45 protein-coding genes and 2 pseudogenes (2 of these 47 running past the window's edge) are annotated in these 57,671 nt (G+C 71.0%); 24 read left to right on the forward strand and 23 right to left on the reverse strand.

Annotated features, from left to right (window positions below; translation table 11 throughout):
- Positions 1 to 868 carry the 5' portion of an acetyl-CoA C-acetyltransferase gene (locus tag AB0M08_RS07280; protein ID WP_364489904.1) on the reverse strand. It extends 344 nt beyond the left edge of the window, so only the first 868 of its 1,212 coding nucleotides appear in the window; it begins with the start codon at positions 866 to 868; its stop codon lies off the left edge, out of view.
- Between the two features lie 80 nt (positions 869 to 948).
- Between AB0M08_RS07280 and AB0M08_RS07285 the strand changes: the two genes are divergently transcribed.
- A complete protein-coding gene (locus AB0M08_RS07285; RefSeq protein WP_364489907.1) occupies positions 949 to 2,793 on the forward strand; it encodes an AMP-dependent synthetase/ligase in 1,845 nt (614 codons plus the stop codon).
- 117 nt (positions 2,794 to 2,910) lie between these two features.
- Entirely contained in the window at positions 2,911 to 3,330 is a 420-nt protein-coding gene (locus AB0M08_RS07290) for a RidA family protein (protein ID WP_364489910.1), read from the forward strand.
- A gap of 35 nt (positions 3,331 to 3,365) precedes the next feature.
- On the opposite strand, the gene AB0M08_RS07295 is transcribed toward AB0M08_RS07290, so the two are convergent.
- Together AB0M08_RS07295 and AB0M08_RS07300 are read right to left on the reverse strand one after the other, a co-directional pair.
- On the reverse strand, positions 3,366 to 3,833 hold the full coding sequence (locus AB0M08_RS07295) for an NUDIX hydrolase (RefSeq protein ID WP_364489913.1): 468 nt from the start codon (positions 3,831 to 3,833) through the stop codon (positions 3,366 to 3,368).
- 26 nt (positions 3,834 to 3,859) lie between these two features.
- Entirely contained in the window at positions 3,860 to 4,960 is a 1,101-nt protein-coding gene (locus AB0M08_RS07300; RefSeq protein WP_364489916.1) for an acyl-CoA dehydrogenase family protein, read from the reverse strand.
- A gap of 112 nt (positions 4,961 to 5,072) precedes the next feature.
- On the opposite strand from AB0M08_RS07300, the gene AB0M08_RS07305 reads away from it, so the two are divergent.
- Positions 5,073 to 6,545: an aldehyde dehydrogenase family protein gene (locus AB0M08_RS07305; RefSeq protein ID WP_364489918.1), complete on the forward strand. Its 1,473-nt coding sequence runs from the start codon at positions 5,073 to 5,075 to the stop codon at positions 6,543 to 6,545.
- Here the strand turns inward: AB0M08_RS07305 and AB0M08_RS07310 are convergent.
- Entirely contained in the window at positions 6,487 to 7,158 is a 672-nt protein-coding gene (locus tag AB0M08_RS07310; protein ID WP_364489921.1) for a GntR family transcriptional regulator, read from the reverse strand. The two genes, AB0M08_RS07305 and AB0M08_RS07310, sit on opposite strands and share 59 nt — an antisense overlap.
- Positions 7,159 to 7,194: 36 nt before the next feature.
- Between AB0M08_RS07310 and AB0M08_RS07315 the strand changes: the two genes are divergently transcribed.
- Positions 7,195 to 8,034 (forward strand): oxygenase MpaB family protein, encoded by an 840-nt coding sequence (locus tag AB0M08_RS07315; protein WP_364490322.1) that lies wholly within the window; start codon positions 7,195 to 7,197, stop codon positions 8,032 to 8,034.
- Positions 8,035 to 8,124: 90 nt separating this feature from the next.
- Here the strand turns inward: AB0M08_RS07315 and AB0M08_RS07320 are convergent, their stop codons facing one another.
- Positions 8,125 to 8,889, reverse strand: coding sequence for a S16 family serine protease (locus AB0M08_RS07320; RefSeq protein ID WP_364489924.1), 765 nt, complete (start codon positions 8,887 to 8,889; stop codon positions 8,125 to 8,127).
- Positions 8,890 to 9,212: 323 nt separating this feature from the next.
- Here AB0M08_RS07320 and AB0M08_RS07325 point away from each other — a divergent pair, with 323 nt between their 5' ends.
- Positions 9,213 to 10,679, forward strand: coding sequence for a serine/threonine-protein kinase (locus AB0M08_RS07325; RefSeq protein WP_364489927.1), 1,467 nt, complete (start codon positions 9,213 to 9,215; stop codon positions 10,677 to 10,679).
- Positions 10,680 to 10,761: 82 nt separating this feature from the next.
- Here the strand turns inward: AB0M08_RS07325 and AB0M08_RS07330 are convergent, their stop codons facing one another.
- Positions 10,762 to 11,751, reverse strand: a complete 990-nt coding sequence (locus tag AB0M08_RS07330) for a right-handed parallel beta-helix repeat-containing protein (RefSeq protein WP_364489929.1) — start codon at positions 11,749 to 11,751, stop codon at positions 10,762 to 10,764.
- Positions 11,752 to 12,191: 440 nt separating this feature from the next.
- Here AB0M08_RS07330 and AB0M08_RS07335 point away from each other — a divergent pair, with 440 nt between their 5' ends.
- Genes AB0M08_RS07335 through AB0M08_RS07345 form a run of 3 tightly spaced genes read left to right on the forward strand, consistent with a single transcriptional unit; the run spans position 12,192 to position 14,295 of the window.
- Positions 12,192 to 12,446: a hypothetical protein gene (locus AB0M08_RS07335; RefSeq protein WP_364489932.1), complete on the forward strand. Its 255-nt coding sequence runs from the start codon at positions 12,192 to 12,194 to the stop codon at positions 12,444 to 12,446.
- Positions 12,443 to 12,964: a sigma-70 family RNA polymerase sigma factor gene (locus AB0M08_RS07340; protein WP_364489935.1), complete on the forward strand. Its 522-nt coding sequence runs from the start codon at positions 12,443 to 12,445 to the stop codon at positions 12,962 to 12,964. Before AB0M08_RS07335 ends, AB0M08_RS07340 begins: the two co-directional genes overlap by 4 nt.
- The gene (locus AB0M08_RS07345; RefSeq protein WP_364489938.1) at positions 12,964 to 14,295 is read left to right on the forward strand and encodes a hypothetical protein; all 1,332 of its coding nucleotides are present in this window, start codon (positions 12,964 to 12,966) and stop codon (positions 14,293 to 14,295) included. Before AB0M08_RS07340 ends, AB0M08_RS07345 begins: the two co-directional genes overlap by 1 nt.
- 486 nt (positions 14,296 to 14,781) lie before the next feature.
- Here the strand turns inward: AB0M08_RS07345 and AB0M08_RS07350 are convergent.
- Positions 14,782 to 14,826 (reverse strand): annotated as a pseudogene (locus AB0M08_RS07350) (hypothetical protein); the annotation flags it as partial.
- 85 nt (positions 14,827 to 14,911) lie between these two features.
- Positions 14,912 to 15,217, reverse strand: a pseudogene (locus AB0M08_RS07355) (hypothetical protein); the annotation flags it as partial.
- A gap of 1,291 nt (positions 15,218 to 16,508) precedes the next feature.
- Between AB0M08_RS07355 and AB0M08_RS07360 the strand changes: the two are divergent.
- A complete protein-coding gene (locus AB0M08_RS07360) occupies positions 16,509 to 18,005 on the forward strand; it encodes a sugar transferase (RefSeq protein ID WP_364489941.1) in 1,497 nt (498 codons plus the stop codon).
- A gap of 103 nt (positions 18,006 to 18,108) precedes the next feature.
- On the opposite strand, the gene AB0M08_RS07365 is transcribed toward AB0M08_RS07360, so the two are convergent.
- Together AB0M08_RS07365 and AB0M08_RS07370 are read right to left on the reverse strand one after the other, a co-directional pair.
- Positions 18,109 to 19,101 (reverse strand): glycosyltransferase family 2 protein, encoded by a 993-nt coding sequence (locus tag AB0M08_RS07365; protein WP_364489944.1) that lies wholly within the window; start codon positions 19,099 to 19,101, stop codon positions 18,109 to 18,111.
- On the reverse strand, positions 19,098 to 19,901 hold the full coding sequence (locus tag AB0M08_RS07370) for a WecB/TagA/CpsF family glycosyltransferase (RefSeq protein ID WP_364489947.1): 804 nt from the start codon (positions 19,899 to 19,901) through the stop codon (positions 19,098 to 19,100). The genes AB0M08_RS07365 and AB0M08_RS07370 overlap by 4 nt, the downstream gene beginning before the upstream one ends.
- A gap of 129 nt (positions 19,902 to 20,030) precedes the next feature.
- Between AB0M08_RS07370 and AB0M08_RS07375 the strand changes: the two genes are divergently transcribed.
- The 8 genes from AB0M08_RS07375 (at position 20,031) to AB0M08_RS07410 (ending at position 31,846) form a co-directional block, all read left to right on the forward strand.
- Positions 20,031 to 20,963, forward strand: coding sequence for a glycosyltransferase (locus AB0M08_RS07375; protein ID WP_364489950.1), 933 nt, complete (start codon positions 20,031 to 20,033; stop codon positions 20,961 to 20,963).
- 219 nt (positions 20,964 to 21,182) lie between these two features.
- Positions 21,183 to 23,144, forward strand: coding sequence for a DUF4082 domain-containing protein (locus AB0M08_RS07380; RefSeq protein ID WP_364489953.1), 1,962 nt, complete (start codon positions 21,183 to 21,185; stop codon positions 23,142 to 23,144).
- A 250-nt stretch (positions 23,145 to 23,394) separates the two neighbouring features.
- The gene (locus AB0M08_RS07385) at positions 23,395 to 24,309 is read left to right on the forward strand and encodes a hypothetical protein (RefSeq protein ID WP_364489956.1); all 915 of its coding nucleotides are present in this window, start codon (positions 23,395 to 23,397) and stop codon (positions 24,307 to 24,309) included.
- 5 nt (positions 24,310 to 24,314) lie between these two features.
- Positions 24,315 to 25,727, forward strand: coding sequence for an O-antigen ligase family protein (locus AB0M08_RS07390; protein ID WP_364490325.1), 1,413 nt, complete (start codon positions 24,315 to 24,317; stop codon positions 25,725 to 25,727).
- A gap of 185 nt (positions 25,728 to 25,912) precedes the next feature.
- A complete protein-coding gene (locus AB0M08_RS07395; RefSeq protein ID WP_364489959.1) occupies positions 25,913 to 28,117 on the forward strand; it encodes a glycosyltransferase in 2,205 nt (734 codons plus the stop codon).
- Positions 28,114 to 29,592: an oligosaccharide flippase family protein gene (locus tag AB0M08_RS07400; RefSeq protein WP_364489962.1), complete on the forward strand. Its 1,479-nt coding sequence runs from the start codon at positions 28,114 to 28,116 to the stop codon at positions 29,590 to 29,592. The genes AB0M08_RS07395 and AB0M08_RS07400 overlap by 4 nt, the downstream gene beginning before the upstream one ends.
- A 32-nt stretch (positions 29,593 to 29,624) precedes the next feature.
- Complete coding sequence (locus tag AB0M08_RS07405; protein ID WP_364489965.1) at positions 29,625 to 30,731, forward strand: glycosyltransferase family 2 protein; 1,107 nt, start codon at positions 29,625 to 29,627, stop codon at positions 30,729 to 30,731.
- A complete protein-coding gene (locus tag AB0M08_RS07410; RefSeq protein ID WP_364489968.1) occupies positions 30,728 to 31,846 on the forward strand; it encodes a glycosyltransferase in 1,119 nt (372 codons plus the stop codon). The genes AB0M08_RS07405 and AB0M08_RS07410 overlap by 4 nt, the downstream gene beginning before the upstream one ends.
- Before the next feature lie 18 nt (positions 31,847 to 31,864).
- Here AB0M08_RS07410 and AB0M08_RS07415 read toward each other — a convergent pair whose 3' ends face one another.
- The 9 genes from AB0M08_RS07415 to AB0M08_RS07455 form a co-directional block, all read right to left on the reverse strand.
- The gene (locus tag AB0M08_RS07415) at positions 31,865 to 32,731 is read right to left on the reverse strand and encodes a DUF6492 family protein (RefSeq protein ID WP_364489971.1); all 867 of its coding nucleotides are present in this window, start codon (positions 32,729 to 32,731) and stop codon (positions 31,865 to 31,867) included.
- Positions 32,732 to 32,756: 25 nt separating this feature from the next.
- Positions 32,757 to 33,776, reverse strand: a complete 1,020-nt coding sequence (locus tag AB0M08_RS07420; RefSeq protein ID WP_364489974.1) for a hypothetical protein — start codon at positions 33,774 to 33,776, stop codon at positions 32,757 to 32,759.
- Positions 33,773 to 35,020, reverse strand: coding sequence for an MFS transporter (locus AB0M08_RS07425; RefSeq protein WP_364489977.1), 1,248 nt, complete (start codon positions 35,018 to 35,020; stop codon positions 33,773 to 33,775). The genes AB0M08_RS07420 and AB0M08_RS07425 overlap by 4 nt, the downstream gene beginning before the upstream one ends.
- Before the next feature lie 42 nt (positions 35,021 to 35,062).
- Positions 35,063 to 38,665, reverse strand: coding sequence for a DUF4082 domain-containing protein (locus AB0M08_RS07430; RefSeq protein WP_364489980.1), 3,603 nt, complete (start codon positions 38,663 to 38,665; stop codon positions 35,063 to 35,065).
- A 139-nt stretch (positions 38,666 to 38,804) separates the two neighbouring features.
- Complete coding sequence (locus tag AB0M08_RS07435; protein ID WP_364489982.1) at positions 38,805 to 39,899, reverse strand: DegT/DnrJ/EryC1/StrS family aminotransferase; 1,095 nt, start codon at positions 39,897 to 39,899, stop codon at positions 38,805 to 38,807.
- Complete coding sequence (locus tag AB0M08_RS07440) at positions 39,896 to 40,540, reverse strand: acetyltransferase (RefSeq protein ID WP_364489985.1); 645 nt, start codon at positions 40,538 to 40,540, stop codon at positions 39,896 to 39,898. The genes AB0M08_RS07435 and AB0M08_RS07440 overlap by 4 nt, the downstream gene beginning before the upstream one ends.
- Positions 40,537 to 41,673, reverse strand: coding sequence for a DegT/DnrJ/EryC1/StrS family aminotransferase (locus AB0M08_RS07445; RefSeq protein WP_364489988.1), 1,137 nt, complete (start codon positions 41,671 to 41,673; stop codon positions 40,537 to 40,539). Before AB0M08_RS07445 ends, AB0M08_RS07440 begins: the two co-directional genes overlap by 4 nt.
- The gene (locus AB0M08_RS07450; RefSeq protein WP_364489991.1) at positions 41,670 to 42,635 is read right to left on the reverse strand and encodes an NAD-dependent epimerase/dehydratase family protein; all 966 of its coding nucleotides are present in this window, start codon (positions 42,633 to 42,635) and stop codon (positions 41,670 to 41,672) included. Before AB0M08_RS07450 ends, AB0M08_RS07445 begins: the two co-directional genes overlap by 4 nt.
- Entirely contained in the window at positions 42,632 to 43,705 is a 1,074-nt protein-coding gene (locus AB0M08_RS07455) for a Gfo/Idh/MocA family oxidoreductase (RefSeq protein WP_364489994.1), read from the reverse strand. The genes AB0M08_RS07450 and AB0M08_RS07455 overlap by 4 nt, the downstream gene beginning before the upstream one ends.
- A gap of 296 nt (positions 43,706 to 44,001) precedes the next feature.
- Here AB0M08_RS07455 and AB0M08_RS07460 point away from each other — a divergent pair, with 296 nt between their 5' ends.
- The 6 genes from AB0M08_RS07460 to AB0M08_RS07485 all read left to right on the forward strand — a co-directional run bounded on the left by AB0M08_RS07460 (position 44,002) and on the right by AB0M08_RS07485 (position 51,031).
- Positions 44,002 to 44,613 carry an acyltransferase gene (locus AB0M08_RS07460; RefSeq protein WP_364489997.1) on the forward strand — a complete coding sequence of 204 codons (612 nt, stop codon included), beginning with the start codon at positions 44,002 to 44,004 and terminating at the stop codon, positions 44,611 to 44,613.
- Positions 44,614 to 44,953: 340 nt separating this feature from the next.
- Entirely contained in the window at positions 44,954 to 46,495 is a 1,542-nt protein-coding gene (mmsA, locus tag AB0M08_RS07465) for a multiple monosaccharide ABC transporter ATP-binding protein (RefSeq protein WP_364489999.1), read from the forward strand.
- Complete coding sequence (mmsB, locus tag AB0M08_RS07470; protein WP_364490002.1) at positions 46,492 to 47,751, forward strand: multiple monosaccharide ABC transporter permease; 1,260 nt, start codon at positions 46,492 to 46,494, stop codon at positions 47,749 to 47,751. Before mmsA ends, mmsB begins: the two co-directional genes overlap by 4 nt.
- 12 nt (positions 47,752 to 47,763) lie before the next feature.
- Positions 47,764 to 48,858, forward strand: coding sequence for a sugar-binding protein (locus AB0M08_RS07475; RefSeq protein WP_364490005.1), 1,095 nt, complete (start codon positions 47,764 to 47,766; stop codon positions 48,856 to 48,858).
- 66 nt (positions 48,859 to 48,924) lie between these two features.
- A complete protein-coding gene (locus AB0M08_RS07480; RefSeq protein WP_364490008.1) occupies positions 48,925 to 49,896 on the forward strand; it encodes a LacI family DNA-binding transcriptional regulator in 972 nt (323 codons plus the stop codon).
- Positions 49,897 to 49,918: 22 nt separating this feature from the next.
- Positions 49,919 to 51,031 carry a hypothetical protein gene (locus AB0M08_RS07485; protein WP_364490011.1) on the forward strand — a complete coding sequence of 371 codons (1,113 nt, stop codon included), beginning with the start codon at positions 49,919 to 49,921 and terminating at the stop codon, positions 51,029 to 51,031.
- Between the two features lie 1,574 nt (positions 51,032 to 52,605).
- Here AB0M08_RS07485 and AB0M08_RS07490 read toward each other — a convergent pair.
- Positions 52,606 to 53,703: a LacI family DNA-binding transcriptional regulator gene (locus AB0M08_RS07490; protein ID WP_364490014.1), complete on the reverse strand. Its 1,098-nt coding sequence runs from the start codon at positions 53,701 to 53,703 to the stop codon at positions 52,606 to 52,608.
- 19 nt (positions 53,704 to 53,722) lie between these two features.
- Here AB0M08_RS07490 and AB0M08_RS07495 point away from each other — a divergent pair, with 19 nt between their 5' ends.
- Positions 53,723 to 54,778, forward strand: coding sequence for a LacI family DNA-binding transcriptional regulator (locus AB0M08_RS07495; RefSeq protein WP_364490017.1), 1,056 nt, complete (start codon positions 53,723 to 53,725; stop codon positions 54,776 to 54,778).
- On the opposite strand, the gene AB0M08_RS07500 is transcribed toward AB0M08_RS07495, so the two are convergent.
- The 3 genes in view from AB0M08_RS07500 to AB0M08_RS07510 are tightly spaced (at most 13 nt apart) and all read right to left on the reverse strand, a layout consistent with a single transcriptional unit that may run on beyond the window.
- Positions 54,775 to 55,872 carry a sugar kinase gene (locus tag AB0M08_RS07500; protein WP_364490020.1) on the reverse strand — a complete coding sequence of 366 codons (1,098 nt, stop codon included), beginning with the start codon at positions 55,870 to 55,872 and terminating at the stop codon, positions 54,775 to 54,777. The genes AB0M08_RS07495 and AB0M08_RS07500 overlap by 4 nt on opposite strands.
- 2 nt (positions 55,873 to 55,874) lie before the next feature.
- A complete protein-coding gene (gene eda / locus AB0M08_RS07505; RefSeq protein WP_364490023.1) occupies positions 55,875 to 56,516 on the reverse strand; it encodes a bifunctional 4-hydroxy-2-oxoglutarate aldolase/2-dehydro-3-deoxy-phosphogluconate aldolase in 642 nt (213 codons plus the stop codon).
- A gap of 13 nt (positions 56,517 to 56,529) precedes the next feature.
- Positions 56,530 to 57,671: the 3' portion of a hypothetical protein gene (locus AB0M08_RS07510; RefSeq protein WP_364490026.1), read on the reverse strand. 136 nt of this gene lie beyond the right edge of the window; 1,142 of the gene's 1,278 nt are visible here — the last part of the coding sequence; its start codon lies beyond the right edge, outside the window; its stop codon occupies positions 56,530 to 56,532.

Consider the following 57,671-nt stretch of genomic DNA (forward strand, 5'->3'; position numbering starts at 1 on the left):
CGGCGGCGACGATCCGGGCGCGCGGGGTCATCCCGGCGCGGTGCCCGGCGGCCGCCGAGCCGACCAGCACGAGGGCCGCGCCGTCGACGATGCCGGAGGAGTTGCCGGCCGTGTGCACGTGGTCGATCCGCTCCACCCAGTGGTACTTCTGCAGCGCCACCGCGTCGAAGCCGCCCCGGTCGCCGACGGCCGCGAAACAGGCGGGCAGCGCGCCGAGACCCTCCAGGGTGGAGCCGGGGCGCGGGTGCTCGTCGTGGTCGAGGACCGGCAGGCCGTTGCGGTCGTGCACCGGGACCACCGAGCGGGCGAAGTGCCCGGCCGCGATCGCCGCGGCGGCCCGCTCCTGGGAGCAGAGCGCGTACCGGTCCACGGTCTCCCGGGTGTACCCGTTCAGCGTGGCGATCAGGTCGGCGCTGATCCCCTGCGGGACGAAACCGGTGGCCAGGTTGGTCTCCGGGTCGAGCGCCCAGGCGCCCCCGTCGGAGCCCATCGCCACCCGGGACATCGATTCGACGCCACCGGCGAGCACGAGATCCTCCCAGCCGGAGCGGATCTTCTGCGCGGCGACGTTGACCGCCTCCAGGCCGGAGCCGCAGAAGCGGTTGAGCTGTACGCCGGCCACCGTGTCGGGCAGCCGGGCGGCGAGCGCCGCGGTCTTGGCGATGTCCGCGCCCTGCTCGCCGATCGGGGAGACCACGCCGAGCACCACGTCCTCGATGTCGGCCGGGTCGAGACCGGGGAACCGCCGCCGGATCTCGTCGATCAGCCCGACCACCAGGGAGACCGGTTTGATGCCGTGCAGGGCGCCGGACGGCTTCCCCCGGCCGCGCGGTGTGCGGATGGCGTCGTACACATAGGCGTCAGTCATCGCCACAGACCCCTTTCGTATGCGATTCTGGATTAACTTATTGCTGTGTTCCGGCTTCCTGTCAAGGGTGTGGAGGACTCATGGACCCGTTCCTCGCGCAGAAGTGCGCCGACACCGCCCGCGGACTGACCATTCCGGCGCTGCTGCACCGCAACGCCACCGCATACGCCGATCTCCCCGCGCTCAGCACCCTCGGCACGCCCGGCACGCTCACCTGGCGGCAGGTCCGCGACGAGATCGCCACGCTGGCCCGGGGCCTCGCCGAGATCGGCCTGCGCCACGGCGACCGGATGCTGATCATGATGGCCAGTCGCCCGGAACACTGGCTGCTCGACCTGGCCGCGGTGCATCTCGGCGCGGTCCCGTCCACCGTGTACGCCACGCTCTCCGACGACCAGCTCGCCTATCTCGCCCGGCACAGCGGGGCGGAGGTGCTGGTCCTCGAGGGGGAGGCCGAACTCGCCCGCTGGACGCCGATCCTCGCCGACCTGCCCCGGCTGCGGCGGGTGGTGGTGGTCGCCGGCCCCGGTCTCCTCGACGAGCGGATCATCCCGCTGCACCACGTCGTGGCCCTCGGCGAGGCCGCCGACCCGGCCCCGTTCGAGAAGGCGTGGCGGGAGGTACGGCCGGAACAGCCGGTCACGCTCCTCTACACCTCCGGGACCACCGGCGACCCCAAGGGCGTGGTGCTCACCCACCACAACGTGATCTACCAGGCGGTCACCCTGGAGGCGACCGTCGAGACGCCGGACCACGCGCCGTCACTGGCGTACCTACCGCTCGCGCACATCGCCGAACGGATGCTCGGGATCTACAACGCGATCTACCGGGCCGGGCACGTCACCATCTGCCCGGATCCGGCCCAGCTGGTCGCCGGCCTGGTCACGGTCCGCCCGGTGTCGTTCTTCGGGGTGCCGCGGATCTGGGAGAAGTTCGTCGCGGGTATCCAGGCGCAGCTCGCCGGGGCCACGCCGGAGGTGCGGGCGGCCGTGGACGCGGCCCGGGCGGTCGCGTTCGAGGCCTACCGGCTGCGCGGTGCCGAGAAACCGGTGCCGGAGGAGCTGGCCGCCCGGGTCGCCGCCGCCGACGCCGCGGTGCTGCGGCCGCTGCGCGCCAAGCTCGGGCTGGACGAGCTGGTGTGGCCGGGGAGCGGTGCCGCGCCGATCCCGGTCGCGGTGCTCGAATACCTGGCCGGACTCGGGATCGACGTCCTCGAGGTGTGGGGGATGACCGAGACGACCGGAACCGCCACCATCAACACCCCGGACCATTTCCGTACGGGCACGGTGGGGCGGGTCAACCCGGGGATGGAGCTGCGCCTGGGCGAGGACGGGGAGATCTTCGTGCGCGGGCCGCTGGTCTGCGCGGGCTATCTGCGCGCCGACGGCGGTGTGGAGCCCGCCACCGGTGCGGACGGCTGGCTGGCCACCGGGGACGTCGGCACGCTCGACGAGGACGGGTACCTGACGATCACCGACCGCAAGAAGGAACTGATCATCAACTCCAGCGGGAAGAACATCTCGCCGGCCCAGATCGAGAACCTGCTGCGGGCCCATCCGCTGATCGCCCAGGCGGTGGCGATCGGCGACCGGCGGCCGTACGTGACCGCCCTGATCGTCCTCGACGAGGAGACGACCCCGGCGTGGGCCCGCGCGGCCGGCGTGCCCGGCGGCACCCTGTCCGCGATCGCCGAGGACGCCCGGCTCCGGTCCGAGATCGCGGCCGCGGTGGCGGCGGCGAACCGGCGCCTCGCCCGCCCCGAGCAGGTCAAGCGCTTCCACATCGTGCCGCGCGGCTGGACACCGGAGAGCGGCGAGCTGACCCCGACGCTGAAGCTCCGCCGCCGGGTGATCCAGGACCGCTACGCGACGACGATCGACGACCTCTACGCCTCGTCCCCATCACCGGCGGGCCCTCCTGAGTGAGACATCGGATGCCTCGGACGAGGGGCGCGCGGGCTGGGGCCGCGGGGTGCACGATCAGCCGGGAGACGGCCGGAAACTCGGTGGTCGCCCACCCTCGGGGATGCCGACAATGAGCCGATGATCGAGAAGTTCAATCCGCCCACGGTTCACGAGACGGCCGGGTACCACCATGTGACGATCTCCGCCGCCGGGCGCCTCGCCCACCTGGCCGGCCAGTGCCCGCTGGACCTGGCGGGCAGCGTCGTCGGCGAGCCCGGGGACCGGTCCCCGGCCACGTTCGAGGCGCAGACCGCCCAGGTGATCACCAACTGCCTCGCGGTCCTCGCCGCCGCCGGGGCGACCCCGGCCGACGTGGTCCGCTCGGTGATCTACGTGGTCTCGCCGGACAGCGGCGTTCTCGCCGCCGTCTGGCGGCAGCTCGGTGAGTCGGCGCTCGCCCCGGCCTTCACCACGGCGAGCACCCTCCTCGGCGTCGCCGCGCTCGGTTACCGCCACCAGCTCATCGAGATCGACCTGACCGCGGCCCTCCCCGGTTAGCCACCCGTGTCTCGGAACACCGGCCGGGGCCGCGGCTAGGCCGGCTGCCCGTCCTCGAGGTAGGCGGTGGTGCCCTCCGCCCGGGCGCGGAGGGCGGCGGCGACCCGGCGGGCGAGCAGCGGGGAGAGACGCGTACCCGCCTCGGCCTCGGTGCACCAGGACCAGCCGCGCAGCTCGTCGGCGGGGAGGGCGATCCGGGCGGCCTGCTCCGGCGCGAGCACCCCGCCGTCGAAGACCATCATCAGCCCCTCGGTCCGGCCGTCCCGCGGCGGCACCCAGTCGACGACGAGCACCCGCCCGGCCCGTACCCTGAGGCCCAGCTCCTCCTCGACCTCCCGGTGGGCGGCGGCGAGCGGCGACTCGTCCGCCTCCACCGACCCGCCCGGGATCTCCCAGTCGGGCTTGTACCCCGGCTCGACCAGCAGCACCCGCCCCGCCCCGTCGGTGAACAGCACTCCCGCGCCCATCCGCTTCCTGGGCAGACTCCCCGTGTAGTCGGTCATGCCCGCGAGGATACGAAACAGACCCGTCAGAGGCCGTACGTCTTGCCGATGATGTCGCGCTGGATCTCGCTGGTGCCGCCGTAGACGGTGGCCACCAGGGTGGAGCGGACGTGGCGCTCCATGTCGTACTCGGTCGCGTAGCCGTACCCGCCCATCATCTGCATGCCGGCCAGCGCGACCTCGCGCGCCACCTCGGTGGTCTTGAGCTTGACCATCGAGCTCTCCCGGGGCAGCACCCGCGCCGGATCGCGGTCGACCAGCCCGGCGGTGCGGTAGACGAGCAGGCGGCAGCACTCGATCTCGGTGGCCAGATCGGCGATCCGGTGGCGCAGGGCCTGGAAGCTGCCGACCGGGCGGCCGAACTGGCGGCGCTCGCGGATGAAGGCCAGCGCGTCGTCGAAGGCCCGGCGGGCGGTGCCGAGCATCAGGGCGGCCAGGATCAGGCGTTCCAGGTTGAGGCCGGCCATCAGTTGCGGCCAGCCCCGGCCCTCGGCGCCGACCAGCGCGTCGGCCGGGACCGTACAGTCGGTGAAGTAGAGGTCGTTGACCTCGCGGCCGCCCATCGTCTCGATGCCGCTGATCCGCAGGCCGGGAACGTCGGTGGGGACGAGCAGCATGGTGAGGCCGTTGTGCGAGCCGGGGCTGTCGCCGGTCCGGGCGACCAGCAGGATCGCGTCGGCGAAGTGCGCGTTGGAGCACCACGTCTTCTGGCCGTTGATCACGTAGCCGTCCTCGGTGGGCACGGCGCGGCAGGCCAGCGCGGCGACGTCGGATCCGGCCTCCGGTTCGGACATGGCGATCGAGTACGTCCGCCCGCCCGCGAGCCCGTCCACCACGGTCTTCTGCTGTTCGGCCGTACCGAAGCGGCGCACCGCCCCGGCGACGATGGCCGAGGTGGCGAACCCGCCGATGGGCGCCATGCCGTACGCGGTGTGCTCCAGGAAGAGACAGGTGTCGACCATGCCGGAATCGGTCACGCCGAGCCAGCCGAGGTCGGCCATCCGGTCGTAGAGGGACTGGTTGTGCGGGGTGTCCCCGCGCTGTTCGCGGGTGCCCGCCTCGCGCTTGCAGAAGTCGGTCAGCGCCGCCGTGAAGTCGCGCTGTTCGTCGGTGAGATCGATATCCACGCCAATCCCTTCTTCGGTTCTACCAGGGGATTGACATCGAACGTAGCATATCAAATATCAAATCTAGAGCTCGCGTATCTGGAGCCTCCCGACTGATGGATGAGAGGGCACCGTGCTACTGCGCTCGCTTGACCCGGCGACCGCCGAGGTCCTCGGGGAATACGAGATAGCCGGCGACGACGCGGTGCGGGCCGCCGTCGACCGGGCCCGGGACGCCGCCGTCTGGTGGGCGGGGCTGGGGTTCCGGGGACGGCGTACCCGCCTGCTGCACTGGAAGGGCGTCCTCGCCGCGCGGGCCGAGGAGCTGGCCGGGCTGATCCACGCGGAGACCGGGAAGCCGGTCGGCGACGCGCTGCTGGAGATCATGCTGACGGTCGAGCACCTGGACTGGGCCGCCCGCAACGCGGAACGGGTGCTGCGCCGCCGCCGGGTCCGCTCCGGGCTGCTCGCCGCCGACCAGGGCGCGGCCCTGGAGTACCAGCCGCTCGGCGTGGTCGGGGCGATCGGGCCGTGGAACTATCCGGTCTACACGCCGCTCGGCGCGGTGTCGTACGCCCTCGCCGCCGGGAACGCGGTGGTCCTCAAGCCGAGCGAGCACACCCCCGGCACCGGCGTGTGGCTGGCCGACGCGTGGCACGCCGTCGTGGAGCGGCCGGTGCTGCAGGCCGTGGTCGGCGACGGCACCACCGGGGCGGCGCTCTGCCGGTCCGGGGTGGACAAGATCGCGTTCACCGGCTCGGCCGCCACGGCCCGGCGGGTGCTGGCCGCGTGCGCGGAGTCGCTGACCCCGGTGGTCTTCGAGGGCGGCGGCAAGGACGCGATGATCGTGGCGGCCGACGCGGACCTGGACGCGGCGGCGCGCGCGGCGGCGTTCGGCGGGTTCGGCAACGCGGGGCAGACCTGCGCGGGGGTCGAGCGTGTTTATGTTGAAAAATCGGTTTATAAGCCGTTTCTCGACAGGCTGGTCGCCCTCGCCGAAGCGGTCGAACCCGGTGCCTACGGCCCGATGACGATCCCCTCCCAGGTCGACGTCGTCCGGAAACACGTCGACGACGCTCTCGCGCACGGCGGCCAGGCGGTGGTCGGTGGCCCGGAGGCGATCCGGGCGCCCACCATCGCGCCGATCATCCTGACCGGCGTGCCGGAGGAGAGCCTCGCGGTCACCGAGGAGACGTTCGGGCCGACGATCGTGGTCGCGCCCGTGGACGACCTCGACGACGCCGTACGCCGCAGCAACGCCTCACGCTACGGCCTGGCCGCCTCGATCTTCTCGCGTGATCGCCGCCAGGCGCTCCGGATCGCCGCACGCCTGCGCACCGGCGCCGCCTCGATCAACGCGGTGCTCGGCTTCGCCGCGGTACCCGCGCTGCCGTTCGGCGGCGTCGGCGACTCCGGCTTCGGGCGGATGCACGGCGCCGACGGGCTGCGCGAGTTCAGCCGGGCGAAATCGGTCACCTGGCGACGGTTCGCGGCCCCGATGGACGTCATGAGCCTGGAGCGCGACCCCGCCGTACTCGAACGCGCCCTCAGGCTCTTCCGGTGGCGGCATGCGACGACCAGATCCCCAGGTCGTCGAGGTGCTTGACGAGCAGGTCCGCGCCGTCGGTGAAGTGCGAGGTCATCACCGACCGCGCGGCCGCCGCGTCCTGCCCGGCGAACGCGGCGAGCAGCGCCTCGTGATCCCGCTTGACGCTCTCCCGCCAGCCCGGGTCGGCCGCGTAGAACCGGGCCGGCGTGTACCGGGTGGCGGTGTGCAGGAACCAGCTCAGCTTGCGGGCCTGGGCGTCGCGGTTGATCAGCCGGTGGAACGCGTACTCCAGGCGCTCTATCTCGGTGGTGTCCCGGGAGCGGATCGCGCGCAGCAGAGCCCTGTTCGCCACGGTCAGCTCGGCCCGCTGCGCGCCGGTGATCGTGACGGCCACCCGCGCGGCCAGCTCACCGGCGATGTCGCCCTGCAGCTGGAACAGGTCGACGACGTCCTGTTTCGAGAGCGGGGCCACGACGTACCCTTTGCGGGGTTCGAGCTCGACCATGTCCTCGCCGCGCAGGGTCAGCAGCGCCTCACGGACCGGGGTGATGCTGACGCCGAGCTGCTCGGCGACCTCCTCCAGCCGGATCCGGGCGCCGGGACGGAGCTCACCGGACATGATCCGGCCGCGCAACACGGCGGCCACCTCTTCGGACAGTTGCGGCCGCATGCGCCGACGATATCAAATATCACAGGGGTGACCGACATGCGCTTCGACCTGCTGCACCGCATCGCCGATCTCGATCCGGTCCGCGACCACCTGGAGATCTACCGGCTCTCCGCCGGGCACGAGTTCCCCTGGGACTACACCAGGGCGCTGGAGTTCGCGCTGTTCCGGACGTACTGCGTGCCCTCCATCTCGCGGCTGCTCGCCGAGACCGGGGAGTTCGAGAAGCGGCCGCAGAAGCGCTACGACGACACCGCGCTGCTGATGGCCGAGATCGCCGCGCACGGGTACGACTCGCCGCGCGGCCGGGAGGCGCTCAAGGTGGTCAACCGGGCGCACGGGCGGTACCCGATCAGCAACGACGACATGCTCTACGTCCTCTCCACCTTCGTCTACGACCCGATCGCCTGGCTGGAGCGGTACGGCTGGCGCCCGCTGCACGAGAACGAGCGGCAGGCCGCGTACCACTACTACCGCGAGGTCGGCCGCCGGATGGGCATCAAGGACATCCCGCCCACGTACGACGAGTTCGCCGCGTTCAAGCAGGACTACGAGAAGAACAACTTCGGGTACTCCGACACCAACCGGCGGATCGGGGAGTACACGGTCGGCCTCTTCGCCGCCTGGTTCCCGGCGTTCCTGCGCCCACTGGTCCGCCTCGGCGTACGCGGCATGCTCGACGAGCCGATGCTGCGCGCGTTCGGGTTCACGCCGGCGCCGCGCTGGGTGACCGCGGTGGGCGAAACCGGTCTGCGTGCCCGCTCCCGGGTGGTCCGGCTGCTGCCGCCGCGGAAGACGTCGACGCTCGCCGTGCAGCCGGGCAACCGCACCTACCCGGGCTACCCGGACGGCTATCACCCCTCCGACCTGGGTGTCTGATGCCCCGCCGGTCCTTCGCCGCCGGGCTGACCCTGCTGCCCGGCGGCGCCGCCTGATCCTGCTCCGCCGTCCGATCCGCCCGCGCCGGGCTCAGGCGGCGCCGCAGGCCGTGGGGGTGCCGCCCGCCGCGATCGCCGTCAGGGCGGTCAGGGCGTCGTCGACGGTGGCGACCCTGGCCATCGGGAGGCCGGACACCGCGTTGCGCAGCGCCTCGTCGCAGTTCTCCGCGGGGACCAGGAAGTACACCGCACCGGCCCGCTTCGCGCCGGCCAGCTTCTGCGGGATGCCGCCGATGGCGCCCACCGTGCCGTCCTCGTCGACCGTCCCGGTACCCGCGATGATCTTCCCGCCGGTCAGGTCCGCCGGGGTCAGCTTGTCGATGATCCCGAGCGTGAGCATCAGGCCGGCGCTCGGCCCGCCGATGTCGTCCACGTCGGCCGTGACCTTCACCCCGGCCGGGTTCCCCAGCTTCTTCAGCGCGACGGTGACCGCGGTCGACTCCGACTCCTGGAACGACGCGGTGTTCTCCTGCTGCACCTGCTGGTCGCTCTTCCCGGCGGGGTAGACGACCTCGCGCGGCACCAGAGCCTCCTCGCGATCGAACCAGACCCCGAGTGCCCGCCACAGGTCGAGGCCACCCTCGACCTCGACGGTGGTCAGCCGCAGCTGCCCCTGCGACGCCGAGGCCTCCGCCCCGCTCACCGTGATCACCGCGTGCCCGCCGTTGGCCCCCAGCGTGTCCACCGTCGGCCCCGGTTCGAGCAGCACGTACGGCATCGGCAGGAACGCCGTACCCACCGCGAGCACCGCGGTGACCAGGGATCCGGCAAGAACAAGCAGGCCACGACTCTTCACCCGGGCGAGACTACCCACCCCCTCCGCGGCCCCGGCGCCGGATCGCCGAACGGCGCGCCGAACGGCGCTCGCGGCCCCGCCGTTGCGGAGTGTCCGGCCTGATCAGACCGAGTCAGCCCCGGGCGGGTGGGACCGGGGTGCCACTCAGGTAGGCCGTCGTGCGCAGGGCGATGCCGGCGCCAGCCAGGAGCCGCCGCCTGCGGTCCTGGCTGGCGCTGGTGGGTGTCTGGGGCCCGTTGACCCACCCACCAGCACCAGCCGGGAGTTGCCGCCTGCGGTCCTGGCTGGTGCTGGTGGGTGGGTGGGGTCCTAAGCTGTCGGCCGTGTCTGAGGGTGTGGTGCGGGCCGGGGTGCGGCTGAACGAGCGGTACCGGCTGGAGGCGCGGCTCGGGGCCGGTGGGATGGGCGAGGTCTGGCGGGCCGTCGACGAACTGCTGCAGCGGACCGTCGCGGTGAAGACGATGCTGGACTCGGTGGCCGGGGACCCGGACTTCCTGCGGCGGTTCGCGGCGGAGGCGACCGCGATGGCCCGGGTCAACCATCCGGCGGTGGCCTCCATTCACGACTTCGGGACGTTCCGGGGGACCACGTTCCTGGTGATGGAGTTCGTCGACGGGGAGTCGCTCGCCGACCGGTTGAAGCGGGACGGGCGGATCGCGCCGGACGAGACGATGCGGCTGATCGCGCAGACCGCGGACGGGCTGCAGGCCGTGCACGACCAGGGGCTCGTTCACCGGGACGTCAAACCGGCGAACCTGCTGCTCCGTCGGGACGGCTCGGTGGTGATCACCGACTTCGGGATCGCGAAGAGCGCCGACGCCAGCCGGATCACCGCGTCGGGGGCGGTCCTCGGTACGCCCAGCTACCTGTCGCCGGAGCAGGTCCTCGGGCATCCGGCGGACGGGCGGAGCGATGTCTACGCGCTCGGGCTGGTCGCATACGAGTGCCTCGCCGGGGAGAGGCCGTTCGCCGGGGACAACCCGTACGCGGTGGCGTTCCAGCGGGTGCAGGAGGCGCCGCGGACGATCGCGGTGCCGCTCTCCGGGACGGTGCGCGCGGTGGTGGAGCGGGCGCTGACGGTGTCGCCGGAGGAGCGCTGGGCGACGGCGGCGGAGTTCGCGGCGGCGGCCCGGGCGTCGGCCGGGCCGACGGGGCCGGCCGGTGCCGCGGTCCCGGTGGCGCCGCCGATGCCGTTGACGCCCGGCACCGACGGGAGGAAGCCCGGCGCTGACGGGAGGAAGAGGACGCGGCTGGCGTTGCTCGCCGGGGCGGTCGCTCTCGTGGTCGCGGCGGGGATCGGTGGCTGGACGGTCCGGCAGTTCGGTGCGGGCGATGACGCGGGCGGTACGGGGGACGGCGCCGCGGCCGGTGCTCCCGGTGCCACCGTGTCGCCGAGCGCGGTGGAAGCGCTGCCGGACGGCTTCGTGGCCTGCGGGGACGTGCTCTGCCCGGCGGAACCGCTCTGCTTCTACGGGATGACCTCGATCTCCGGGGTCGCCATGCCGCCGCGGTCGATCACGTGCGACGGCGAGCACGTCTGGGAGACGTTCCTGGCGGTCGAACTGCCCGGGGAGCCGCCGGTGATCAGTTCGGACCATCCGCTGATGGAGACCCCGGACATCGGGGCCACCTGTTCGGCGGAGGCGATGGCCGGGCGCAGCGTCGACCCGGCGACGACGAAGGGTTGGCGGCGGGACGCGTGGCCGATCCAGGTCGGCTCGGTCTGGCTGCTGCACTGCATCGCCACCCCGGAGAGCGGGAGCGCCGAGGGCGGCGCCTTCCGCACGTGACGGCGTACCCGGGAAGGCTCTTGATCGTGAAAAGGTGCGGCGCCCGAGCGGACGGACCGCCGGGCGCCGCGAGGGGGAACGACTAGATCTTGCCGGTGCCGGCGCCGGCGGTGACCGTGGCCTTGACCGTGCTGTTCGCCTCGGGGGTGTACGAGTAGGGGATCGCGGCGACGCTGGCGCCGTTGAGGACCGCCTCGGTACCCGAGTTGACCTTGTAGTTGTTCAGCACCTTCAGGTTGCCGGAGTCCGAGTCGCCGGTCTGGGTGACCGTCGGGTTGTCCACGTTCTCGAAGTAGTTGCGCTCGACGTAGACGCCCGCGTTCTCGGTGGAGGCGACACCGTACGAGCCGATGTCGTTGTAGTAGTTGTTCAGCACGTGCACCGGGTTGGCGAACCGGACCCGCGGGTGCCGCTGGTTGGTGCCGTCGAACCAGTTGTGCACGTACGTCACCCGCAGGTGACCGAGGTCCTCGGCCGAGTTGTCGTCGCTGTGGCCGAGCAGCATGGACTTGTCGTGGTCGTGCAGGTGGTTCCAGGAGACCGTGATGTAGTCCGAGCCGCGCTTGATGTCGATCAGCCCGTCGTAGCCGTTCGACAGGTCGTTGTGGTCGATCCAGATGTTGGTGGCACTGGACTGCACGTTGATCGAGTCGTCGCCGGCGTTGGTGAAGACCAGGTTCCGGATGATCACGTTCTTCACGCCGGAGAGGTTGAGGCCGCCGCCGGTGATCCCGGAGCTCGACCCGACTCCGATGATCGTCTTGTTGGAGGCGACGCTCAGCATGCCGGAGACCGAGATGACACCGGAGACCCGGACGGTCTGCGAGGTGCTGGAGCTGATCGCCGAGGTGAGCGCGGACGCCGTGGTCACGGTGACCACGGTGCTGGACGAGCCGCCGGTGGTGCCGCCGTTCATGCTGGCGAACCCGACCGGGCTGGTCTCGAAGGCGGCGAGCGCCTGGTGCTGGGTGGCCAGCTGGGTGGCGACGAGCGCGCCGCTGACGACGAGTGCGCCGGCCGAGAACGCTGCGAGGACTGTGCGACGGCGGTGGGAACGGGCCGCTGTAGCCATGAGGGATTCCTCCATGCGGATGGTGGAACGGGGACGGATGCCGGGCTTCGTCCGTACGCTCGGTGAAGGGCGTGCGGGAGCCCGTGGTGCGCTGGGGAGTGCCCTGTTCAGATGTGTGAACACCCGGGCCGGGGATGGAAGTCCGGGGGCTCAACCTGCGGGTAAGCGCTTTCCTTGGCCGAAACCTAGGCTCGCGATGGACGGCTGTCAATCTCCTGAACAGATTCCCTCGATGGGTGTACCCGACCGTTTCGTGGCTGAGCTGGGCTTATGCCGTCTTGAGCCCGAGTTGCAGGTTGTTTGCAGCGTGCGCCATCTGATGTCGGGGTGGACGTCATCTGATGCTCACCCGTTCGGCACTGGATGAAATGCCCCTTTTCTCCGTTTCCTAGGTGCGCCCGTTGTCGGCGCTCGACAAAGACCTGAGCGATGGAGAAGTCGTGGACATAGGAGATCCGCTGGCCCGCGCGGTGTGCGCGCTCCTGATCAGCCTGCTCGCCACCGGGGTTCGCAGCCTGCCGATCCGGCGCCGGGGCGCGCGCGAGATACGGCTCGCCCGGCGGGCCGCCGTGTATGAGGCCCGCCTCGCCCGGCGGGCCGCCGTGCACGAGGCCCGGCTCGCCCGGCGGGCCGCGGCGTACCGTGCCCGGCTCGTCCGCCGGCAGGGAAGGGGACCGGAGCGTGCGCCGTGGTGACGCTCGCGGCGGCCGGTCGGCGGGATCCGGTCCGGGAGAGCTTCGAGGAGTTCTACCCGCAGTGCCGGCTGCGGCTCGCCGGTCGCGCGCGGATGCACGGCCTCAGCCAGGAGGACGCGCTCGACGCCGCCCAGGAGGCGATGCTCAAGGTCTTCCGGAACTGGAACAGCCTGCACGGGAGCTCGGCGGGTGAGCGGACCAACTATGCGACGCGGGCCCTGCTGAGCGTGATGATCGACGGTTGGCGCCGGCGGGGGCGGGAGGCCGGCGCGATCGGATTGATGTGCGCGTCGATGGCCCCCGGTGAGGTGGAGTCCCCGTCGTCGTCGGACGCCCTCGACCGGATCAGGGGCCTGCCGGCGGAGCAGCGCGCGATCGTGCTGCTCACCCACTGGGGGTGGAAGCCCCGGGAGATAGCCGAGGACCTGGCGCTGGACCCGGACCACGTACGGCGGCAGCTGCACCGTGCCCGGACCCGGCTGCGGGCCGGACTGAGCGGAACAGAAGGAGAACTGTGATGGGGCTGACGTCGGCGGAACGTGCCCTCCTGGCGCGGGCGGAGGAGCAGGCCGTGGCGGAGATGACGTTCGACGCGCGGGCGGGGCTCGCGGACCTGTACGAACGTGCCGCCCGGCCGGTGGTCCCGCCGGTCCGGGCCTCCGCTCCGGTTCCGCCGGTCCGGGTCTCCGCTCCGGTTCCGGCGGGCGCGGCGGGCCTCGGGCCGGCCTTCGGGGCGATTCTCGGACGGGCCTTCGCCCCGGCGCGCGGCGTGCCGGCCAGGGGAAGCAGCGCGCGAGCCGCCGCGGGGCGGTGGTGGCGGCAGGCCGTGGCCGGGTTCCAGGTGAAGCACGGCGCGTTCGCGTTCGCCGCGGTCGTGGCGGCCGCGATGATCGGGGAGATCGTGGGGGTACCGCTGTCCGGGGAGTCCGGTCCGGTGACACCGATGGAACCGCCCCGGGCGATGGCACCCGGTGTGCACCTCAGCACGGGGATCCCGCCGGGCGGGCCCGGAAGCGGGGGGCACCTGAGCGCCTCGGCACCCGCGACCGGCGCCGTCGCCGCGACCCGGGAGCCCTCCGGCGAGCCGTCGGCGGCGGTCACGCGTATGCGGGGGCACGCGGCCACGGGCATCCCGCAGGGAGTCTCTCCGTGGCCGCCGGTTCCTACACCGACCTACATCACGGGTTCGAGTGAAGTTCCGGGCATCCGTCTCAGCACCGCGGCGACCGGGGCGACCGGGGTGCCTCGCGCCACCGGCGTGACCGGCATGACCGGCGCGACCGGCATGACCGGCGAGAGCGGGCAGCCGAGTGTGAGTCCGAGTGCCGGTCCGAGTCCGAGCCTGAGTGCCGGTACTGGCGGCGGCCCGGGCTCGGGTACGGGTCTCGGCCCGGGTGGCACCGGCCCGGTCGGCGGTCAACCGCCCGGGCCGGTGTCGCCGATGCCCTCGGCGTACCAGGTGCTCTACGCGCCGACCTCGGTGGACCTGGCGATGGGCGACGCGGTGGCCCGGGGTGTCGACATCGAGCGGCCGCACGTGACCACGGTGACGGGCGACGGCGATCTGCGGATCTCGGAGGAGCCGGGCACCGGTGAGCTGACGCTGGACCGGGATCCCGATCTTCAGGCGGCCGTGGTCGACCCGGCTGTGGCGACACCGGACGACTGCATGGCGGCCGTGCGGAGTTCGCCCGCCGGGAGCAAGGCGATGCCGATCCGGGAGGGAAGAGCCTATTGCCTGGTACGACCGGACGGGCCGGGTAAGCGGAACACCCTGGTGAGGTTCACGGTCCGGCGGTCCGGCGACGGTGTCGTCCTGCGCCTGGCCGGTTGGCGCGGGGCGGAGTGACGGCGCCGCCGACCGGCCGGAGCGCCACGGCATGAGAACCGGGCGGGCCGCGGGCATCGCCGCCCCGGTCCGCCCGGTGTGGGCTGGACGTGACAAAGGGGACCTCAAGCTCGGCGCGAGAGGGCCGATCGTGGTGAGCGGGGAGGACGAGACGTGCTGCAGCGGTACGACGAGCGCAATGCCGGGATTCGGTACTGAGTGAACGGGCGGCTGCTGCACCGGGACGAACCGGGGATCTCGCCGTTCGACTCGGTGGTGCAGGGCGGGGACGGGGTCTGGGAGGGGCTGCGGCTCTACCAGCCCCGACACACCCGTGAGCGCCAGCCAGGAGTCGGTGGCCGCGGTTCTGGCTGGTGCTGGTGGGTGTGTGGGTGGGGCCGATACACCCGTGAGCGCCAGCCGGGGCGATGGGTGGAATCGGTCAGCGGAGACGGTGGGCGCCCAGACTCCGTCGTTCGGGTGCGGGCCCGCCCGCCAGCTCGGCATCGCCGGGTCGAAGGGGATGCCGAGGGCGTCGCAGAGCCGGATCAGCGTCGCGGCGGGGGAGCGGCACGTCGGCGACGTCCGGCCAGCGGTTCGGCTGGGTGGCCGGCACCGCGGCGCGGCCCGGGTGGTCTGTCCCGGTCGCGGCGAGGTACTGCGCGTAGAGCGGCTCGTCCACCACCACGGTGCCGGCCCGTGAACCGGAGCTGCACATCATGGCGGTCGAGATGTTCCGGGGTCCCGACGACATGGCCACCCTGATCGTCATGGGCCCATGTTCACCTGTGTGACATCCCGGCCGGACGCTGCTCCTTTTCGCGCAGGACGCGGTGTTCTCCCTGGTCAGGGCCATTGCGCGGCGACGGTCGCGCGGTTCGGCGGTCACAGATTCCCAAACGGCCGCCATTACCGTACGCAGTCGCAAGGTAGCGCAATGCATTGCCGGGTATGCGTGAGAGGACTTCGCATCGTGGAGCGACGGCGCCCGGGTCCGCGTGGGATGACGATCCGAATCGGAAATGTCGGCTTCGGAGAATTCCCGAGGTCAATTCGGGCCACGGTCCGATGATTTCCCGAATGGGACAAGGTGGCCACATCCGTCATCGGGGCATCGATCAGACCACGTACTCATCCTGACGGATGGCCCGCGCATGGTCCGAACCGGTGAACCATGATCCACCGGTCATGGAATGTGTGCTTGATTCGAATTTAGACAAATAGAGATCCCTTTAAGCTGCCCGTCGTGCGTGGAACCCAGCTCGCCGGCGACACCGGCCCCCGGCCCCGGCCGGCGCCACCGGTGACCCCGGGCCGATCGGGCTCCGGCCGCCCGGTGCTCGTGACCGGCCGGGCGCCGACGGGTCCGCGCGGCCGTGAGGTGGTGGGTCCGCCCGGCCCTGGGGTGGCGGGTCCGCGCGGCCGTGAGGTGGTGGGTCCGCCCGGCCCTGGGGTGACGGGTCCGCCCGGCGGGGACGTGGTGGGTCCGCCCGGCCGTGAGCCGACGCGGGGGAGATGTGTCCCTGTCGGATCGGCGGTGCGGGAGGAGGGCGCTCGCGGCGGAACGGCGGTGCGGCAGGTGCGGCGGGCGGGGCAAGAGCGGGCGCCGGGCGCGAGGGCGGTCCGGGAAGGCGGGGGTGAGGAATCGCTTCCGCCGGGTATCCGACCGGTCACTCTCCGGGACTGGTTGTACCGCCGGGTGGGGGCGCTTCCGGCGGGGGGTCGGCGGGTCGCTCCCCGTGATCGACTACGGCGCGTAGCCGATCCGCCCACTCATCGGTGATCTTCGGAGAACAGCGAGACTGCCGTCCGGAGCGTGATGTTGACTTTCCGCAACGATCGCGAAAGGATGCGTCGGGTAGGCGACAGTCGATCGTCCTCGGTAGACGATTGACCCACCCCCGCAATTCGTAGTATGAGGCGATGGAATCGAACGGGTCCGATCTGGACAACTTGCATCATTCCAGGTTCGCACTCCTCCGAAACGGTATTCGCGTTGGATGAAAAGCTGTAGCGCGGTGCGGGTGTTGTTTAGCAACCTGTCTGATGTGTCCGGTGGGTCTCCGTCGTGTGCCCCGCCGGTTGCGGCACGGTGTTGCTGCGGGTGGTTGCTACGGGCGTCGCTGCGGGTTCCGACTCGCGGCGGCAAGGGCGTGATGGGCAACATGGTCATCATGTCCGGTTTAGTCGGTTAAATCGTAAATGGATTGACCACAGCCAATGGGGGCAGAGGCGTGAGGACAATCGAATCACTGGCGACAGTCGACCTCAGCGAGGTCGCTGCGCAGCTCAGGCCGCGTACGCGCGCCAGCGAGCGGCGGGCGGGCTGGCAGAGCCGGTACGCCAGGACCCTCTATCTCATCGACTTCGTGGTCGGGCTCTCCGCGGCCGCCTGGGCGTTGCTGCTCCGTTTCGGGGCCTCCCCTGGCGAACCGTACATGCCGGATTACCTTCTGTGGACATTGGCTATTCCGGTGGCCTGGATCGTTTGTCTGGCGATCAATCGGGCCTATGAGCCGCGTCACCTCTTCGTCGGCACCGATGAGTATGCACGTGTATTCCGGGCCGGTTTGGCGCTGACCGCCGGACTCGCCATTGTTTCCTTTGCGTTCGACCTGCGTTTGGCGCGGGGATACGTCAGCATCGCGCTTCCGATGGCCATTGCCGTGGACCTCGTGGCGCGTTATCTGTCCCGCCAATGGCTGCACCGTTCGTGGGCCCGTGGTGACCGTCTGCATCGGGTGCTGCTCGTCGGTCACGAGCGCGCGGTCTCCGACATGACCCGCCGGTTGCGTAACGAGCGGTATCACGGACTCGGTGTGATCGGCGCCTGCCTGCCGGCCGGACCGAGCCGGCACGCGTTCGCCGCCGGCATGCCCCCGGTCTACGGCACCTTCGACGCGATCGCCTCCGCCGTCAGCCGATCAGATGCGGACACCGTCGTCGTTCTCGCCTGCCCGGAGATCGACGGCCCCGCCCTGCGCCGGCTCGCCTGGCAGCTGGAGCGGGACGAGATCGACCTGATCGTGGCGAGCACCCTGGTCGACGTGGCCGGCGACCGCACCACCATCCGCCCGGTGGACGGCCTGCCGATGCTTCACGTCGAACACCCGAAGCTGAAGGGCAGCGCCCGGGTCTTCAAGACCGGCTTCGACCGGATCGGCGCCTCGCTGCTCCTGCTGCTGCTCTCGCCGCTGCTGCTGACCGTCACCGCGCTGGTGAAGTGGCTGCCCGGCGGCCGTGGACCGGCGATCTTCCGGCAGGAGCGGGTCGGCAAGGACGGCCAGACCTTCGTGCTCTACAAGTTCCGCACCATGGTGGTGGACGCCGAGGCCCGCCTCGCCGAGCTGGAGAAGCACAACGAGTCCGCGACCGGGCTCTTCAAGATGAAGGCCGACCCGCGGATCACCCCGATCGGGCGTCACCTGCGCCGCTTCTCCATCGACGAGCTGCCCCAGCTGCTGAACGTGGTGAAGGGCGACATGTCGCTGGTCGGCCCGCGCCCGCCGCTGGCCAAGGAGGTGGCGGGCTACCCCTCCGACATGCTCCGCCGCCTGGTGGTCAAGCCCGGCCTGACCGGTCTCTGGCAGGTCTCCGGCCGCTCCGACCTCTCCTGGGAGGAGTCGATCCGCCTCGACCTGACCTATGTGGAGAACTGGTCGCTCGCCATGGACCTGGCCATCCTCGCCCGTACGGTGATGGCCGTCGTGCGGAGCTCGGGAGCTTACTGACGTACCGGAAGAAGGTAGTGAAAAAGCCCGACCGGAAGAACCGGCCGGGCTTTTTTGATCAGGCGGATCAGACGGATCAGAAGGATCAGGCGGATCAGGCGGATCAGGCGACGGGCAGGGCGCTGTGCGGCGGGCGCGGCTCGTCGACCGCGGGCCAGCCGGCGGACCAGACGTGCCGCTCCCGCCAGATGGCGACCCAGTCGACGCCGGCGCGGCCCTGGGCGGCCCGGCCGGGAGAGGCCCTGGTGAGCGCCGCCTTCGCCAGGGCACGCAGGCCCACACCGGCCTTGAGCAGCGTCAGCGCGGTTCCGGCCCGGGACGCGGACCAGTGCCGGCGTACGTACGTCGCCTTGCCGCGCAGGATCTTGACGCGCTGTCCCTCGGAGCTCGACGACGCGCCGCCCACGTGCACGACGGCCGCGTCCGGCACGACGACCGGTCGTGCGCCCATGGTCAGCGCCCGGGTGCAGATGTCGATGTCGTCGCTGTAGAGGAAGAACTGCGGGTCGAAGCCGCCGAGCCGGTTGAAGAGTCCGCGTTCGATCAGCATGGCGCACCCGGAGACGGCGGGCACCTCTCGCACCGTGCGACGGTCGTACCCGGGAAGGCCTTCGGGGTTGAAGATCGGGCTGCCCGCGAAGACCGTGCCGAGGCCGGTGGCGAAGCCGAGGTAGCCGCCGAGCGTGGGCAGGCCCCAGCAGCAGTACATGTCGTCGGTGCCGTCGGCGTGCAGCGTGCGCGCGGTGTAGATGCCGTGCTCGGGGTGCTTCGCGGCGAACGTGTACAGCTCGGCGACCGGGTGGCCGACGGGTGCGGCGTCCGGGTTGAGCAGCTGGAGGTAGCGCCCGGAGCTGGCCACGGCACCGCGGTTGACGGCGCGCCCCCAGCCCACGTTGACCGGCAGGCGGACCAGGTTGACCTCGGGAAAGGCGGCGGCGATCGCGTCGGCCGAGCCGTCCGCCGAGGCGTTGTCGACGACCGTCACGTCGAAGCTCACGTCCGGCGTACGGCTGTCGAGCAGCTTGCGCAGGCACTCCTGGGTGAGTTCGGCGGTGTTGTAGGAGACGATGACGACCGAGACGTCGGGCTGGGTCACTTCCGGCCCATCCGATCCCGGGCGCTCGCGGCGAGCAGGCGCACCGCGAACGGCGCGTCGTCGATCAGGTACCGGCGGACCAGGCGGCGCGGCTCCGAGGCGAGGCGGTGCACCCACTCCAGGCCGCTCTCCTGCATCCACTCGGGAGCGCGGGAGTGCACGCCGGCCACGAAGCCGATCGCGGCGCCGCAGCCCATGAACCAGCTCTGCGGCAGGCGCGGGCGCAGGCGCTCGATGACCCGCTCCTGCTTGGGGAAGCCGAAGCCGACGAAGACCATGTCCGGCGCGGCGGCGACGACCTCGTCACAGACCGCGGCGTACTCGTCCTCGCGGGTGTCGAAGCCGAACGACGGGCTGAGGTGCCCGGCGAGCTTGAGTGAGGGGAATCTCTCCCGGAGGACCTCCTCGGCGCGCTCGGCCGTGCCGGGCTCGCCGCCGAGCAGGTAGACCGACCGGCCCGCGGTGGACATCGCCTCCGAAAGGCTCCAGATCAGGTCGGATCCGGGAACTCGGGCAGGAAGGGAGTTTCCGGCCAGCCTGCTCGCCCAGATGAGCGGTTTGCCATCGGCGACGGTGATTTCCGAAGCCTCGATGTGGTGGCGTGCCTCCGCGTCTTGTGCGGCTCGATGCAGAATGTCCACATTCGGCGTGATGATCTGTCCGCCGCGGCCTTCTGAAAGCGCCGTAAGAACCCTATTGACGACCTCTTCCTCGATGATCGGGTCAAACTGGACACCTGCGAGCGTCACGGAGCCCCTGCCGTGGCCAGGGGATTCCGAGGTCTCCTGAGACACCTTCACGTGTAGCAACCTACCGGCGCATCCATAGTCAACAAGGAGACGAATGGTCGCCGACCTTGTCGGGTGTGCGATAGGCCCTCGTCCTTTCGACCGGTTGGCAGCGTCGATGGCCGCAGGAAGAGTCGACGCGTGCGAGTTAGCGTCATCATGCCTGCTTTCAATGAGGAAGAAGGCATCGGCACCGTGTTGGGTGCATTGACCGAATCCTCTGACTTTGACTCTGATGTGGAGATCATCGTCGCCGCGAACGGATGCACCGACCGGACCGCCGAGGTGGCGCGCTCCTTCGGCGTGCGGGTGATCGAGATCGCCACGCCGTCGAAGACCGCCGCGCTCAACGCGGCGGACGAGGTGGCCACCGGCGACGTACGCGTGTACATGGACGCCGACGTGCCCGCGGACCTGAGCGTCCTGCGCCGGCTGGCGGAGGCGGTGGCACGCCCCGGGGTGGAGGCCGCCGTGCCGCGCCCGGTGGTCGACACGTCGGCGAGCGCGTGGCCGGTGCGGGCCTACTACGCGATCAACTCACGCCTGCCGGTCTTCCGCGGCCGGCTCTTCGGCCGTGGCGTGATCGCGGTCTCGTCGAGTGCCCGGTCGCGCTTCCTCCGGTTCCCGGAGATCACCGCCGACGACATGTTCCTCGACGCGATGGTCGCGGCCGGTGAGAAGGTCGAACTGGACATCCCGGTCCGGGTCGTCGCGCCGCGTACCCGGGAGGACCTGGTCCGCCGGATCGCGCGGGCCAAGGACGGCAACGCCGAGTTCTGGCGCTTCGTCGAGGCCGCCCCGCCCGGCTACGGGCTGCGGATCGATCCGGTGCCGGGACCGAGCGCGACGTCCTGGCTGCGCAACGTGGTGCTGCGCTCGCCCTGGCTGCTGCCCGCCGCGGTGGTGTACGTCTCGGTGACGCTGGCGGCCGAGCGCCTGCGCCGTTCGCCGTCCTGGGACGTCCGCTCCGGCTGGGGTCGTGCGGCGGCCACGGCGCCCGCGGCGAGCCCGGTGGCCCGGGTGCCCGCGCAGCGCTCGCCGGTCGAGGACCGGGAACGGGCGACGCGCGAATGACGTGCCGTTGAATGGCAATTGGCTGATCTTTTTACGGGGGATTTCCGGCGACGATTAGATCTTGGCACGTTTCCACAAAAGACAGTTAAGCGCCTTGAGCCACCCTGGTCGCATCGGTATGGTCGCCGACGGCGACGGCGGGGATCCGCTGTGTCGTCACGGGGCCAGCCGCTGATGCGGACCGGTGGTCACAAGTCACCTGCCGAGGGGTAATACTTCGTGGAAAACCAGGAATCCACCGAGATCCGCGCATCGCTGGCACCGCGCCGGCACGCGCGCGGCTGGAGACGTGGAAAGGGCATATTCACCGTCGCCGTCGCGTTCGTCATGCTCGCGACCGCAACGGTGGTGACCGCGTACGCGGTCTCCGGTGATCCGGACACCTATTCGTTCTTCGCCAAGACCGACATCTCACGGGTCGGCGTCGATCCGGAGGGCCAACAGGTCGAGCTGGGCCTGACGTTCACCTCGTCCAAGCCGGGGACGCTCACCGCGGTGCGCTTCCTCAAGGTGAAGGGCGACCCGGGCCCGCACCGGGTCACCGTCTGGTCCAGCCGCGGCCAGGCGATCGCCACCGCCACCTCGGTGAAGGAGACCTCCGCCGACTGGCAGGAGGTCGCGCTCGCCGCGCCGGTGGGTATCGAGGCCGGCCAGGAGTACACCGTCTCGTACAACACGACGCGTTACCGGGCCACCGAGAGCTTCTTCGCCAAGAGCCGCACTGTCAAGGCGGGTCCGCTGCGCACGGTCGGCGGCGGCGTCTTCGCGTACGGCCAGGGCACGTTCCCGACCGCGAGCTTCAACTACAGCAACTACTGGGTCGACGTGGTGGTCAAGCCCACCTCCGGCACCACGCCGGCGCAGTCGGCGACCGCCACCGTCTCCGTCGCGCCGTCGGCGAGCAGCGGCGCCACCACGGGGCCGTCCGCCTCCGCGACGCCGTCACCGAGCGCGACGACCACGACCGTGCCGCCGGCCGAGGCGGTCAAGCTGGACCTGCCGCGGGTGGCCTGGGAGGGCGGTCCGTCGTACTACGCGAGCTTCCCCGAGGCCGCGGCGACCGGGTACACGGACGCGGACTTCTTCCCGACCGGCGTCTGGTTCGAGAGCGTGCAGAGCGATGCCGACGTCGCCAAGGACAAGGCGGCCGGCCTCAACATGTACGTCGAGCTGACCGAGAACTCGGACATCGCCACCGTGCGCCGCGACGGCATGCGGGCGCTCACCTCGTGGACGTCCGCCAGCCGCGGTGACGAGTCGGTCGGCTGGCTGCTGACCGACGAGGCGGACATGTGGGGCGGCGCCGGTGACGGCGAGTGGACCGGGAAGTACCCGGGCGAGAACGGCGACATCTGCAAGACCAAGGAGGGCTGCGGGTACGACGTGCTCAGCACCATCTCCGACAGCCTGCCGACCGACGACCGGATGCGCTACGCCAACTACGGCAAGGGCGTGATGTTCTGGCAGACCGACGGCGAGGCCGCGAAGTTCGTGAACCGGAACACCGACATCGTCTCCAACGACGTGTACTGGTACACCGACCCCAACGTCTGCACCTCGACCTCCGAGGGCCTGTCGATCGGCGTGCCGACGAACTACTGCCGGCGGTCGGCCAACTACGGGCTGACGATGGACAAGATGCGGGAACTCGACGGCCTGGACGGCAAGCGCCAGCCGGTCTACGCCTTCATCGAGGTGGGGCACCCGTTCACCGAGGACGACTCGCCGACGATCACCGGTGACCAGATCGCCGGCGCGACGATGAGCTCGCTGATCCACGAGGCCCGCGGGATCATCTACTTCAACCACAACTTCGGCGGCTCGTGCATCTCGCAGCACGTGCTCCGGGACGCCTGCGGCACCGCGGTGCTGCCGACGGTCACCGAGTTGAACGCCCGGATCGCCCAGCTCGCCCCGGTTCTCAACACGCAGTCGTACCAGTGGTCGGCGAACTCCTCGGTCGACACCATGCTGAAGGCGTACGGAGACTCGTACTACCTGTTCGCGATGCCGGGGCGGTTCGGCGGGACCGGGTCGCAGAAGCTGAAGCTCCCGGACGGCCTGTCCGGCGCGAAGGCCGAGGTGCTCTTCGAGAACCGCTCCGTTTCGATCACTGACGGTGCCATCCAGGACACCTTCAGCAAGGAGTACTCGTACCACATCTACAAGATCACACCGTAGGGTCACCGACTGTCCACGTGCTCGGCGGTACTGGGCACGGGACAACCGGCCATTAGGTCAATCCTATGTATCCGCCGGGTCCGTATGATGTGTTCCATAGCTGACTGACGTTGCCATCCCGTCTCCGTCATCCTGGTGGCGATAGATTCAGGCGGGATGGCAGCGGATGCTTGCCGCCCATCGGGCGGTCGCCTTCGCGACGGAATCCTCGGCCGTACGGGCCGTGGGATCCGCCGCATACGGAAGGACAGTGTTGGACTTTTGGGACCTCACCCGGCTTCTCTGGCGTCGCTGGTACATCAGCGCGCCGATGCTGCTGGTGGCCATCGGCATCACGATTCTCGCTGCGAAGACCATCGAGCCTGACTACGTCGTCACCAGCTACGTCCAGCTGATCCCGCCGACGACGAACTCGGACGACAAGGACGACACCAAGGTCTCTGAGACCCGGAACCCGTGGCTCGACCTCGGTCTCGGCTCACTGAGCAAGGCCGCGATCATCACGGTGCAGGACCAGACCGTGCTCGACCAGCTCGAGTCCCAGGGCCACAGCATCAACTTCACCGCCACCTTCGACACGCAGATGCCGGTGATCACCTTCGAGGTGATCGGTGACAGCAAGGACCAGGCGACCACGTCGATGGACGCGATCATCGAGCGGTTCGACAACTCGGTGAAGACGCTGCAGAGCACGTACGGCTCCAAGCAGGAGCAGTACATCACGGCGCAGCGCCTCGACAAGGGCGACAACGTCAAGGAGTCGACCTCCAAGGTGAAGCGGGCCCTGGTGGCCATCGGCGGCGTCGGCGTGCTGCTCAGCGTCGGTGTCACCGTGGCCGTGGACGCCTGGGTGCGCCGCCGGGTCAAGCCCGGTGAGCCCGCGGAGCCGGCCGAGCCCGCGACTCCCGCGGTCGGGTCGGCCTACGGGTCGGTCCAGCGTTCCGCCACCGTCAGCCCGCGAACACCGCCGATGCACTCCGACCCCGGCGCCACCCAGGTGATCCTGCCGACCGCCAACGGCCTGCGGAAGCCCGGCACCGGTGGCCGTCCCGGGCAGGAGGCGCCGCCCGCGATGCGGCCCGCCCAGCAGGGGGACGCGACGATCATCCTGCCCAACGCGAGCCAGATCGCGGGGGAGCTCAAGAACGGAATCATCCGTCCTTGAGCAGCATGACGGTCGCTCGTCAGGTCGATCTCGAGCCGTCACTGCTCGGGGACCGGCTCTACGTGAGCCGGCGGCGCTTCCTCCGGATCGACGCGGCGGCGCTGCTCAGCCTGATGATCGCCCTGCTGGCGCTGATCCCGGCCCGGCTCATCGTGCCGAACATGACGGACCTTGGCCGGCCGGCACTGTTGATCGGTTTCGTGCTCTGCCTCTGGTGGCTGCTGGTCCGGCTGAACCCGCATCTGGTCCTGGTCGGGCCGCAGCCCATGCGGTGGGTCGTGCTGATCTACCTGCTGGCGGCGCTGATCTCGTACGCGGTGGGCCTGCTGCGCGGGCTCACCGAGATGGAGGCGAACGGCGCCGACCGGGCCATCCTCTCCATCGGGATCTTCGCCGGCGTGCTGCTGATGGCGGCCGACGGCATCCCGAACTGGGCGCGCCTGGACGGCGTCATCCGGATCTTCGTGACCTGCAGCGCGATCATGTCGTTCATCGGCCTGCTGCAGTTCGTCCTCTACCTGGACGTGACCCAGTACATCTCCATCCCCGGGCTGGAGGCGAAGGGCTGGGCGCCGGAGCTGGAGATCCGTGGTTCCGGCATCCGGGTGGCCAGCACCACCGGCCACTACATCGAGCTGAGCACGATCCTGGCGATCGCGCTGCCGTTCGCGATCCACCTTGCCCTGTACGCCGAGTCGAAGCTGCGCCGGCAGATCTCCATGGTGCTGGCGGTGGTGATCGCGGCCGGAGTGCCGGCGACCATGTCGCGCACCGGTTTCGTCGGCCTCGGCATCGTGATGCTGGTGATGGTCCCGATCTGGACCTGGCGTACGCGGTACAACATGCTGGTCATCGCGGTCGGGCTGGCCTGCGCGATGATCACCGTCAAACCGGCCGTGGTCGACACGCTCACCCGGATGTTCTCCGGTGCCGCCGAGGACCCGAGCATCACCGCGCGTACCAAGCGGTACGACATGGTGGCGTACTACTTCAACCAGCGGCCCTGGCTCGGCCGGGGCACCGGCACCTGGATCTCGCCGCAGTACCAGTACCTCGACAACCAGTGGCTCGACACGGCGCTGATGGGCGGCATCATCGGGGTGGTGGCGCTCGCGCTGCTGCACCTCACCGGCATCTCGCTCGCCGGCCTGGCCCTGCGGCGCTCGACGACGCGGGAGGGCAAGCACCTGTGCGCGGCGCTGATCGCCTCCCAGTTGATCGCCATTTTCGTCGGTTTCACCTTTGATTCACTGAGCTTCAGCAGCTACTTCCTGGTGCTCGCGTTGATGCTCGGGCTCTGCGGCGCCGTCTGGCGATTCACTCATCCCCAGCGAATGGTGCGAACGTCGGTTCCCGGTAATGTCGAGGCGGACTCCGGCGAATCCGAATCCGAGCCCCTGGCCACGGCGTCCCGCTGATTCCGGTGCTGTCGGTCATCCGACGACACGGCCGCTACCTCAGCCCAATGGACAATCTTGGAAGTCGATCCGGTTCGGGATCGAACCGTTTGCGTCACGGCATCCTGCTCAACCGAGGGACGCGCTCACCCTAAATGGACTCCTAGGTTGAGGGCGATGTTCCAGAAGGCCGAAGGTGACAAAAGATGGTGACGGAACCGGGCGTGCGAAAGCCCCGGCTGGTCTTCTTCCGCATGCTCCAGCAGGGGCTGCCCGACTTCATCCGGCTCCACCTCCGTGAGCAGGTGGAGTGCCTGGAGCGCTCGTTCGACGTCGTGGTGATCGACCACGAGTGCGACTTCGGGCAGGTCTGCGATCAGTACCGGCCCGACCTGGTGCTCTTCGAGTCGGGCGCGTACACGGGCAAGCGGCAGATCACCAATACGGCGGCGCACCCGGAGGTGCCCCGGCTCGGTTTCATCCACTCGGACGCGTACTGCCTCTCCCGCGCGGCCTCCATCGCGGACATGGCCCGCTGGGGTGTCGAGGCCTTCGTGTCGATCTCGGTGGCGATGGCCGAGTACACCCCGGAGATCGCGGACGACCTCTTCGTCTGGCCGAACTTCGTCGACCCCGGGCTGTACCGCGACTACGCCGAGCCGAAGCTGGTCCCGGTCTTCTTCACCGGCAGCCAGGCGATCCACTACCCGTGGCGCAACCGGGTCAGCCGGGCGATCGCGCCGAACTACCCGTCGCTGACCACACCGCACGGCGGCTGGTTCAACCAGGGCCGGTCCGCGCGGATGGTGTACGGCGAGCGGTACGCCCGGCTGCTGAACGCCTCCGAGATCGTGCCCACCTGCGGCACGATCGCCAAGGAGGTCGTCCGGAAGCACTTCGAGATCCCGGCGTCCCGGGCCTGCCTGCTGACCGAGCGTACGGCTGCGGTCGAGGCCGCCGGCTTCGTCGACATGGAGAACTGCGTCTTCGCCGACGAGCAGGACGTCCTCGACAAGCTGGACCACCTCTTCCGGAACCCGGACGAGCTGGCCCGGATCACCGACGCCGGGCACCGCCTCGTGCACACCCGGCACACCGCCGCCCAGCGGGACCAGGTCTACCAGTGGTACCGGCTGCGGACGGAGCGCCGGCCCGGCCAGCGGATCGTGCAGCCCGGCCCGTTCGCCCCGCTCGAACTGGCCGGGGACACCGCCACCGGCAACCGGCACGTGATCAGTGGCGGCCTCGACCGCGTCCTGATGCGCACGGCCGGCGAGGACATCCGGCGCGGCCGCTTCGCCGAGGCGGAGAACGCGTACCTGCGCTGCCTCAACTACCACTTCATGCCCGAGCCGGTGCTCGGCCTGGCCCGGGTCGCCCTGCACACCGGCCGGCCCGACCACGCCCTGCAGCGGCTCCAGCAGACGATCGAGGGCACGCTGCTCACCCACCACTCGGCGGAGCCGGACCCGGTGGAATGGGCGTACATGGTGCGGGCGCTGCTCTGCGCGGGCCGTTCCGGCGAGGCGGTCGCCCGGGCCCGGGAGTACCCCGGTCTGCGGCACCCGGAGCTGGACCGGATCCGCTCGGCGGTCGGCCTGCTGAACCGGGAGGCGGAGGAGCTCGGCGAGATCCGGCAGGCCCCGGTCCGCGCCTCGGTCCACGTGCTGGACCAGCAGTCGTTCGTGGAGTGGGCGGGCGAGTTCGCCGCCATGCTGACCGCCTGCGGCCAGGACGGCGCCGCCGCCCGGTTGCGCGAGCACGGCACGGTCGTCGACCGGCTCCAGCCGCACGAGCCGGTCGCCACCGGCGGTTCGGAGGGCAACGAGCTGCTCGCCAAGGGCCGGCTGCTGCGCCGCAAGGTGCACCGCCGCCTGGAGTACGAGGTACGCCGCCGCCTGCACCGCCCGGAGCAGGTCGACGCGTTCACCCGGGTGGTCCGCGACCTGACCGAGAAGGAGGACCTCACCGACGTCCTGCTGCTCGGCACCGCCGGACCGGAGCAGGTCAAGGCGCTCACCGAGGGCCTCGGCGCGAACCCGAACCGCCCGGCCGTCGTGTCGGTACGCCCCGGTGCCGGGGTGGTCGTCGACGAGCACGCGACCGGCCGCCCGGCCGGTGAGCCCGGCGGGCTCGCGGCGTTCCGCGCCCGGCGGGCGATCGAGGGCTTCGACCTGGTCGTGGTCGCGGACGAGGCGAGCGCGGCCGGTCCGCACGCCACCGAGGCGCTCGGCGCGGCGTTCGTGCTGCTCCTGGGCATCAGCACGCCGGCCGGGTACGAGCTCTGCGGCCGGATGCTGGCCGACCCCCGCTACGTGCTGCTGGACAACGATCCCGACTTCGGGACCGGATACGCCGTGTTCCGGCGCCGCCGCCGGACCCGACCCGCGACAGGAACGCAGAACCCGTGACAACCCCGACGACCGGCGGCATGGCCGGTAAGGTCCGGCGCGCCCTGGCGTGGAGCACCCTCAACAACCTGGTCGTCCGGCTCGGCAGCTTCGGGGTGAGCATTCTGCTCGCCCGGCTGCTCGCGCCGAGCGAGTTCGGCGTCTTCGCGGTCGCGCTGACCGTGCAGACCGTACTGGTCGCGCTCGCCGAACTCGGCTTCAGCGCCGACCTGATCCGGCACGGCGACATCGAGCGCCGGGCCGGCACCGCGACCACCGTCGCCACCGGTTTCAGCGCCCTGATGGCTCTGGGCATGTGCGCCGTCGCCGGCCCGGTCTCGGCCGCGCTGGGCAGCGCCGACGCCACCGCGGTGGTCCAGGTGATGTCCGCGACGCTGGTGCTCAGCGGCATCTCGGTCGTTCCGTACGCGATGATCCAGCGCGACTTCCGGCAGTCGGCGCAGATGTCGCTGGACACCATGAGCGTGGTGGTCAACGGCGTGGTGGCGGTGGCCCTGATCAGCCTGGGCTTCGGCGCGATGGCACTGGCCGTGGCCCGGGTGGTCTCCCAGGGCGCCGCCTGCGTCCTGCAGTTCGTCCTGGCCCGGACCCGGCCGAGGTTCGGCTTCGACCGCGCCGTCGCCGAGGGTCTGATCCGGTTCGGCGTACCGCTGGCCGGCGGCAACCTGCTCTCCTGGATCGTCATGACGGCCGACTACGCGATCGTCGGGCGCAGCCTCGGCGCCGTCGCGCTCGGCTTCTACACCATGGCGTTCAACATCTCGACCTGGCCGATGGGCGCGCTCGGCGCCGCGGTCCGTGCGGTCGCCCTGCCCGCCTTCTCCCGGCTGACCGATCCGGTCCGCCGCGGCAGGGTGCTGGTCTCGGCCGTCGCGCTCAGCTGGGTCGGTGCGCTGCTGGCCGGCATCCTCCTCTCCGGACTGGCGAAGCCGCTGATCGCGGTGGTCTACGGCGAGCGCTGGCTCCCGGCCGCCGCGGCGCTGGCCGGCCTCGGCCTCTTCGGCGGCGTCCGTGTCGTCACCGACCTGATGAGCGCCTTCCTGACCGCCGCGGGCCGGACCCGGCTGGTCCTGATCACCCAGGCGCTCTGGCTCGTCGCGCTGGTCCCCGCCATGATCGCCGGGGCGCGTCTCTGGGGGCTGGAGGGCGCCGGCTGGGCGCACCTGGCGGTGGCCGCGGTGGTGGTGTTGCCGTTCTTCGTCGCCGTCGTACGCTCCTCGCAGGTGCCGGTCCCGGCCCTGCTCGGCCGCCTCGCCGTGCCGGTGCTGGCCGCCGTCCCCGCGGCCCTGCTGGGGATGCTGGTCGAGCGCTCCGTCGGCAACGACTTCCTGGCTCTGCTCGCCGGCGGCCTGACCACCACCGTGGTCTTCCTCGCCCCGCTCGCCCCCTGGGTGCTCCGGCGCCTGCGGGAGGTCCGGGACACCGGGCCCGCCGTGGACCACTCCGAAGAGCTCACCGCAGTAAGCCCGGCGTGAACGCGGGCGACGACAAGAGGAAGGCTGTACAGATGAGCGGTAAGCGTCTCGTACCGATCTCCACGGTGACGGCGCCCGTTCCCGGGGTGCGTGACGGCCGCCTGGCCACGGTCTCCGTGATCATTCCCTGCTACAACTACGGTCACTTCCTGCCGGACAGCGTGCCCAGCGTGCTCTCCCAGCACGGGGTCGAGGTCGAGGTGGTGATCGTCGACGACCGGTCGACCGACGACAGCGCCGAGGTCGCCCAGCGGTACGCCGACGCCGATCCCCGGGTCCGGCTGGTCCGGCACGAGGTCAATCAGGGGCACGTCGCCGCCTTCAACAGCGGGCTCGCCGTGGCGACCGGCGAGTTCATCGTCCGGCTCGACGCCGACGACCTGCTCACCCCGGGCTCGCTGGTCCGGGCCGTCGCGCTCTTCGACGCCCACCCCTCGGTCGGCCTGGTCTACGGCCACCCGCACCACTTCACCACCGACCGGCCGCCCGCGGCGCAGACCGAGATGCGCGGCTGGACCGTCTGGTCGGGACGCGACTGGATCGCCGAGCGCTGCCGCCGCGGCATCAACTGCATCACCACCCCCGAGGCGATCGTCCGCGGCAGCGTGGTCGAGCGGATCGGCCCGCTCAGCCCGCGCCTCGAGTTCGCCCAGGACATGGAGTACTGGCTGCGGGTCGCGGCGGTCTCGGACGTCGGCCGGATCGACGGTGCCGACCAGGCGCTGCACCGCGACCACGCGGCGAGCATGAGCGTGACCACCGGCTCCGGCCTGATGCTGGACCTCCGCGAGCGGCGCACCGTCTTCGACGTGCTCTTCGACGGACCCGGCGGCGATCTGCCGGACGCGGCCGAACTGCACGACCTGTCCCGGCGCACGCTGGCGGCCGAGGCGCTGCAGGACGCGTCGCACGCCTACGACCGGGGGCACACCGGCGAGGTCGACGTCGACGCGTTCGTCGACTTCGCCCTGGAGACCTTCCCGCAGGCGCGGACCCTGCCGCAGTGGCGGGCCCTGCAGCGGCGCCGGATGGTCGGCGCCCGGGTCGCCCCGCTGATGCCGACCTTCGCGGCCAGCGTGGTGTGGCGGCGGGCGCAGCGTGAGGTCCGCGAGCGCCGCTGGGTCCGGGCAGGCATATGAGCGGCGTTCTGGTGGTCTGTGCCGGCACCAACTGGGACGGGGTGGCCGGCTCCGACCGGATGCTGGCCACCTGCCTGTCGGCGTACACCGACGTGCTCTGGGTCGACCCGCCCACCTCGATGGTGCGGGCCGGCGGGCTGCCCCGGCCGAAGCTGGGCACCATCGGGCCGCGGATGCACCGGCTCACCCCGCTGGTCCTGCCGATGCACACCCGCACCGGCGTCCGGCACACCACGCCGGCGCTGGTCCGGGCCCAGATCAGATGGGCGCTGCGCTCCTTCGGGGTACGCCCGCACACGGTCCTCGACTGCCGTCTCGGCGGCATGCTGGGCGGCTGGGGCGACGGGGTGCGCGGCGTGCTCTACGGCACCGACGACTTCGTGGCCGGCGCCGAGCTGATGGGCCGCAGCCGGGCGCAGGTGGAGGCCGAGGAACGGGTTGCCATCGACCGGTCCGACCTGGTGCTGGCCGTCTCGCCGATCCTGCGGGACCGGTGGAGCGCGATGGGCGCCGAGGTGCTGCTGCTGCCCAACGGGGTGCGTACCGAGACGTACGACGGACTCGACGGGGTCACCCCGGCGGCGGACGTACGCCTGCCCGGGCCGGTCGCCGGCGTCTGCGGGCACCTCTCCGAGCGGATCGACATCGGGCTGCTGGAGGCGGTGGTCGACGAGGGGCTCTCGCTGCTGCTGGTCGGCCCGTACGACAGCCGCTGGGAGCCGGAGCGGTTCCAGGCGCTGACCGCGCGCGACCGGGTGCAGTGGACCGGGCCCCGGCCGTACGAGCGGATGCCCTCCTACATGCGGCACCTGGACGTGGGGCTGACGCCGTACACCGACACGGCCTTCAACCGGGCGTCGTTCCCACTGAAGACCCTGGAGTACCTGGCGGCCGGGCTGCCGGTGGTCAGTACCGACCTGCCCGCCACCCGGTGGCTCTCGACCGGCCTGGTCACCCTCGCCACCGAGCCGGCGGACTTCGCCAAGGCCGCCCGGGCCGCCGCCGAGCAGGCCCGCACCGCCGAGGTGGTGGCGACCCGCCGGGCTTTCGCCGACGAGCACAGCTGGCGGGCCAGGGCGGCGACCGTGGCCACCGCCCTGGGCCTCACCGGCTGATCGACCGGCCGGGACCGCTCAGCTCAGCGGGGTGGCCGCGATACCGGCACGCCGGACCTCCAGCGGCGTGCCGGACTTCGCGGAGACCATGACCGCGATGTCCTCCGGGCCGACGGTGCCCAGGAAACCGGCCAGACCGGCCGCGTCCAGCGGGATCTCGTCGGAGTACTCCGGGCAGAGCATGTCGTCGGTCGCGTAGCCGGTCGCCGGCTCGCCGAGCACCTCGTCGACGAAGACCCCGTACAGGATCTCCTCGCTGAAGTGCAGCTGGGCGCCGATCGCGGTGGCCCACGGCTGCCCGGTGACCTGCTCGACCCGGGCCAGCAGCTGCCGGACCACGGCCGGGTCCCACGGCGCCGGCCAGCAGATGTAGTCGGTGAACGGGCCCTGCGCCGCGGGCAGGCCGAGCAGCTCGCGCGCCACCCGGTGCCAGATGACGTGCCGGGGCAGGCGGTCGTCGATCGCACCCGGCTTGCGGTAGAACCGGGCCACCCCGTCCCGGACGAACCGCTCCGGGCCGAACGGGCGGACGAACTCGATGTCCGAGTCGACCAGGAGCGCCACCTCCGTGTCGAGGCGGGCGGCCGCGGCGAGCTTGACGATCTGCTGGGTGATCCAGCCGCGCAGCGGTGGGAACGGCCGGCGCGCGTTGACCCATCCGTTCACCCCCGGCAGGGCCAGGAACGTGCGCGGCAGGAATTCCGCCACGTCGTGCACCCGGGTACGCTCCCCGGCGAGACCGCCGAACAGGCCGAGGTCCTTCTTCGGCACGATGATGTGGTGCTCCACCGAGGGCGGGCAGTACGTGAGCACCGAGCGCTGCAGGTCGGCGCAGAGCTCGTAGTCGGGAGCGTAGCTCGGGGTGATGATCGCCAGTCGGGGCATGGAGAAGCTCAGTCCTTCGTGAGGGTCACCGCACCACGGCGGGTGACCAGGCGTCCGGGATGAGTACCTGAGGTGTTCCGGTGCCGTCGGCCGGGACCCGCCAGACGTCGCTGGTGGCGGCGCCGGTGCCGGAGACCCGGGCCAGTCCGTAGAGGACGGTGTCGTCGTCGAGCCATTCGGCCTGATCGTCGACGCTGCGGGTCTCGGCCAGCTCGGTCACCGTGCCGGTCCGCAGGTCGTACACCGAGAGACGCCACTTGCCGTTGGGCAGGTCGCCGTGCTTCTTGAAGGCGATCCGGGTGCCGTCCGGGGAGAGCGACGGGCACTCGACGTCCTCGTGCAGCGCGGTGACCGTGCGCTTGGCGAGGCTGCCGCGGACCAGCCAGGTCTTCCCACCCGACGCGGCGGTGGCGTAGAACTCGTCGTCGCCGGCGAAGGTGACGCCCCACATGTTCTTGTCGGCCGCGGTGATCACCTTGCCGTCCACGGTCAGCGTGAACTTCTCGATGTCCCCGATGACCTTGCCGTCGGTCCGGGTGACCACGGTACGGGTGGAGAACTCGCCGGGGTTGGTGTACGAGTCCCCGGCGATGAACGTCGTGGTGGCGACCAGCGAGCCGTCCCGGGAGAGCCGGGTCCGGCTGGGCAGACCGGTCAGCGGCAGATCCCGGGTGGCCTGCCAGGAGCCGTCCAGCAGTTCGGCCTTGTACGTGGTGACCAGCCCGCGGTTCGCGTACAGGCAGATCGCGTCGCCGGCGGTGGCGTACACCCGCTCGCAGGAGACCGGGGTGTACGCCCGGGCCCCGGACGGCGCGGAGAGCGGCACCACCGCGACCTTGCCGTACCCCTCGCCCAGGGCGGTGCTGCGGAAGACCACGTGCGGCTCGGCGCGGATGCCGGCCAGGTCGGTCCGGGTCGGCGCCGCGGTGGCGCTGGCCAGGGTCCGGGCCTGCTCCCGCCGGACGTTCCAGACGTAGCCACCGGCACCCAGCATCGAGGCCGCGAGGATCGCCGCGAGCAGCGCGAACCTCAGCCGCAGCGTCACGCCGCGGCTCCCCGCCGGTCGATGCCGCGCAGCAGCCACGCCGCCACCGGCACCATCGCGGCCAGCAGCACCGCGAAGAGCACCAGCGACCGGCTCGGCCCCTGCACGTCCCAGAGCAGGCCGAAGCCGACCGAGGAGGCGAACCGGGCGACCGCCACCACGGTCTGCGCCGCCGCGATGCCGCTGCCCCGGGTCTCCTCCGGGACCAGGCGGCTGATCAGGGCGGGCAGCACGCCGTCGGTCGCCGCGTAGAAGACGCCGAGCAGCATCAGGGTGCCCAGCGTCAGCCCGATCCCACCGCTCGGCAGCGCCGCCAGCAGGTAGCAGGTGAGCAGGGCGCCGTGCCCGGCGATCAGGACCTTGGCGCGTCCCACCCGGTCGGCCAGCCGGCCCAGCGGGATGGCCAGGGCCAGGTACGCGAGGTTCGTACCCACGTAGAGCAGCGGGAAGTACTCCGCCGCGAAGTCGTCGCGCTCCTGGAGGGCCAGGTAGAGGAAACCGTCGCCGACGGTCACCAGGCCGAGCACCGCGGCGGCGACCAGCGGCGCGCGCAGTCGCCGCCCGCTCACCTCCCGCAGCACCCGGCGCATGCTCACCTGGGCCTTGGCGGCCTTGGTGAGCATGTTGGGTACGAAGAGGACCAGGACGGCCACGCCGACGGCGGCGACCGCGAACGAGACCACCCAGATCGAGTCGTAGCTGCCCGGCACGCTGGCCAGCAGCGCGAACGCCACCAGCGGGCCGATCGCCGCGCCGACCGTGTCCAGCGCCCGGTGCACACCGAACGCCCGGCCCAGCATCTTCGGGTCGGACGACGCCGCGATGAGCGAGTCACGCGGCGCCGTTCGCAGTCCCTTACCGAGCCGGTCGACGGTCACCACCGCGGTGATGGCGGCGAACCCGGCGGCCGGCAGCATCGCGAGGCGGCTGACCGCCGAGGCGCCGTACCCGAGCACCGCCACCCACTTGGGGTGACCGCCACGGTCCGCCGCATAACCGCCGGCGAGCCGGACGAACGCGCTGACTCCCTGGTAGACGCCGTCCAGGAAGCCGTACGCCATGGGGCTGAGCCCCACCGCCGCGGTGAGATAGAGGGGCAGGATCGAGGAGACGCTCTCCGACGAGATGTCGGTGAGCAGACTGACCACTCCGAGCAGCACGACGGTCGTGGAGACCCGTCGCGCCGCGTTACCGGCTTCCGGAGCCTTGTCGGCACCGGGCCGGTCCCGCAGCGAGACGTACACGTTGGTTCCTAACTTTGCTGTGGTGCGGTGGTACGTGGAACGTCAGCTACCGGGTGTGAACACGACGTCCACCCAGTAGTTGTGGCTGACCGCGTTCGACGGGTAGCCGCCTCCGTAGAGGTAGGCGCCCGCTCCCGCGGCGGTGCGGAGCGGCGCGTTGACCACCGCCGACGACAGCCCGCCCACGTCGACCGCGTAGTGCCCGTTCGGCGCCCGGTAGGAGACGACGTACGAGGTACCGGCGGTGATCGAGACCGGGGTGCTGAAGATCAGGGTCTGCCAGCCGCTGCTGGTCTCGTCGCTGAAGGTGCCGGTGGCCAGCAGGACACCGGAGGAGCTCCAGAGCGAGCCCGTGTGGGTACCGGTGTTCCCGGTGCCCTTGTAGAACCGCAGGCCGTTCACCGTGCCGGCCACGTCGGACGAGAACTTCATGCCCACCTCGACGTCGCCGGAATCGTCCCACGCCGGGTTGGTGGGTGTGCTCGACGAGGCGAACATGGTCGTAGCGCCCTCGGGGAGCGTCGGGTCGCTCGCCGCCTGGGCGACGAAGAGCGGGTCGACCCAGTAGTTCGTGCTGTTCCAGCTGTTCGACGGGAACCAGTCGCCACCGTAGACGAAGAGGCCGTTGTTGCCGGCCGGCGCGGTGAGCGACCCGTTCGACTTCGCGCTGCCGAAGTAGCTCGAGGTCGTCGCGTAGTAGCCGTTCGGCGCGTAGTACGACGCGATGTACGACGTCCCCGCGGTGACGGTGAGCGGGCTGGAGAAGTACACGTACTGCCAGCCGCTGGACGACTCGTTCACGAAGGTCGCCGTCGCCAGCCGCGTGCCGGTCGAGGACCAGATGCTGCCGGTGTGCGTGCCGCCGTTGCCCGAGCCCTTGTAGAACCGGACGCCGACCACCACGCCGGACTCGCTCGCGCTGAACCGTACGCCGAGGCTGATGCCCGCGCCGTCGGTCACCGCCGCGATGCCGGGGGTGTCGCTGTCGGCGAAGAGCCCGCCGACCGGGTTGGCGTACGGGCTGGTCGTGAAGGACCAGGTCCGGGCCTCGGTCATCGCGTTGCCGTCGGTGTCGGTGGCGGTCACCGCGACGGTGATCTTCTGCCCGGTCGGCAGGCTCGCCGACGGGGTGAACTTCGCCTTGCGGGTGTCGCTGTCGTACGTGGTGGCGCCGGCGATCGCGGTGCCGCTCGCGCCGGTCACGGTGAAGTGCACCGTGCTCGCCGTGACCGGCTTGCTGAACGTTGCGGTCGGCGCCGTGGTGACCGGCGCGTAGAGCACGTCCGGCGTCGGCGTGACCGCGGTGACGGTCGGCGGGGTGGAGTCCGAGGTGCTGAAGAGGACGTCCACGTAGTAGTTGGTGTCGTCGTAGGTGTCCGTCGGGAACTGCCCGACGCTGCCGAAGACGCCGTTCCCCTCGTCGCCCAGGCTGCGCGGGGCGCTCAGCGGCGGCGCCGTGATCCCCCGGTAGCTGAACGCCCACGACTGGGCCGCGTAGTGCCCGTTCGGCGCGGTGTACGAGGCGACGTACGTGGTGTCCTTGACGACCGGCACCGGGGTGTCGAACGTCAGCGTCTGCCAGCCGGTCGCGGTCTCGCTCGAGAAGGTGCCGGTGGCCAGCTGGTCACCGTCGGCCGACCAGAGGGTGCCCTTGTGGGTGCCGGTGTTCCCGGTGCCCTTGTAGAAGCGCACGCCCTTGATGTACCCGTCGGCGGCCGGGACGACCTTGACCCCCAGTTCGGTGGCGTTGTCGTCACCGGAGTCCGGCGTCTTGGGCACCTCGTTGCCGAAGAGCGAGGTGGTCCCGGTCAGCGCCACGGTCCGGGTGACCGTCGCACCGACGTTCGCGCTGTCGTCCGAGGCCCGCACCTTGATCGTCGCGGTGCCCTCACCGGTCACCGCGGCGGTGTACGTCCAGCTCGCGGTCCCCGAGGCCGGGTGCCACGAGGTGCCGCCGTCCAGCGAGACCTCGACGCCGGCGACCACGCCACCGCCGGTGTCGGTGGCCGTACCCGAGACGGTCAGCAGCGTGCCGCTGGTCACCGAGGCGCTGGCGGTGGGCGACGTGATGGCGGCCGAGGGGCCGGTGCCGTCGGTCGAGGCGCTGGCCGCGACCATGCCGCTCATCAGGGTGGCCGGCTGCGCGTCCATGTCCGCGAGCAGGTTGATGGTGGCCTGCTGGAGCGCCTTGTCGACCGGCTCGGTCGGGCTCCACCGGCTGTCGTGCTCGGTGTCGAGCGCCCACGCGTACTGGATGGTGCCGGCGCCGAAGACCAGCGCGCCGCTCGCCGCCCGGTAGAGCGTCATGTGGTGGGTGGTGGTGTCCGGTGTGACCAGGTTGCCGAAGTCGCGCAGGTACTCCGGGGTCTCACCGGTGGTCTCGGAGAGACGGATCAGGCCGGCCGGGCGGAACCCGTTGTCCAGGTCCTCGTCGGACTCGTACCCGATGGTGTGCTCGGCCAGCGTCGCGGTGCCGCTGGTCAGGGCGGCCACCGAGGTGTTGGCCCAGAACCGGTTCTGCGCGAACGTCGACGGCACCGTGATCGCCAGGTCGTCGCTGTTCGACATGTACGCGGTACCGGTCAGCTCGTTCTCCGGGCGGCCACCGTTGGCCGGCGGGCTGAACCGCGGGTCACGCCAGGTGCCGGTCCACTCGTCGCTGGGGTCGCTCTTGGCATTGTCCCAGGTCTCCTTGTAGCAGACCAGCGTCCGGTAGCCGGTGTCGCTGCCGTCCTGGCTCGGCTCCCAGCGGGTCTTCCAGTAGACCTCGTTGCCGCTGAGGAACGCGAGGTTGACGCCGGCGTCGCGGGCCTCCTCGACGGCCGTCCGCTCGTCGCCCGACCAGTACTCGTCGTGGCCGACCGAGAGGAAGACGTTGTGGTTCTTCACCAGGTCGCCGTGGCGGTCGGTGTCGACGTCGCTGGTGTACGTGACGTCGTACCCGTTGCGCTCCATGAACCGGATCGCCGGGTACTCGTTGCTGAACAGGAAGTCCCGGCCGTTGTTGTCGCCACGGGTGGCGTACGGCCGGTTGTAGCTCAGCTTCTGCGCCCGGGTCCGCCCGTTGTCCTGGTAGAAGTCGGCGCCACCGTAGAGGTTGTACGCCTGCCAGGTCGCGTCGGACGTCTTGAACAGCACGTCGGAGTGGCTGTCGTCGTTGCGCACGACGAACGTGATGTGGCTGGCGCCGCCGGTGTCGGTACGCGTCAGCAGCGCGAAGTAGACGCCGGAGACCGCGTCGGCGGCCGGCGTCCAGCTCGCGGAGACCGCCCACGTGCCGCAGTCGTAGATCAGCGTGGTCGCGTCGGTGACGCAGGGGGTGGTGGTGTTCTGGGCCGGGAACGTGCCGGTCAGCGTCTCGATCTTCCGGGCGCCGTCACCGCCGTAGTAGCCCAGCCGGTAGACGGCGATGGTGTAGGCGTGTTCGGCCCGGACCTTGAACTTGATGGTCTCGCCGGCGTCGACGCTCATGTCGGTCGAGAAACCCTGCAGGGTCTCGTCGCCGGCGCCGGTGATGTCCCACTCGCTCGCCGGGCTACCGGTCTTGGCGTTCTCGCAGACGATCTGGTTGGCCGAGGCGCAGGCGGCGACGGCCGCCGTCCCGTCGGTCAGGATCGCGATGGCTCCGGCGATTATCAGTGTCACGACGGCGCCAGCGGCCACGAATGGTCGCCGTCGGAATGGAGCTGTTCTCATGGTGCTCTGGCAGCCTCTCCGCCAAGATTGTTGAACCCTCCAAACGGGGAGGGTGACCGAGAGTGAGGAACGTGCCGCCTGGCGTTACTCAGTGCAGCGCGGCAGCGAGCGTGTCGGCCACGTGCTGCTGCTGTTCCGGGGTGATGTGCGGGTAGATGGGCAGGGACAGGATCTTCGGCGCGACCGTCTCCGCGTTCGGGAACGATCCACCGAGGTCGGCGAAGGCGCCGGTGCGGTGCACCGGGAACGGGTAGTGGATGGCTGCGCCGACACCACCCGCCTGGAGCTCGGCCAGCACGTCGTCACGGTTCGGCACCTGGATGCAGTAGATGTGCCAGACGTGCTCGTTGCCGTCCAGAGTGACCGGCAGCACGACGTCGTCGAGGCCGGCCAGCAGTTCGTGGTACCGCTCGGCGGCGGCACGGCGGCGGTCGTTCCAGCCGGCGAGCCGGGTCAGCTTGGCCCGGAGCACGACGGCCTGCAGCCCGTCGAGCCGGCTGTTCACGCCGACCAGGTCGTGGTGGTACTTGCGGGTGCTGCCGTGCTCGCCCAGCGTCCGGATGGTGGTGGCCCACTCCTGTGAGGTTGTCACCACCGCGCCCGCGTCGCCATAGGCGCCGAGGTTCTTACCGGGGTAGAAGCTGGTCGCGGCGATGCCGTCGACACCGGCCTGGCGCCCGAACCGGCTGGCGCCCTGGCACTGGGCGGCGTCCTCGACGATGGTGATGTCCCGGCCGGCGATGCCCGCCACGAGCTTCTCCACCGGCGCGAGCTGGCCGTACAGGTGGACCGGCGCGATCGCCCGGGTGGCCGGCGTGATCGCCGCGAGTGCCGCGTCGGTGTCGATCAGATAGGTCCGCGGGTCGCAGTCGACCAGCACGACCTTCGCTCCGGTACGCGCGACCGCCTCCGCCGTGGCGATGAAGGTGTTCGCCGGCAGGATGACCTCGGCGCCGGGCCCGACCCCGACGGCACGGAACGCCAGCTCCAGGGCGTCGGTCCCGTTGCCCACCCCGACGCAGTGCTCGACGCCGCTGAACGCCGCGTACTCCTGCTCGAAGGAGCGCACCTCGGCGCCACCGATGAACGCCGTCTCCGCGAGGACGCGCTTGAAGCCGGCCTCGACCTCCTCGGCCACGTCGGCGTGTGCTGCCGCCAGGTCGACGAGCGGAATCCTGTTCATGACATCCCCTGAATATCGCGTAGACGGCGGGCCGGGACACCGGCCCAGACTTCACCGGGCGGCACGTCGCGCAGGACGACGGAGCCCATCCCGACCAGGGACCAGGCGCCGATCGTGACGTCCTCCCGGATCAGGGCGCCGGCGCCCACGTAGGCGCCGGTCTCGAGGACGGCGCCGCCGCCCAGCCGGACGCCGGAGGCGACGGTCGCGTAGTCGCCGATCCGGTCGTCGTGGGTGATCACGGCCTGCGGCATCACCGCGACGTGCGAGCCCACCACGGCGTCGGCGGTGAGCACGGTGCCGGCCAGCAGGACCGTGCCCGGGCCGACCGACGAACCGGTGCCGACCGCGGCCGTGGGGTGCACGACCGTGGCGTACCGGCCGGCCGGCAGGGCGAGGCGCTCGACGATGGCCTTGCGGGCGGTGTAGTTGCGCGGGTTGCCCACGCAGACCACCACCGCCACGCCGGGCATGTCGCGGACCCCGTCCACCGGGCCGAGGATCGGCAGGCCGGAACGGAGGGTGCCGTGCAGTGCGGGGTCGTCGTCGACGAAGCCCCGCACCGTCCAGTCCGCCGCCACCGCGGCCGCCGCCGTCTCGCGGGCGAAGCCGCCGGCGCCGACGATGACGAGCTCGCTCATCGGGCGGCCAGCTCCCGCAGGATCCCGACGATGTACTCCTGATCGTCTTCGGTCACCTTGTGGTGCAGCGGCAGGATCAGCGACTCGCGGGTGATCCGCTCGGTGACCGGAAGTGGTCCGGTCGTGACGCCCGCGTACGCCGGCTCCAGGTGCGCCGCCATGATGCCGCGCCGCGCCGAGACGCCGCGCGTGGCCAGCTCGGCCAGTACCTCGTCGCGGCCCACAGGGAAGCCGTCGAGCAGCACCCAGAACGACTGGTAGTTGGTGGTGCCGTAGGCCGGGTCGCGGACCGGGAGGAGACCGTCCAGCCCGGACAGCAGCTCGTGGTACCGGGCCGCCAGCGACCGGCGCTGCGCGACCAGGCCCTCGAGCCGGCCGAGCTGGACCAGGCCGACCGCCGCCTGGATGTCGGTCATCCGGTAGTTGTAGGCGGTCTCCAGGTACGCCTCCAGCACCGGCTGGCTGCTGGCGTGCCGGTCGGCCGCGGAGACGTTCATGCCGTGCTCGCGCAGCCGGCGCAGGCGGACGGCCTGGTCGGCGTCGTCGAGGGTGAGCATGCCGCCCTCGCCGGTGGTGATCACCTTGCGCGGGTGGAACGACCACGCGGCCAGGGCCGCCCCGGCGCCGGCCGGCCGGCCGTACGCGACGGAGCCCGCGGCGCAGGCGGCGTCCTCGACCAGCACGACGTCCCACCCGGCGGCCGCCTTGCGCAGCGCCTCGGTGTCGAACGGCACGCCGCCCTGGTGCACCGCGATGACCGCGCGGGTCCGCGGGGTGCGCACCGCGTCGACGGTCTCCACGGTCAGGTTGCCGGTGGCCAGGTCGACGTCGGCGAAGACCGGGGTCGCGCCGACGTACCGGACCGCGTTGGCGGTCGCGATGAACGACAGCGACGGCACCACGACCTCGTCGCCGGGGCCGACCCCGGCCGCCACCAGCGCCAGGTGCAGCGCCGTGGTGCAGGAGCTGACCGCGACCCCCTGGGCGGCGCCCACGATCGCGGCGAACTCCTGCTCGAAGCGGGCGACCCGGGGGCCCTGGGCGACCCAGCCGGAGCGGACGGCGTCGGCCGCCGCGGCGGCCTCCTCCTCGCCCAGCATCGGGATCATGACCGGGATCTTGCGCTCGCTCACTTGGACGACCGCCACCAGTCGACGAGGCCCTGCAGGCCCTCGTTCAGGCTGAGCTCGGCACGGAAGCCGAGCTTCTCCCACGCGGCGCCGGTGTCGGCGAGGCGGCGGGTGACGCCGTTGACCGCGCGGGCCGGGCCGTGCTCCGGCGCCAGGTCCGACTTCATCACCGCGCTGAGCGCCGCGGCCAGCTCCTTGAGGCTGGTCTCCTCGCCGGCGGCGATGTTGAACACCTCGTCGGTGACGTCGGCCTTCGCGGCCAGGATGTTGGCCCGGGCGATGTCCGCGACGTGCACGAAGTCCATCGTCTGCAGGCCGTCGCCGAGGATCAGCGGGGGAGTGCCCGACTCGATCCGCTCCATCCAGCGGATCAGCACCTCGGTGTAGAGGCCGTGGATGTCCATCCGGGGGCCGTACACGTTGAAGTAGCGCAGCGCGACGTAGTCGAGGTCCTTCATCGCCTTGAAGCTGCGCAGGGTGGCCTCGTTGAACGCCTTGGCCGCGCCGTAGAACGTGTCGTTGTTGTACGGGTGGTGGCGCTCGGTGGTCGGGAACTCCTCGGCCAGGCCGTACACCGACGCCGACGACGACGCGATCAGCTTCGTGACGCCCGCCTCGGCGGCCGCCTCGACCACGTTGAAGGTGCCGTCGACCAGCACCTCGTTGGCGAGCCGGGGCTCCTCCGCGCACTGGGTGATCCGGATGGCGGCCAGGTGGAAGACCAGGTCCTTGCCCTCGGTCACCGAGCGCACCAGCGGGATGTCCCGGATGTCGCCCTCGACCAGGGTGACCGGGCCGTTCTCCAGGGCCCAGGCCAGGTTGTCCCGGCGGCCCCGGACGAAGTTGTCCAGCACCACGATCTCCGCGGCGCCGCCCCGGACCAGCTCGTCGACGACGTGCGAGCCGATCGTGCCCGCCCCGCCGGTGACCAGGGCGCGAGTGCCCTCGATCGATACGCTTGTCACGCCTGCTGCCCTTCGTCAAGTTTGATCATGGTGCCACCCTCGGCGAGGCTGACCGAGGCTGCCTGCAGGATCTCCAGCACCCGCAGTCCGGCCCGGCCGTCGGTGAGTGCGGGCTCGCCCGTGGTGATCGCCCGCGCGTACTCCTCGACCATGGTCCGCAGCGCCTCCCGCTCGTTCAGCGCCGGCGCGATCATGTCGCCGGAGCGGTACGAGATCAGGATGTCGCGCCGCTGCTCGTCCTCGAGCTCCTCGGGCGAGGCCACGTCCACGCCCCGGTCGTAGACGGCGAGGCGCTGGCTCGGGTTGAGGTCGTCCCAGACCAGCGTCCGCTTGGACCCGCCGAAGATGGCGGTCCGGACCTTCACCGGGGACAGCCAGTTCACGTGGATGTGGGCGATCCCACCGTTGCTGAGCTGCAGCGTCAGGTACGCCACGCAGGCCCGTCCGGCGCCGATCCCGTCCGCGCCGTGCGCGGCCACCGCGGTCGGGCGGACACCCGGTGGCAGCACGAAGTCGATGATCGACAGGTCGTGTGGCGCGAGGTCCCAGACCACGTCGATGTCGCGCTGGACCAGGCCCAGGTTGATCCGGACCGAGTCGAGGAAGTGCAGCTCACCCAGCTCACCGGCGTGCAGCAGCTCGCGGATGCGGAGCACGGCCGGCGTGTAGCAGTAGGTGTGGTCGCACATCAGGGTGAGGCCGCGCTCGGCGGCCTCGTCGACCAGCTGCCGGCCCTCCTCGTAGGTGGCGGCGAGTGGCTTCTCGACCAGGACGTGCTTGCCGGCGCGGAGCGCGGCCAGCGCGATCGGCAGGTGGGTTCCGGCCGGGGTGGCGATCGCGACGGCGTCGACGTCGGGGTCGGCCAGCACCTCGTCGAGCTGCGTGGTGACCTGGACCGTCGAGTACCCGCCGAGGACCCGCTGGGCCCGGTCGGCGTCGAGGTCGCAGAGCCAGCGGAGGCGGAAGGCGGGCGAGGCCTGGAAGTTGCGGACCAGGTTCGGGCCCCAGTAGCCGGCCCCGATGACGGCGATCCCGATCGGCTTGGCGGGCGCGGGAGGGGGAGGAGTCACGGAGATCCGTTCGTCGGCTTCGGTGGGAGCGGGCACGGAGATACACCAACGGGTGAGGAGTGCCCGCGGGAAAGCTATCGATCCTTACCCGGAGCCCGCCAGATCAGAGACGGAATTCCGGCTCAGCCGGGAGGGTTCGGTGTACCTTCGGCCGTAACGTGTCCGACTCACGGTCAGGACTGACGCCGACCTTCGGCCACATCGGAAGGGCCAGGTCGTCTTCCCGACACCGTAAGTGACGGTCCTGGCATATCCTCGCCCGGCGTTTCACGTTCCGCCCGCGCCGAGAGGACCCCATGACCGACACCGCTTCCCGGGCCGACGTCACCGTCGCACCCACCGCCGACGTCGATGAACGGGCCGCCATCGGCGCCCGCACCCGCGTCTGGCACCTCGCCCAGATCCGCGAGGACGCCACGGTCGGCAGCGACTGCAACATCGGCCGCGGTGCATACGTCGGCCCCGGTGTCACTCTCGGTGACAACTGCAAACTACAGAATCACGCTCTGGTCTACGAGCCGGCGATCCTCGGTGACGGCGTCTTCATCGGCCCCGCCGCGGTCCTCACCAACGACGAGTACCCTCGCGCGGTCACCCCCGAGGGACGCCTCAAGGACGGCCACGACTGGACGGCCGTCGGCGTCACGATCGGCGACGGCGCCTCGATCGGCGCGCGTGCCGTCTGCATCGCCCCGGTCACCGTCGGTCGCTGGGCCCTGGTCGCCGCCGGTGCCGTCGTCACCAAGGACGTCCCCGACTTCGCCCTCGTGGTGGGAGTCCCCGCCCGCCGCATCGGCTGGGTCGGCCGCGCCGGGCACCCGCTGACCCCCCGGGGCGACGGCGTCTGGCTCTGCCCGTCGACCGGCACCGAATACCTCGAGAAGAACGACACCCTTCAAGAGCTCTAGACCCTTTCCGGGTACGCCCCTCCCCGCCCCCGGCACCCGTCCCCGCCCCGCCCTCGCGGCCCGCGACCCGCCCTGCCGGGTCCGGGCCGTTGCGCGTGTCACGGTTCCGGCTGGTGCTCAGGGGCGTGTCGAGCGCAGCGAGACACCCCCGAGCACCAGCCGGAACCGTGACGTGCCCGCGCGGCGTGCGCACTGCCGGGAGGAGGGCCTCGCCGTGTGCCCGTTCCGCGGGATCGGTTCCGGAACCGGGCGTCGTTGACGTGGTCGGGAAAGCGGATTTACAGTTTCGAAACGCCGATTCATCGACGTTGATCAACTGGTTGATCTCGCGGGAGGCGTCATGGGGGATGCTCCGCCACTGCTGGAGATGCGGTCGATCACCAAACGGTTCCCTGGTGTCACGGCGCTCGCCGACGTCAGCCTGACGGTGCGGGACGGTGAGATCCACGCGATCTGCGGTGAGAACGGGGCCGGCAAGTCGACGCTGATGAAGGTGCTCAGCGGGGTCCATCCGCACGGGTCGTACGAGGGGTCGATCGTCTATCGCGGCGAGGAGACCCGGTTCGCGGACATCCGGGCCAGCGAGCACGCCGGGATCGTGATCATCCACCAGGAGCTGGCGCTGGTGCCCGGGATGTCGATCACCGAGAACATCTTCCTGGGCAACGAGCCGCGGCGGTTCGGGCGGATCGACTGGCGGACCGCGAACAGCCGGGCGCTGCGGCTGCTGGAGCGGGTCGGGCTACGCGAGGACCCGGACACCCTGGTCAAGGACATCGGCGTCGGCAAGCAGCAGCTCGTGGAGATCGCGAAGGCGTTCGCCAAGGACGTCAAGCTGCTGATCCTGGACGAGCCGACCGCGGCGCTGAACGAGACCGACTCGCGGCACCTGCTCGACCTGCTGCGCGGGTTCAAGGAGCGCGGCATCACCTCGATCATGATCTCGCACAAGCTGAACGAGATCGAGGCGATCGCCGACGCCATCACCATCCTGCGGGACGGCCGGACCATCGAGACCATCGACGTGGCCGCCGAGGGCGCCGACGAGGACCGGATCGTCCGCGGGATGGTCGGGCGGGACCTGGGCAGCCGTTTCCCGGAGCGCGAACCGTCGATCGGCGAGGTGTTCTTCGAGGTCCGCGACTGGACGGTCCGGCACCCGATCTCGGCGGAGCGGCTGGTCTGCAAGGGTTCCAGCTTCACCGTGCGGCGTGGGGAGATCGTCGGCTTCGCCGGCCTGATGGGCGCCGGGCGGACCGAGCTCGCGATGAGCCTCTTCGGTCACTCGTACGGGATCAATCTCGGGGGAAAGATCTTCAAGGACGGGCGGGAGGTGCAGCTGCGGACGGTCGCCGAGGCGATCGCGCACGGGCTCGCCTACGTCAGTGAGGACCGCAAGGCGGTCGGGCTGAACCTGCTCGACGACGTCAAGACCTCGGTGGTCGCGGCGAAGCTCTCCAAGATCGTCAAGCGCGGCGTGATCGACGAGGCGGCCGAGTACCGCGAGGCGGAGCGGTACCGGACCGAGCTGCGGATCAAGACGCCGACCGTGGACGAGGGGGTCAGCCGGCTCTCCGGTGGCAACCAGCAGAAGGTCGTCCTGGCGAAGTGGATGTTCACCGACCCGGACCTGCTGATCCTCGACGAGCCGACCCGCGGCATCGACGTCGGCGCCAAGTTCGAGATCTACGGGATCATCCAGCGCCTGGCGGCGCAGGGGCGCGGCGTCATCGTGATCTCCTCCGAGCTGCCCGAGCTGATCGGCCTCTGCGACCGGATCTACACGGTCTTCGAGGGCACCGTCACCGGCGAGGTGGCCCGCCGGGACGCCGACCCGGAGCTGCTGATGAAGCAGATGACCTCCACCAGGAGGGTGCGATGAACAGGAACCTCTTCGGCGCGAACACCTCGAACGCCCGCCAGTTCGGCATGATCTTCACGCTGGTCGCGATCATCCTGTACTTCCAGATCCGTACCGACGGCCTCACCCTGACCTCGGGCAACCTGATCGCGCTGACCCAGCAGTACGCGTACATCTCGATCCTCTCCATCGGCATGCTGATGGTGATCGTGGCGGGACACATCGACCTCTCGGTCGGCTCGGTCGCCGCGTTCACCGGCATCGTGGTGGCCAAGGCGATCACCGAGCAGCACGTGCCGTGGCCGCTCGGCATCCTGCTCGGTCTGCTGGTCGGCGCGCTGATCGGGGCCTGGCAGGGATTCTGGGTGGCGTACATCGGGATACCGGCGTTCATCGTCACGCTCGCCGGGATGATGCTCTTCCGCGGCGGCAACCAGTACATCGGCAACGCCGACACGGTCCCGGTGCCGGAGGGCTTCCGGTCGATCGGCGCCGGGTATCTCCCCGAGGTCGGGCCGGACACCGGGTACAACAACCCGACTCTGCTGCTCGGCCTGCTCGCGGCGCTCGCGGTGACCTGGCGGGAGATACACGCCCGGCGGGTACGCCGCCTGATGGAGGGCGCCGAGCCGGTGCCACTGTGGATCTCGGTGCTCCGGATCGCGGTGATGGTCGGCGTGATCGTCTTCGCCACGCTGCGGTTCGCCGGCGGCCGGGTCGGCACCAGCTTCCCGATCTCCGGCATCATCCTCGCGGTGCTCGTGGTCGCGTACTCGTTCTACACCCGGAACACCTCGGGCGGCCGGCACATCTACGCGGTCGGCGGCAACTCCCGCGCCGCCGAGCTCTCCGGGGTCCAGCTCCGCCGGGTCAACTTCCTGGTCATGATGAACATGTCGATCCTGGCCGCGCTGGCCGGGATGATCTTCGTGGCCCGGTCCGCGGCCTCCGGCCCGCAGGACGGACTGAGCTGGGAGCTGGACGCCATCGCCGCGGTCTTCATCGGCGGCGCGGCGGTCTCCGGCGGTCTCGGCACGGTGAGCGGCTCGATCGTCGGCGGCCTGGTGATGGCGGTGCTGAACAACGGGCTCCAGCTGACCGGCACCGGATCCGACATGGTGCAGATCATCAAGGGCCTGTTCCTGCTCGGGGCGGTCGCCCTGGACGTCTACAACAAGAGCCAGGGCCGCTTCTCGGTGCTCGGCTCCCTGATGCGCCGGGGCCCCACCCGGGCACCCGACGTCGCTTCCCCCGAACGGGAGAGAGCCACCATATAGAAGGAGTTGCCCATGAGACGTCTCACCGCGGCGGTGGCGGCCGCCCTGCTCGTCGTCAGCGCGGCGGCCTGTTCCTCGGAGCGCGAGGGGCCGGACAACACCGCCGACACCGCCAAGGGCTTCGCCGCCGACGCGCTGATCGGGGTGGCCCTGCCCTCCAAGACCTCGGAGAACTGGGTCCTCGCCGGTGACCTCTTCACCAACGGGCTCACGGAGGCCGGCTTCCAGTCCGACGTGCAGTACGCCGGCGCCTCGACCACCGTCGCCGACCAGCAGGCCCAGATCACCGCGATGATCACCAAGGGTGCCAAGGTGATCGTGATCGGCGCGACCGACGCCGCACAGCTCTCCACCCAGGTCGCCCAGGCCAAGCAGTCCGGCGCCGTGGTGATCGCGTACGACCGGCTGATCACCAACACCCCGGACGTGGACTACTACATCGCGTTCGACAACTTCGAGGTCGGCCGGCTGCAGGGCCAGGCGCTGCTCGACGGCATGAAGGCGAAGAAGGCCACCGGCCCGTGGACCATCGAGCTCTTCTCCGGCTCGCCCGACGACAACAACTCCGGCGTCTTCTTCAACGGCGCGATGGACGTGCTCAAGCCCGCGATCGCGTCCGGCGACGTGGTGGTCGGTTCCGGTCAGACCGAGGTCAAGCAGACCGCCACCCAGGGCTGGAAGGCGGAGAACGCGCAGAGCCGGATGGACTCGCTGCTCAACTCCACGTACGCCGGGGGCAAGACCCTCGACGGCGTCCTCTCGCCCAACGACACCCTGGCCCGCGCGATCATCACCTCGGTGAAGAGCGCCGGCAAGCCCCTCCCGATCGTCACCGGCCAGGACTCCGAGGTCGAGTCGGTCAAGTCCATCATGGCCGGCGAGCAGTACTCGACCATCAACAAGGACACCCGCAAACTGGTCGCCGAGACGATCACCATGGTCAAGGCGCTGCAGACCGGCGGCACCCCGACGGTCAACGACACCAAGTCCTACGACAACGGCGTCAAGGTCGTCCCCGCCTACCTGCTGCCGCCGGTGATCGTCACCAAGGCCAACGCGGCCGAGGCGTACGCGAACGACCCCAAGCTGGCGCCGCTGACGAAGTGAGACCTCCCCGCTGACCGCGCTCGTTATGCTGGCGCGGTCCAGTAACGAACGCCGGGGGTCGGTTTGGTGCGCACGACCGTTCAGGACGTCGCGCGTGCGGCCGGGGTCTCGGTGTCGACGGTGTCCCGGGCACTGACCGGGGGGAGCGTCAGCCCGGCCACCCGGGAGGCCGTGGTCGCGGTGGCCACGCGACTGGGCTACCAGCCGAACCGGGCCGCGCGCGGCCTCATCACCGGTCGTACCGGAAATCTCGGTTTGATCGTCCCTGACCTGCGTAATCCCTTCTTCGCCGATGTCGCGAAGGGGGTGACGGCGCGGGCCAGGGCGGTCGACTGCGGCGTGTTCATCACCGACACGGACGAGGACCCGGTCGCCGAGCTGGAGGCGATCGCCACGCTCCGGCACAACACCGACGGGGTGCTGCTCTGCTCGCCGCGCGCGGCCGACGCGGACCTGCTCACCGCCGCCGACCCGGCGACCACCGTCCTGCTGCACCGCCGCGTGCCGGGGATGTCGTCGGTGGTGGCGGACATCGCGGACGGCACCCGGCAGGCGGTCCAGCACCTGCGGGCGCTCGGGCACCGGCGGATCGCGTACGTCTCCGGCCCGGAGGACTCGTGGGCCACCGGCCAGCGGCTGACCGGTCTGGACGGTTTCGCCGGCGACGCCGAGCTGGAGATACTGCGGATAGGCTCGGTGGCGCCCACCTTCGAGGGCGGGGTACTCGCCGGTGATCTCGTGCTGGCCGGCCCGGCCACGGCGGTGCTCGCCTACAACGACCTGGTCGCGCTCGGCCTGCTGCACCGGCTCGCCGCCCGCGGCGCCGCGGTCCCCGGCCGGATGAGCGTGGTCGGCTACGACGACATCAGCCTCGCCGCGATGAGCCACCCGCCGCTGACCAGCGTCGCCGTGCCGAAGGACCGGGCCGGCGCGGTCGGCCTCGACCTGCTGCTGGGCCGCAGCGGTGTCACCGGGGGCGAGGTGGTCCTGCCCACGAGTCTGACCGTCCGTGCCTCTTCGGGCGTCGCGCCGGGGTAGCCCCGGTCTTTAGCATCGCCCGGTGCGAATACGACGGGCCGCGCTGCCGATCCTCCTCCTTCCCCTCTTCACGGCGGCGTGCCGGTCCGATCCCGCCTTCGTCGCCGCTTCTCCCGCGCCGTCTCCCGTCTCCCCGTCCCCGTCTTCGGTCTCCTCGTCTCCTTCCCTTCCTTCTTCCTTTTCCCTTTCTCCTTCGCCGTCCCCGGTCACGACCACCTACCTCCCCAAACCCGGCAATCCGGGCGGCAAGGCGGTCGTTCCGGCGGCGGCTCGTGCCGTCGACACCAGCAGGCCTTCCCGTACGGTCGGCGACGGCACCCCGTCGAGCTGCACCTCCGCCGCCGTGGTGCGGGCCGTCGCGGCCGGTGGCGTGATCACTTTCGACTGCGGCCCGGCGCCGGTGACCATCACGATGAAGGCCACCGCGAAGGCCGGCACGTCGGTGGTGCTCGACGGCGGCAACCGCGTCACGCTCAGCGGTGCCGGGAAGCGCCGGATCCTCGCCATGGAGAGCACCGGGGACACGCCGCGGCTGACCATTCAGAACATGGCTTTCACCAGGGGTTTCTCCTCATCCTCGGACGGCGGGGGAGCCGTCTTCGCCCGGGGTGGCCGCCTGAAGGTGGTGAACTCCCGCTTCACCGGCAACGGATGCGCCCGAACCGGTCCCGACCTGGGCGGCGGCGCCATCCGGGTGCTCGACCAGCCCGACCGCCCCGTCTACGTGGTCGGCAGCACCTTCACCGGCGGCACCTGCTCCAACGGCGCGGCCCTGAGCAGCATCGGCGTCTCCTGGACCATCCTGAACAGCCGCTTCACCGACAACGAGGCGGTCGGCCACGGCGCGAACCCGGCCAAGTCCGGCACCCCGGGCGGCGGCAGCGGCGGCGCGATCTACCTCGACGGCAACGCCTTCACGCTCACCCTCGACGGCACCCTGATCGAGGACAACACCGCGGCCGAGGGCGGCGGCGCCGTCTTCTTCGTCAGCAACGACCGCACCGGCACCCTGAAGATCCGCAACTCCGAGCTCCGCCACAACGAGAGCCAGGGTTTCGAGACCCCCGGTTACCCCGGCATCTTCTACCTCGGCGCCGGCACCCCCCAGATCTCCGGCTCCCGCTTGGCCGACTGACCTGCTCCCCGCCATTGCCCGCGAGTACCCGCCATTGCCCGCTATTGCCCGCGAGTGCCCGCTATTGCCCGCCAGTGCCCGCGAGTACCCGCCATCGCCCTGTCACAGCGTCCGCGCGAACATCGCCATTGCCGGGCCCAGCTCCCGCGCGCAGACCTTCGACCGCCTGCGTCTGCGCCCACGCCGACTGCGGTGCTCGCGCTGATCGCTGTGCCTGCGCTGATCGTCGTGTCCGCGCCGACTGTGGTGTCCGCGCCGACTGTGGTGTCCGCGCCGACTGTGGTGTCCGCGCCGACTGTGGTGTCCGCGCCGACTGTGGTGCTCGCGCTGATCGCTGTGCCTGCGCTGATCGTCGTGTCCGCGCCGACTGTCGTGTCCGCGCCGACTGTGGTGCTCGCGCTGATCGCTGTGCCTGCGCTGATCGTCGTGTCCGCGCCGACCGCGGTGCATGCGCCTGTGCCCGCGCCGGTCGCTGGGACCGCGTCGGTCACCGTGCTTGCGCCGGTTGACGGTAGCTGCCTCCGGAGGAGGGGGCCCGCGCCCGCTTCTCCGGTGCGGAACCTTGGCGCCCGTGAATACCGTTGGCGCGACGTGGTGTGGCGGGTTGTAGGCAGGCGTGCGCAACGTGCCCAGGCTCCACGACAGTGCCGACAGTGCCGACAGTGCCGACAGTCCGTGGACGTTCAGCTTTCTGTCACCGTCGCCGCACGCCCCGAGAGGCGCTTCTCGCCGAGTTCGTCCCGGCGATACTAATGTTGCTTGCCTTGCAATTGCGTGTTGAATTCTGCATCGGGGTTCGCATGGAATGACGTGAGCCGCTTCGTGTGCCTCGTGGCTTTCGGCGGCGTGCCGATCGATTTTGCGAACTTCGATTTTGCGGTTTGTTGCATGTTCGCATTGAGCGCCCGAGGGCTCGATGCCCATGGGGGTGGTCGGCCGTGACTCGGGCGGCTCCCGCTCTGTTGGTGCGGCCTCTGTCTGTGCGGCCTCTGTCTGTGCGGCCTCTGCCGGTGGGGTCTCTGCCGGCTCGGGCTTCGCTGCCGCGTGCGTCCCTTCGGCCGCGTGCTTTCTTTCTGCCGGTCGGCTACCGGTTGGTTCCGGAGCGGGTGACGTCGGCTCGGGCGCCTCGTTTGTGCAGCTCGTGGCGTGTTTATCCGGCCAGGCTGCGATCAGCTCCGCATCGTCCGGGAGGTGGCCGTGGATGCGGCGCAGCTTCCGGGCATGTCGCTGTGTCAAGCCCCACGCGCGATGTCGGTCATGGTCGCGGCGGAAGCTCTCGGCTTCGGGGGAATGGTTGCGACGCTTCGTCCGGTCCCGCATGGCGGCCACCTGAGCCGGGGAGAATAATTGAAGCTGTCGCATGTAGAAATCTTCTCGCGGGCGCTTGTGTCCCGCCAATATTTGATCTCTCCGGAATTTCCGTGGATGAAAATTTCCGAGGCCGCCCATGCAGTTTCTTAATAATCGAGTGGGACCGATGAAGAAGGAGTGCGCGCGGGAAGACGTGCAGCATTGTCACGCGGTGAGGGCGGTGAGGGCGGTGAGGGCGGTGAGGGCGGTGAGCGCGGTGAGGGTCAAGGGGCCGGGCGGGCGGCGGAGCTCGCGCGAGGGAGGAACGAACCCGTGATGACCTCGCGCAGGGGCGGATCGTGAGGGGCCGTGGGGGAGAGGGCCAGGCGGACGGCGCGGGTGCCGATCTCGGCGTGGGGGAGGGCCAGGGTCGCCAGACGGGGGGTGACGTCGGCGGCGAGGGGGATGTCGTCGAAGCCGGTGATCGAGAGGTCCGCCGGGATGCGCAGGCCGGCGGCGCGGCACGCGGACATCGCGCCGATGGCGACCGCGTCGTTGACGGCGACGATGGCGTCGATGTCGTGCAGGGCGGCCGGGGTGCCGGTCAGGAGCTGGGCGATCGCCGTGAAGCCGCCCGCGCGGCTGACCTCGCAGGGGAGCGTGCGGATGTCGGCGGGGAGGACGCCACCGGACCGCAGGCCCTCGACGAATCCCCGGGTGCGGAACGCGGCGTAGGAGCGGTCCGGCGTACCCGCAAGAAGAAGAATGCGACGGTGACCGGTGGCAGCGAGATGGAGGCCGACCAGGCGGGCGGAGCCGATCTCGTCGATGCGGATGGTGTCGAACGGCAGGTCGATGCTGCCGTAGAGGACCACCCGGCCGCCGTTGCGCTGGTAGGCGCGCAGCTCCTCGATCAGGCGCTGATCGGTGGCGGTGGACGCCATCCGGGCGGAGGTGAGGACCAGGGCGCGCGGCCGGAACGAGCAGAGCATCCGGACCGTCGCGAACTGGCGCTCGGCGACGCCGCGGGTCTGTGCGACCGAGACGAAGGCGCCGACCGTGCGGGCCTCGCGCTCCATCGCGGCGACCACCACGCCCATCGACGGGGTGGCCAGGTCGTCGGCGACCAGCGCGACGGTGTCCGTCCGGCCCCGCATCGCGCGCGCGGCCAGGTCGGGGGTGTAGTTGAGCTCGGCGGCGGCGGCCAGTACGCGCCGTTCGTACTCCTGCGCGACGCGCCGGTCGCTGCCCCCGAGGACGCGGGAGGCGGTGGCCAGGGAGACGCCGGCGGCGCGGGCGACGTCGTGGAGTGTCACCGTGGGCCGGGACGGATGCGGCACGTGCCCCTCCTGCTGTGACGCGGTGCCGCTGAGGATACTCACCGGCTGGCACAATCTGCGCGTGGAGGATCGGCGCGGGGAGAATCGGCGCGGGGAGAATCGGCCGGGTCGCGGGCGGGTGACGCTGCACGACGTCGCCCGCGAGGCCGGGGTCTCGTACGCGACCGCGTCGAGGGCGCTCAACGGCAGTGATCGCAGCGTCCGTCCGGAGAACGCCGACCGGGTCCGCGTGGCCGCCGCCCGGCTGGGCTACCTCCCCGACCTGCCCGCGCAGGCGATCGCCCGGGGTTCGACCCGCAGCGCGGCGCTGGTGGTGAACAGCGTCGACGATCCGTACTTCACCTCGATCGCGGCGGGCGCCTCGGAGGCCGCCGAGGAGGCCGGGATCATCCTGACCCTGGCGGTGGCCGACCAGTCGCCCGGCCTGGAGCTGCAGATCGTCCGTACGCTCCGCGGCCAGCGCCCGCAGGTGATCCTGATCGCGGGCACCCGGGTGGACGGCGCCCGGACCCAGCCGGACCTGATCGCGGAGCTGGCGGCGTACCGGACGGCGGGCGGGCGGATCGTGCTGCTCAGCCAGCCCGAGTTGCCGTTCGCCACGATCGCGGTGGACAACTACGGCGGCGCGCGCCGGCTGGCGATCGCGCTGACCGGGCGGGGGTACCGGCGGTTCGCGGTGGTGCACGGCGACGACCGGCTGCTCACCTCCCGGGACCGGCGGCAGGGGTTCACCGACGGCCTGCGCGAGGCGGGCCTGACCCCGGCGGCGATCGCCACGGACTTCAGCCGGGACGGCGGTGAGGCGGCGGCCCGGCAGATGATCGAAAGCGGCCGGATCAGGGATGTCGAGGCGATCTTCGCGGTCACCGACGTGATGGCGATCGGCGTGCAGGCCGCGCTCCGGGACGCGGGGCTGGTGCCGGGACGGGACGTCGCGGTCGCCGGGTTCGACGACATCGAGGCGGCGTCCGACATCACGCCGGGACTGACCACGGTGCGGATCCCGCTGCACGAGCTGGGACGGCGGGCACTGCGGATGGCACTCGACGGGGACGAGACCGAGAGGGTCACCGTCCCCGTCGAGGTGGTGCTCCGGGAGAGCACCCCGGGGATCTAGCGATCCACCCGGGCGCCGCCGCCGCCCGCGAGCTTCAGTACCTCGGCCCGGCTCGCCATCGAGGTGTCGCCGGGCGTGGTCATGGCCAGGGCGCCGTGTGCCGCGCCGTACTCCACCGCGGTGCGCAGGTCCGTACCGTCCAGCAGGCCGAAGATCAGGCCCGAGGCGAACGAGTCGCCGCCGCCGACCCGGTCGAAGATCTCCAGGCCGGGCCGGTGGGTGGAGTGCACGACGCCGGTCTCCCCGGACCACGCGATGGCACCCCAGTCGTTGACAGTCGCACTGCGTACCCCGCGCATCGTCGTGGCGATCACCCCGAAGTTCGGGTACGCTGCCGCGACGCGCTTGATCATGCTCGCGAACGAGTCGGTCGACAGGTCCGTCAGGTTCGCGTCCACGCCCTCCACCTCGAACCCGAGGCAGGCGGTGAAGTCCTCCTCGTTGCCGATCATGACGTCGACGTACGGGGCGATCCCGGCGTTGACCTCGCGGGCCCGGTCCGGTCCGCCGACCGCCTTCCACAGGCTGGGGCGGTAGTTGAGGTCGTACGACACGATCGTGCCGTGCCGCCGGGCCGCCTGGACCGCGGCGAGCGTGGTCTCGGCGGAGGTCTCGGAGAGCGCCGCGTAGATCCCGCCGGTGTGGAACCAGCGCACCCCCAGCTCGCCGAAGAGGTGGTCCCAGTCCACGTCACCGGGCTTGAGCTGGGCGGCCGCGGTGTGGCCGCGGTCCGAGACGCCGACCGCGCCGCGTACGCCGAAGCCCCGCTCGGTGAAGTTCAGCCCGTTGCGGACCGCCCGCCCGACCCCGTCGTACGGCAGCCAGGTGATGAATGCGGTGCCCACGCCGCCGGTCAGGATGCAGTCCTCGACCAGCCGGCCCACCTCGTTGTCGGCGAGCGCGGTGACGATCGCGGTACGCAGCCCGAACGCCCGCCGCAGTCCCCGTGCGACGTTGTACTCGCCGCCACCCTCGGAGGCCCGGAACGTCCTCGTGGTGCGGACCCGCCCGTCGCCCGGGTCGAGGCGGAGCATCACCTCGCCGAGCGAGACGGCGTCGTAGCGGCAGGACCCCGCGGGTTTGATGGTGAGCATGATCAGACACTCCTGAGCGAGGCGACTGCGGCGACGGCGTCGGCCGTGGACTTGCGGATCGCGTCGAACTCCCCGGCCCGGATCGCGGCGCGCGGCGCCATCCACGATCCGCCGACCGCGGCGACGCTGGGCAGGGCGAGGTAGTCGGCCACGTTGCCGGCGTCGATCCCGCCGGTGGGTACGAATCGGACACCGGTGAACGGGGCGGCCAGGGCGGCGATCGCCTTCGCGCCGCCCGAGGTGCCGGCCGGGAAGAACTTGACCGTGTCCACCCCGAGTTCGAGCGCCGCCTGTACCTCGGTGGCGGTGACCGCGCCGGGCAGGACCGTCACCTCATGCCGGCGGCAATGCTCCACGACCGTACGGGAAAGGCCTGGTGAAACGACGTAGCGAGCGCCGGCGCCGACCGCGCGGTCGACCTGGTCCGGGGTGAGGACGGTGCCGGCGCCGACCAGGATGTCGCCGCGCGCCGCCAGGATCCGGATCGCCTCCTCGGCGGCGTCGGTGCGGAAGGTGACCTCAGCGACCGGGAGGCCACCCCCGGCCAGGGCGGCGCCGAGCGGGTCGGCGTCGGCGGCGTCGTCGAGAACGATCACCGGGACGAGGGCGTGGCGGGTCAGCTGCTGGAGGACGTCGTCGGACATGGCCGCCCCTTTCTCATTCGTGTTCTTGCGGGAACGTTTGCAGCAGAGCAGGCGACGGGCCGAGCCGCACGATGGCATCGATGTGGGTCGACACCTCGCCGGTCAGGCGGTCCGGCAGGTCCAGGCCGCGCAGCGGATCGGCGGGATCGAAGCCGGTGCGGATCCGGTCGATCACCGCCGGGTCGTCGCGCGGGGGCAGGGCGTCGAGCCTCCCGGCGTACGCGAGGACCAGGCAGGCCAGGGCGAAGACGGAGAGTGGCGCCTCCCGCCCGGCCGACCAGGCGTCCTCGACCACGGGCAGGTTGCGGGTGCGCCACTTGGCGAGGGCGTTGAGCGAGATGTCCGCGAGCCGGTGCCGCAGGTTCGGGTTGGCGAATCGCTTCAGGGTGGCCTCCGCGAACGGTTCGGCGCCCTCCAGGGTCGGCAGGATCTCACCGTCCAGCAGGTTCCGGGCGAAGGCGCCGGTCACCGGATGGGTGACGGCCTCGTGGACGGTCGTGCAGCGCAGGAGCGGGGCGACGGCGGCGAGCGCGGTGTGCGTCCCGTTCAAGATCCGGACCTTCTTCGTCCGGTACGGCCGGATGTCCGCCATGAACTCGACCGGCTGACCGGCTCTGTCCAGCGGGAACACCTCACGGATCGCGGGGTCCCCGGCGATCGCCCAACTGCCGTAGGCCTCGCCGCTCACGACCAGCGGATCCTCGTTCTTGGTGACGATCCGGTCCACGATGGTGTCGTAGAAACGGCAGTTCCCGGCGATCCACTCGCGCAGTCCGGGCTCGTCGGCGGCATGGTGCAGCACGTAGTCGCGCAGCGTGCGGCCGTTGTCCTCGTTGAGCTCGCAGGGGAGGACGAAAATGGATTTGTCCGGATGATGCCGGCGACGCTCGTGGAGGAGGGCGGTCAGCAGCGCCGGGAAGGTGCGAGGCGGTTTCTCCGTGATATCGGCGGACAGGTCCAGGGTGATGCCCGCCTCGGTGGTGTTGGAGACGATGATCTCCAGGTCGGGCTCGCGCATCACGGCCAGGCAGGCGTTCCAGTCCTGGTAGGCCGAGACGACCGTCTGCACGGTGTCGTTCTCGGACGCCACGCCGTCGAGCACCACGGTGAACCGGCCGCCGCTCCCGATCAGCGCGGGGATCACCTCGTCGGCCC

Source organism: Actinoplanes sp. NPDC051851 (assembly GCF_040681165.1).
Classification (GTDB): Bacteria; Actinomycetota; Actinomycetes; order Mycobacteriales; family Micromonosporaceae; genus Actinoplanes.

Excerpts from the sequence above, each read along its gene's own strand:
- AB0M08_RS07285 (WP_364489907.1), top strand. The coding sequence starts at position 949 with ATGGACCCGTTCCTCGCGCAGAAGTGCGCCGACACCGCCCGCGGACTG.
- AB0M08_RS07290 (WP_364489910.1), top strand. The coding sequence starts at position 2,911 with ATGATCGAGAAGTTCAATCCGCCCACGGTTCACGAGACGGCCGGGTAC.
- AB0M08_RS07295 (WP_364489913.1), bottom strand. The coding sequence starts at position 3,833 with ATGACCGACTACACGGGGAGTCTGCCCAGGAAGCGGATGGGCGCGGGA.
- AB0M08_RS07310 (WP_364489921.1), bottom strand. The coding sequence starts at position 7,158 with ATGCGGCCGCAACTGTCCGAAGAGGTGGCCGCCGTGTTGCGCGGCCGG.
- AB0M08_RS07315 (WP_364490322.1), top strand. The coding sequence starts at position 7,195 with ATGCGCTTCGACCTGCTGCACCGCATCGCCGATCTCGATCCGGTCCGC.
- AB0M08_RS07330 (WP_364489929.1), bottom strand. The coding sequence starts at position 11,751 with ATGGCTACAGCGGCCCGTTCCCACCGCCGTCGCACAGTCCTCGCAGCG.
- AB0M08_RS07345 (WP_364489938.1), top strand. The coding sequence starts at position 12,964 with ATGGGGCTGACGTCGGCGGAACGTGCCCTCCTGGCGCGGGCGGAGGAG.
- AB0M08_RS07390 (WP_364490325.1), top strand. The coding sequence starts at position 24,315 with ATGACGGTCGCTCGTCAGGTCGATCTCGAGCCGTCACTGCTCGGGGAC.
- AB0M08_RS07395 (WP_364489959.1), top strand. The coding sequence starts at position 25,913 with ATGGTGACGGAACCGGGCGTGCGAAAGCCCCGGCTGGTCTTCTTCCGC.
- AB0M08_RS07405 (WP_364489965.1), top strand. The coding sequence starts at position 29,625 with ATGAGCGGTAAGCGTCTCGTACCGATCTCCACGGTGACGGCGCCCGTT.
- AB0M08_RS07410 (WP_364489968.1), top strand. The coding sequence starts at position 30,728 with ATGAGCGGCGTTCTGGTGGTCTGTGCCGGCACCAACTGGGACGGGGTG.
- AB0M08_RS07415 (WP_364489971.1), bottom strand. The coding sequence starts at position 32,731 with ATGCCCCGACTGGCGATCATCACCCCGAGCTACGCTCCCGACTACGAG.
- AB0M08_RS07435 (WP_364489982.1), bottom strand. The coding sequence starts at position 39,899 with ATGAACAGGATTCCGCTCGTCGACCTGGCGGCAGCACACGCCGACGTG.
- AB0M08_RS07440 (WP_364489985.1), bottom strand. The coding sequence starts at position 40,540 with ATGAGCGAGCTCGTCATCGTCGGCGCCGGCGGCTTCGCCCGCGAGACG.
- AB0M08_RS07460 (WP_364489997.1), top strand. The coding sequence starts at position 44,002 with ATGACCGACACCGCTTCCCGGGCCGACGTCACCGTCGCACCCACCGCC.
- mmsA (WP_364489999.1), top strand. The coding sequence starts at position 44,954 with ATGGGGGATGCTCCGCCACTGCTGGAGATGCGGTCGATCACCAAACGG.
- mmsB (WP_364490002.1), top strand. The coding sequence starts at position 46,492 with ATGAACAGGAACCTCTTCGGCGCGAACACCTCGAACGCCCGCCAGTTC.
- AB0M08_RS07475 (WP_364490005.1), top strand. The coding sequence starts at position 47,764 with ATGAGACGTCTCACCGCGGCGGTGGCGGCCGCCCTGCTCGTCGTCAGC.
- AB0M08_RS07500 (WP_364490020.1), bottom strand. The coding sequence starts at position 55,872 with ATGCTCACCATCAAACCCGCGGGGTCCTGCCGCTACGACGCCGTCTCG.
- eda (WP_364490023.1), bottom strand. The coding sequence starts at position 56,516 with ATGTCCGACGACGTCCTCCAGCAGCTGACCCGCCACGCCCTCGTCCCG.